Here is a 57,671-nt window from a genome sequence, read left to right on the forward strand (position 1 = left end):
CCTGCGCGACGAGAGCAATACCGGCCTGATCTACCGCCGCGAATTCAACCAGTCGATTGCCGCCAACAACAGCTTCGGCTCGACCATCAACGCTTATGACTTGACGCAAAATCCCTCGGGCAAGAACCCCGGCGACCTGCTCGGCCTCGACGCCAGCAACCCGGCCGGCGGCAACGGCGCGTGGATCGGCCAGCCCGGCGTGCCGCAGTACTCCAACTATTACGGCTGGCTCAACCTGGCGGCGATGTACCCGGCCGGGCACGGGCTGTATGCGGAATCCGTGGCGCCCTACACCGCTGAAAGCACCTGGTCCACCCAGACCCTGTTCAGCCAGCACAACCTCAAGTTCGGCGATTACTTGGGCCTGAACATCGGCGCCAGCCGCAGCTGGATCGACGCCGAGATCGACAACCCGTTCGTGCTCGCAGGCGGTAACAAGCGCAAGGACAGCGACAACTATCGGCTCTTCGCCTTCCAGGTCAGCCCGTATGTGAAACCGACCGAGAACACCACGCTGTACTACACCTTTGATCGCTCGCTGGCGGTCAACACCGGGTTCTTCTCCAACGGCCTGGGCTGGGGCAGCGGCACCGGTGCCAACCAGCTCAACCCACTGGCGTTCCAGAGCCTGAGCGTGCTGCATGAAGTCGGGATGAAGGTCGAGGCGCTGCCCAACCAGCTGTTCATGACCCTGGCCGCGTTCAAGCAGGCGCGTGACCAGTCTCCCGACAGCAATAACAACATCGCGCGCCTGCAGATCAAGGGCGTGGAAGCCACCGTGCGCTATCAACCCGATGACCATCTGCGCAGCGGCCTGAACCTGTCCAAGCTGAGTGCCTACAACGAGTTCACCTCTCAGGCCGGCTTCGCCTCCGCCGGGTTCATTGCCGACAACGGCACGGTGTTTGGCGATAACAACAGCCTCAACCAGCGGCCATCCGGGCGCTACGACGCGGTGCAGATTCCCGAGTACACCGCCAGTGGCTACGTGGACTATCGCTTCGATTCGGGCTTCGGTGCCGAACTCTCCGGCTGGTGGACCAGCAGCTGGTACCTGAACCTGAGCAAGACGGTAAAGATCCCCGACGAATACAACCTCGACCTCGCCCTGTACTACCGCCAGCCGCAGTGGAGCACCACGTTGCGCGTATTGAACCTGACCAACGAGCTGAACTTCGTCAGCGGCCTGGCCGGTTCCACCAACACCTTTTTACAACCCATGCCTGGCCGCACCTTGCTGGCCCAGGTCGACTATCAATTCTGATCCACCACCGGAGCCTTCCATGTCCATTGAATTTGTCGGCATGATTTTCCCGCGCCAATGGTCCGAAACCCGTGGCGTTCGCAGCCCGGATTTCGACCTCGACTTCATCCGCCACCATGCCCGCGCCCACGAGCACGCGGGCTTTGACCGCGTGCTGATCGCCAGCGGTCCCGGCAGCGCCGACAGCCTGCAGATCGCCGCCTATGCGGCGGCCCACACCGAGCGCCTGGGTTTCATGATCGCCCACCGCCCAGGCCTCACCGCGCCGACGGTCGCCGCACGCGCCTTTGCCACGCTGGATCACACCACCGGCGGCGGACGCATCCGCCTGCACGCGATTACCGGCATCACCGCCGAGCCGCAGGAAGGCGACTTCCTGCTGGACAAGACCGAGCGCTACAAACGCACCGATGAATACCTGGAGATCGTGCGGCGAACCTGGACCGCCGAGGAGCCGTTCGATTTCGAGGGCCAATACTTCAACATCAAGGGCGCGTTTTCACCGGTCAAGCCGCTGCAGCAGCCACACATCCCGATTTCGTTCGGCGGGTCTTCGGACATCGCCTATCAGATCGCGGTCAAGCATGCGGATTTGTATGCGCTGTGGGGCGAGCCGTTGAGTGGCGTGGCAGAGCAGATTGCCAAGCTCAAGGCCGCTGCATCGGCGGCCGGGGTTGCCGCGCCGCGGGTGAGTCTGTCGGTGCGCTTGATCCTTGGGGCCACGGAGGAACTGGCCTGGCAACGCGCCGAGCAGATCCTGCAGCAGATCAAGGCGAACCCGCAGTTTGCGGCCGGCAGCCCGTGGCAGAAACGCATCAAGGGCACCGGCTCGGAACGCCTGCTGGCCGCCGCCGCCCTGGGCGACCGCCACGACCGCGCGCTGTGGATGCCCACCGCCACGGCCGTCGGCGCCTACGGCGACACCACCGCACTGGTCGGCACCCCGGAAACCGTGGCCCAGGCGTTGCTGGATTATGTCGACTTGGGCGTGACGACCTTCCTCAACCGAGGCTACGACCCGCTGTATGACACCGTGGATTACGGGCGGTGGATCATTCCGGCGGTGCGGGAGGAAGCGCAGCGCAGGAAAGGATTGAACTAGGACCCTCGGGGGAGCTGTATGTGGTTGAAATTTCAGCCACGACACCGCCCAACTGTGGGAGCTGGCTTGCCTGCGAAAGCGGTGTGTCAGGCACCTGATGCATCTACTGACACACCGCCTTCGCGGCCTCGCTGGGGCTCGACGGCTCCCACAGGGAGAGGGCTGTGTGGCTGGGATTGGAGCCACCACGGGTTTCGCTCTGTGGCTGGGATTTGAGCAAGCACCGGGGTTCGCTATGGGGTTGGAATTTTCAGCCACGACACCACCCAACTGTGGGAGCTGGCTTGCCTGCGAAAGCGGTGTATCAGGCACCTGATGCATCAACTGACATACCGCCTTCGCGGCCTCGCTAAAGCTCGACGGCTCCCACAGGGAGGTGTGCTGTGTGGCTAGGATTGGAGCCACCACAGGATCCGCTATGTGGCTGGGATTGGAGCCACCACGGGTTTCGCTCTGTGGCTGGGATTGGCGCCACCACGGGTTTCGCTCTGTGGCTGGGATTTGAGCAAGTGCCGGATTTCGCTATGGGGTTGAAATTTCAGCCACGACACCGCCCAACTGTGGGAGCTGGCTTGCCTGCGAAAGCGGTGTGTCAGGCACCTGATGCATCAACTGACACACCGCCTTCGCGGCCTCGCTGGGGCTCGACGGCTCCCACAGGGAGGTGTGCTGTGTGTGGGGGGGATTCAGCACTGATCCAGCGCCCCAGGCGTGGATCGAAGTCGGGTCACCCCAGCGTCGGCGAATGCTCCAGTAACGTGCGGGTATACGCCGCCTGCGGCTGGTCCAGGACGCTGTCGACTGCGCCCTGCTCCACCACTCTGCCGACTTTCAAGACCAGCACCCGGTCGGCAATTGCGCGGACTACGCCCAGGTCGTGGGTCACGAACAGCAACGTCAAGCCTTCGCGCTGCAACTGGCGCAGCAGGTCGAGGATCGAGGCTTGCACCGATACGTCCAGCGCCGAGGTGATTTCGTCGCAGATCAGCAGCCGTGGTTCGCACAACAGGGCTCGGGCGATGGCCACGCGCTGGCGTTCGCCGCCCGACAGGCTGTGAGGGTACAGGTCGGCCACCGACGCCGACAGCGACACGCGCTGGAGCACCGCCTCGACCCGCTGGCGCGCCGCCGCGCCTTTGATCGCGAAGAAGTGCTCCAGCGGCGCGCTCAAGGTCTGGTACACGGTTTGCCGTGGGTTCAGCGCGCGGTACGGGTTCTGGAAAATGTATTGGATCTGGTGGCGCAAGCCCGCGCCCCGCTGGCGCGCCTGCAGCGGCAAAGGCCGGCCGGCGTAGCTCAACTGCCCTTCGGCATTCTCGCCAAGCCCGGCGACGGCCCGCGCCAGGCTGGTCTTGCCCGAACCGGACTCACCCACCAGCGCCAGGCATTCACCCGGCTGCACCTGCAACGTGATGTCGAACAACACCTGCCGGTCATAGGCGACGTTCAAGCCGCTGATTGCCAACAACGGCGCCTGCGTCTGCGTCGTGAGCGCCGCAATCGGGGTCAACTCACGCACCTGCAACGGCTGGTCATGCGCATTCAGGCACGCCACCGCGTGCCCGGCGGGCAGCGCCTGGAGCGGCGGCTCAGCCACCGCGCAGGCTGGAGTAAACCGGTCACAACGTGGCCCGAAGCTGCACCCCTGCGGCCGTTGCCCCGGCGCCGGGGCCTGCCCGGCGATGGCTTGCAGTTCGCGCCGACCGGCCACATCCGGGATTGCCGCCAGCAAGCCACGGGTATACGGGTGCGATGGCCGCCGAAACAGCACCTCGCGCGTGGCCGTCTCGACGATGCGCCCGGCGTACATCACCATCACCCGGTCCACCAGGTCCTTGATCACCGCCAAGTCATGGGACACATACACCGCCGCCACCCCCTGGCTTTTGCACAAGCGGCGCAAGGTCGCGAGGATATGCGCCTGGGTGCTGACATCCAGCGCGGTGGTCGGCTCATCCAGCACGATCAGGCGCGGGCGCAGCACAAAGGCCAGCGCCAGCATCACGCGCTGCTGCTGGCCACCGGACAATTGATGAGGAAAGCGTCGCAGAAACTCGGGATCGTCCGGCAGGCCGACATCGCGCAGGGTCTCGCTGATGCGTTGCTGCTGGGCAGCGCGGTCCAGTTGCAGCGGATGCACCGCCAACGTCTCGCGCAACAGGTTGCCAATGCGCAGGGCCGGGTTCAGCGCCGTGGCCGGGTCCTGGGCGACGTAACCGATCAGGCTGCCACGCGCCCGGCGCAAGGCCTCGCCCTCCAGGCTCAACAACGCCTGGCCGTCGACCTGCACCTGGCCCGCGACGATGCGCGCACCGCGTCGGGCGTGGGCGAGCAAAGCGGTGGCGAGGGTGGTCTTGCCCGACCCCGACTCCCCCACCAGCCCGAGGATTTCGCCCGCGTTCAGGCTGAACGAAATGCCCGACACCACATCCACCTGCGCCGACAATTCCACCCGCAGGTCGTGCACCTGCAACACCGCCGTGTCTATTTCGGTGATCGCATTCATGCCTGTTTCTCTCCCATCCGTGCGCTGCGCCGGCCGATGCCTTCGGCGAGGATATTGGTACCGTAGGCAAACACCCCGATCAGTACCGCCGGGGCCAACACCGCCCAGGGCTGTACCAGCAGGCCTGCCTGGTTTTCATTGATCATCAGGCCCCAGTCCGCCGTGGGCGGCGCGACCCCATAGCCGAGAAAACTCAAGCCCGAGAGCATGCCCACGCCCCAGGTCAGCATGTTGCCGAAGTGCACCAGCAGCGGCGTGAGGATGTTCGGCAGGATCTCCTTGAACAGAATGCGCCGCCGCGAATACCCCATCATCTGCGCCGCCTCGACAAACTCCTGCCCCGCCACCGCCACCGCACTGGCCCGCGCCAGGCGGATGACGCCGGGAATGAACGCGATGGACACAGTCAAGACAATCAGCCACGGCGCGCGACCCAGCATCGACACGATCAGCAGCACCAGGATCAGGTCGGGAAACGCCAGGGATACATCCGCAGACCACGTGATCAGCTGGTCCAGACGTCGCCGCGAGAGCCCGGCCAACAACCCCAGCGTACTGCCCACCGCCAGCGCGATACTCGCCGCCGCCACCGACATCCACAGCACCGACAGACCGCCGCTGAGCAGGCGCGACAGCACGTCGTGCCCAAGGAAGTCATAGCCCAGCCATGCGCTGCCCATCGGCGCGCCGTACACCGGGCCGACCATGTCGGTGGTGCCATGGGGTGCCAGCCACGGGCCCAGCACGGCAATCGCGATCACCAGCGCGGTGATCAGTGCACCTTTGCGAATTTGCGGCTCGTTCATGCCTCACCTCGGGAGCGGCGCCACCACGGGGTGATGCCCCGGCGGTTGCGTTGAATCATCCTCACGCGCCGCGCCGTGCGCAGCTTGGGCGTGAGCAATACGGTCAGCAGGTCGGCCAGCAGGTTGATCAGCACCACCGCCAGGGTGATCACCAGCACAATCGCCTGGATCATCGGCAGGTCGCGCATCTGGATGGCCGCGTTGAGTGCGGTGCCGATGCCGGGGTAACTGAAGATCACTTCGGCCAGCACCGCCCCACCGATCAGCGTGCGCAAGGTCAGCGCCACGCCCTGGATCGCCGGCACCAGCGCGTTGGGCAACGTGTGGCACCACACGATGCGGCTGTAGGGAATGCCGCGCAGCCGCGCCGCGATCACGTAATCGGACTCCAGCGCCTCGATCATCGCCGCACGCACCATGCGTGTGAGATAGGGCAACGCGGTCAGGCTCAGGGCCACGACGGGCAGGATCAGGAACTTGAGCTGGCGCAGCAGCGACTGGTCCGGGTCGAGAATCGACACCGCCGGCAGAAAGTCCATGTGCGGCATGGAAAACAGCAGCACCAGGCCAATCGCCAAGAGGAAACCCGGCGTGGCCTTGAGAAAGATCAGCAACGACAGGCTCCAGCGATCCAGGCGGCTGTCGCGGCGCAACGCCAGCGCCACGCCCAACGCGAGCGCCGCCGGCACCACCAGTGCGATCACCCCGGCCAGCAGCGCCAGGGTATAGCCGAAACGGCCCCACAGGAGGTGGCTGACCGGCGCGTTGGAATCCAGCGACACGCCAAGATCACCACTCAAGGCCGCGCCCAGCCAGCGCAGGTATTGCCACAGGATCGGCTGGTCGAGGCCCAGTTGGTGCTGCAGGGTGAGGATACTTTCCAGCGGCGCATCCGGGCCGAGGATCACCCGCGCCGGGTCCGATGGCAGCGCCTGGGTGGCGATAAACACCACCAGGCTGATCACCCAGGCGGTCAGCAAACCGTAGCCCAGGCGCCCGACGAACCACGACAGCCAGGCCGGCGTACGCGGGGTTTTGCAGTGCGACTCAGACATGGTTCAACCACAACTCGTCAAAACGCCAGGAGGCGAAGGTGGTCTGCTCGGGGTTCAGGCCGCCGACCTTCACGGACGCCGCGTCGAGCACATCACTGAAGCCCCAGATCAGCAGGCCGCCACGTTCGTGCTGGATCTGCTGGGCTTCATGCACCAGGCCGGTACGCAATGCCAGATCGGGCTGGGCCAGGGCCTGGCGGTACAAGCTGTCGAACTGTGGGTCATGGAAATTGCTGCGGTTGTAGATCGCCAGCGGCGCGTCGTTGTGCAGGGCCGAGGCCAGAAAACCGCGCGCCGGGGTCGAGCCCGGCGATACCTGCCATTGCTCGCGCTGCGGGCCATTGAACACCGCGCCGTCAACCTGGGTGACACGCACCTCCACACCGGCCTTTTTCGCTTGCTGGGCGAACACCAGCGCAGCATTCACTCCAGGGCCTGGCGTGGTGGTCAGCTCGACGCGCAGGTCAGTCTGCCCGGCTTGGCGCAACAGCGAGCGCGCCTGCTCCAGGTCATAAGGGCGCTGGGCAATTGCATGGTTGTAGGTGGGGTCATGGGGCGAATACAGGTCGTTGGCGATGCGCCCGAAGCCATTGAGACCACGGTCCACCAACTCCTGGCGGTCGGCGAGCAGACGAAACGCCTGGCGCACGCGCACATCGTCGAACGGCGGCTTGGCCAGGTTCAGGTTGAAACCGGTGAATGACGTCGTCGGTGAGACGCACAGCGACAGGCGCGAATCGGCCTTGAGCAACGCGCTGTGCTCGGCCTGCACGCCGCTGGCCACGTCGATCTGCCCGGCGCGCAATGCGGCCACGCGCGAGACCTGGTCCTTGAACTCGATGATTTCCAGCTCGTCGGCATACGGCTGGCCGGGTTTGTAGTAGTTCTCGAACCGCGTGTACAGCGAGCGCTGGCCGGGCACGAAGCGCTTGAGCTTGTAAGGGCCGGCGCCCACCGGGTTGGTGATCGGGTCATAGTCGGTCGGCACGATGCCGCCAAAGCTGATCAGGGTTTCATCCAGTGGGAAGAAGCTCTGGCCCTGCTTGAAACGAATTTCGATGGTGCGCTCATCCAGCTTGCGCAGCGCGTTGCGATCGATCGCCCCGACCAACCCGGCAAACGGTGAAGCCAGTTTGGGGTCGGTCAGGCGCAACAGCGAAAACAGCATGTCGTCGGCACCAATGGTCTTGCCATGGTGAAACTCCAGGCCGGGCTTGATGCGGATGGTCCAGGCGCTGGCGTCGGCGTTCGGCTCGGCAAACTCGGCCAGGGCCAGGCGCGTGCTGACATCGGTGTTCCATTCCCAGAACTTGCTGTACAGCGCCCAGCCACGGATGATCCCGCCGCCCACCGGTTTATGCGCATCCAGGTTGCCCGACTGGTCGCCGTCGATAATGCCGATGCGCAGGCGCCCGCCACTCACCGGCTTACCCGTCAGGACCGCCGCGCCCTGGCTCGCCGCACCGCTGTCACAGCCCCCCAGCAGCAGGCCGCCGCCGACCACCAGGCTGTTGCCGAGAAACACCCGGCGGGAAAATCCGTCACTCATCACTCAAGCCTCTTCGCGCTGTACAGCCTTGTGGGTGACGCCCAGGCGCGGCACTTCAAAGCCGTGGTCCAGGTCCAGCAACGGGAACAGCAAATCGGCAACCCGATGGGCTTCGTCGATCAACGGGAAGCCCGAGAGGATGAATGCCGAGGTGCCTTGCGCCTCGTATTCGCGGATGCGCTCGGCGACCTGCTCGGCACTGCCCACCAGATACGTGCCGGCAGCCGGGCCGAGGATGTTGAAGCCGAACAGGCTGGGGCCGAGCCACACGTTGGGGTAGATTTCCAGCTCACGCGCAGTGGGCAGGCGCCCGGCACGCACCGTCTCGACATTGCGCTGGGTTTGCGGGTCGTCGCTGTGAAAATCCTCCAGGCTCACCCCCGGCGGCAACTGGCGCTCAAGCGCATTGCGTGCGGTCTGCAACGAGGTGCGCTGCAGCAGTTTTTCCGCGTGGGCCCAGGCTTCTTCCTCGGTCTCGCGCACGATGATTTGCAGGCGCGTGCCAAAGGTCAGTTCGCGTCCGATCTTCGCCGCCTCGGCGGCGACCTTGCGGAACTTGTCGCCGAGTTTCGGCGGGGTGTTGGCGAAGCTCAGGTACACATCGAGCAGTTGCACCGAATGCTCGACCCCCGGCCCCGACGTGCCGGCGCCCCACAACGGGATACCCGGCTTCTGGTACGGCGGGTGCCAACCGCCCAGTGGATGGCTGGCGGCGCCCGGCGCACGCGGGGCGAGCTTGACGTACTCACCGTCATAGCCACGCGTATCACCGGCGTAGAAGCCCTGGAACGCGCGCCAGTATTCAAGGCTGAAGGCGTAACGCTCGTCATGCGCGTAATGCACGCCCAACGTGGCCAGGCCGGCGTCATTGCCGTTGACCACGTTGAACAGCAGGCGGCCATTGGAGAACTGGTCGAAGGTCAAGGCCCATTTGGCCAACACCGCCGGCGACAGCTCGCCCGGGTGTTGCGCCACGAGGAAACGCAGGCGCTCGGTGGCGTCGATCAACGACGCGGCCACTGCCAGGCTTTCATTCGGGCTGGAGCCCAGCAGCGAGCCGTAATAGCCGAGGCGATCACTGGCGACCGCCAATTGCTTGAGGTGTTGGAAGTCGGTTTTCCAGCGCCCTTCAGGCTCCCACGGATAAGGCCCATCGGGCGTGGTGAGGTACCAGAGAATCTTTACAGCCATGACAGACATCCTTGAATGGAACCGCCCCTTGCAGGCGCCGGCTTGCGTCGCCTGCAGGGGTCGTGGTGGTTTCAATCACCGTGATGAGGGTATGTTCAGTTTTTGCGGTCGATGGCCGGGACCAGGCCCAGTGCGGTGGCGTGTTCGAACAGGCCGCTCATTTTCCACTGCTGGGTCAACACGCCCGGCCCGTAGGGACGCGATCCACCCAGGGCGTCGGCGAGCAATTGCAGCTGGGCGCCCTCCTCCAGCAACAGGATGAATTCGGCGGTAGCCCGCAGCCCTTGCTTGCCCCACACGGTGGAGCCGCCGTTGGCCTCGAGGATGGCCAGGTTGAACGGGTTTTCAGCGATCTTGTCGAGGATGAAGTCGACTTCCTGCTGGCGACGGTCGATGTACACCGGCAGCTCCCGCGCCAGCTGGTAGCGCTGCACCGGCACGTAGTGGAATGGCAAGGTGCGGTGGGTCTGTGCCCAGGCGCCGAGGTACGGCGAATGCACGTGGGACACGGTGGTCACGTCCGGGTGCTGCTGGAACAGCTTGGTGTAGCGGCCCAGGCCACCTTTGCCTTTGCCGAGAATCACGTTGCCGGCAAAGTCGGTGACCGTGGCTTGCAGCGGCTTGCGGTAGTTCCACGGGCCGCCGTAGTTCACCGACACCAGCAGTTCCTGGCCGGGTACACGCTCGATGAAACCGACGGTGCCGTTGGCGGTGATGGTGTTGGTTTCACGGAATACGGTGAAAGCCTCTTCGGCGTCCAGCAGCACCTTGTCGACAAAGGCCTGCAGTGCTTGATCGAGGGGTTGAGCGTGAGCAATGGCAGTCATGGGGCATTCTCCAGGTTCAGGCGCGGCGCTTGGCCAACAGTTCATGGGCAGCTTGCAGGGGGCGCGGATCGACCCAGTCGGCGATCGAGAAATCGCGCTCCAGGAAGCCGTGCAGGTACAGGAAATCTTTTTGGACGCCGAGGAAATCCAGGCGCTGGGCCGACAAATCCGGGGCCAGGGTGGTGTGGAAATCACCGCGATAAGCCTCGGCCACACCGGCACTGCCGGCGCGGGTTTCTTCTTCGAGAATCGCGTTCAGGCCATCGCGGTTGTTCGCCGCCCAATCCGCCGCACTGAGGGTCTGCGCCAGGAAGCGCACCACCAGGTCAAAGTGGTTGTCGAGCAGGCTCTGGTGCACGGTGATTGGCCGTGGCGTGCCGTTGTTGATGCGATAGCGCGGCTCGGCGATCAGGTCCAGGTCGATCCCCACCACCAGCCCCAGGCGCCGTGCGGCGTCGGCCGCCGAAGCGCCCTTGACGTACACCGCATCCACCTCGCCACGCACCAGGTAATCCAGGCCCGACCACAGGCGTTGCAAGCCTTGCTGCGGGTCCGGCGCCTGCTCCTGGTCCTGCAAGGCCACTTCCACCAGTTCGACATCGTCAAAGCCGAGGCCGGCCAGGCTCAATGCGCCCTTGTAGCCGTGCAGGCTCATGGCGCGTGCAATGCTGCCAGGGCGGCTGTCGCCCCAGGCCGGCAGGGCCAGGCGCTTGCCTTTGAGATGCTCGGGGCGGCTGATGCCGGAGTCCGGGCGAACCAGGATGGTCTGCCATTCCTCGATCCAGGTCAGGCCGATCAGGCGGCTCGGTGCGCCGGCTGCGCGAGCCGCCAGGGCCGGCACGTTACCGCCTTCGCGAAACAGCCCAGGCAGGTCGTGATCGTAATGGTGACGGCCCAGTTGGCGAGCCTCCTGCAACGTCGACACCGGCAAACCATCCGGCGCGAACTCTTCGGTCAACCACCCCAGCTTGTAGGCGATGCCGGAGGCGGTCGGCACCGGGCAGCGGGTAAACCAGATCTGCTCAAGCTCAGGCGTGGGCAGGACAGCGGAAAGGGTCATGGGCAGCTCCATTGAATTGGGCAAGTCAGTGGAGGAGGTATTGCAGAGGCCGTGCCAATCGACGCGGGCCAGGGTTTACAGGGCTGTCGCGACGAACCCGGCCACGCGACTGCTGACCTGCCAACAGCACTGCTGCTGCGCCAGCAGTCGCTTGCGAGCACTGCTGCCCCAGCAGCAGCCCCATCCTCGCAGCCCCCACACGGTGGGACTTTTCACATTGGCTTGGAACTTGCTCAAGCCCCTGCCAACACCGCAACCCCTGGGGAAGCGAACCCAAACAGAAGGATGAATGCATGACTACGTTTGAACAGGCGCCTGTACGCCAACTGCACAGCGAAGCCGAGGCCATCGCCGCGGCCAAGGACATCGCGGTGGAGATCGCCGCCATCGCCGCCGACCCCGAGCAGAACGGCCAGCTGCCGTGGCGCCAGGCACAGCTGCTATCCGAAAGCGGCATCACCGCCATCGGCGTGCCGAAGGCCTTTGGCGGGCTGGGGGCTTGTGTGCAGACCATCGTCGAGACCGTGCGGATTATCTCGGTGGCCGATGGCGGCGTCGGCCAACTGCTGCAGATCCACAACGTGATGCTGCGCGGGATTTTCAACGGCTACCCGGATGCAGTGCGGGATCGGCTGGTCAGCGATGTGTTGGCTGGCAAACGCTTCGGCAATGCCCTGGCCGAGGTCGGCGGCAAGAACAAATTCGCCCTGAAGACCCGCGTCGAACGCCGTGAGGACGGCGTCCTGGTACTCAATGGCAGCAAGTTCTACTCCACCGGCTCCTACCTCGCCGAATGGATCTCGCTCACCGCCGCCTCGGACGATGGCGGCGCCGGTGTCCTGCTCAACCGCAACGCAGCGGGCCTCACGCTGGTGGATGACTGGGCCGCCTTTGGCCAGAAAAACTCGGTCAGCGGCACGGTGAATTTCGACAATATTGTGCTGGACGAAGACTACGTCTCGCGCCGCAAAGGCCCGATGAAACGCACCGGGCTGACCTTCCCGCAAATCCTCCACGCGGCCATCGACACCGGCATCGCCGCCGGCGCCTTGTCTGCCGCCGTCGACTACCTCAAGCACCACGCGCGGCCGTGGGTGGAAAGTGGCGTCGACCACGCCAATGAAGAGCCGCACATCATTAAGCAGATCGGTGAATACGCTGTTGCGCTGCGGGCTGCCGAATCGCTGCTGCGCGACGCCGCACGCGTGTTCGATGCCCATGAGCAAGACCCGGACAACAAGGAACTGCAGGACGAATTGATCCTGTCGGTCGCCACCGCCCGCGCGCATTCCGACAGTGCCTCGCTGAAGATCTCCAGCGATATCTTCTCGCTGCTGGGCGCCAGCGCCTCGCTGAGCAAGTGGAACCTGGACCGCTTCTGGCGCAACGCCCGCGTGCACACCACCCACGACCCGATCCGCTGGCGCCTGCACCACGTGGGCAACTACTACCTCAACGACGTGGACCCAGGCGAATACACCGCGATCCTGAATGCCAAGGAAACCCAGGGCGCCACCCGTAAATAAAACCCTGCCGGCGATGGCGTCTTTAAGGGCGCCATCGCCGGCAAGCCGGGCTCCTGCAAGGTCCGGTATCCCCCGTTTATGTCTATGAGCTTTTCATGATTGAACAACACCCTCTTTTACGCAGCCTGGCGATCTACCGGGAAATGCCCTGGCGATTCAGCCTGGTCGCGGCGCTGTACGTGGCGATCAACCTGGGGCTGGTCTGGCAGCAATGGCTGATCGGGCATGCCGTCAATGATGTCAGTGCCGGCCGCGCGGTGGTGCGCCTTGCGGATGGCAGCCTGGAGGCCGGCCTCGGCTGGTACTGGCTGGGGCTGATGCTCGCCGTGGCCCTCGGCCGTGGCGTGCTGCAGTACATCGCCAGCGTGCTCTCGCTGGTGATCAGCCAGGAACTGCTGACGCGCCTGCGCGAACGCATCCTCGCCCAGGTGCAAAGCCTGCACCTGGGCTACCACTGGCAGCACGGCATGGGCGAGATGATCACACGCACGACCCGCGACGCCGACAAGGTCCGCGACGCGCTGATCACTTTCTGGCGCCAACTGGTGGAAACGCCGCTGGTGGTACTCGCCACGGTCGGCCTGCTCAGCTGGTACAACCCGCTGCTGGGGCTGGTGCCGTTGTTGCTGACGGTCACCGGGCTGTGGATTTTCGTGCGCCAGACCGAGCGCCTGGTGGGCCTGGATCGGGCGGTCGGCAGCGCCTACGACCGCGTCAACCAGGACCTGAGCGAAGGCATTGGCGGTGTGCGCGTGATCAAGTCATTTGCGCTGGAGCAGCGACGTATCCAGGGCTTCGCCGACCAGGTGGCGGTGTTCGCCGGCCTCGCGCGCCAGGCGTTGGCGTATTCCAGCTCGCGCATTCCACTGCCCCAGGCCGTGGTTGCATTGGGGCATGTGTGGATCCTGGTGTACGGCGCGCACCTGGTCGCCACCGGGCAACTGAGCATTGGCGAACTGGTGACCTCACTGTTGATCGCCACCACCCTGGTGTTTCGCATCGAAGGGATCGGCCGGGTGATGCAGACCTTCGCCGATGCCCGCGCCAGTGCCGAGCGCATCTGGCAATTGCTCGACGCACCCGCCGCTATCCGCAGTGGTACCGCCACCCTGCCCGCCACGCCGCTGGGGCTCAAGTTGGAGCACGTCAGCGTGACGGCACCGGGCGGCGGTCGCGACATTTTGCAGGCGTGTTCGTTGAGCATCCAGCCGGGTGAAATCGTCGCATTGGTCGGCGCCACCGGTACCGGCAAAAGCTTGCTCGCCAGCTTGTTGCCGCGCCTGAGCGACGTGACTGCCGGGCGCGTATTGCTCGGCTCGGACGCCAGCGGCTGGCAGGACATTCGCGAGCTGCAACTCGGCCCGCTGCGCCAGCGCGTGCATGTGGTGCCTCAGGAAAGTTTCCTGTTCGCCGGCACCCTCGCCGCCAACCTGCGCCTGACCGCGCCCAGCGCCACCGACGCCCAGCTGCGCGATGCGCTGCACAGAGCCGCTGCCGACGACATCCTGCAGCGTCTGCCCCAAGGCCTGGATACACCCCTGGGCGACCGGGGCGTGACCTTGTCCGGTGGCCAGCGCCAACGCCTGTGCCTGGCCCGCGCGCTGTTGGGCAACCCCGACATTCTGTGCCTGGACGACGCCACCAGCGCGCTCGACGCCATCAGCGAGCGCCAGGTGTTGCAGAACCTGCGGCAACTGCGTGGCACCACGGTGCTGGTGATCTCCAGCAAGCTCTCGACCATTTTGCTGGCCGACCGCGTGTTGATGCTGGCCGACGGCAGAATCACTGCCATGGGCCGCCACACCGACCTGCAATCAACCAACGCGCACTACCGCGACCTGCTGGGGATCGACCATGGCTAACCCGCTGCCAGGCAAAGCCTTGAGCGATATCGAAATCGAAGAAATGCTCGCGAAGAAGGCCCTCGATCGCAGCATGTTCAAGCGGCTGCTGCCACTGCTGCGGCCAATCCGACGCCAGATCGCTGCGGTGATCGGCATTGAAATTGTGCTGGTGATCACAGTGTTCCTGCGCCCCTGGTTTGTACGCGAGCTGCTCGACCGCGGGCTGATCCAGCAGGCTGACCATTGGCTGCTGGATGAGCGCCTGGTGCTGTGGCTCGGCCTTGGCCTGGCAGCCAGTTGGCTGGCGCGCTTCCTGTTGGCCGGGGTCTCGCAGTTCGTCGCCGGCGGCGCGGCGATCCGGGTGCTGAACGCGTTGCGAGTGCAGGTGTTCGAACACGTGCAGGGCCTGAGCGTGAGTTACTTCGACCAGACGCGCGCCGGGCGCATCATTTCGCGGGTCGACCGCGATGTCGACGCGCTGGAGCCGCTGGTGATCCAGGGTCCGCCGGAACTGCTCGGCGCCCTGCTGCGCTGCGGCCTGGCGTCGGTGATGCTGTGGCGTATCGACCCCCGGTTCTTCCTCAGCCTGGTGGCGACGGTGCCGCTGCTGGTGCTGGCCACGTGGAGTTTCAAGCGCATCTCGCAGCGCAACTGGGCCAAGGTCGCGGAGAACCGCAGCCGCTTCACCGCGCACCTGGTGGAAAGCGTCAGCGGCGCGCGCCTGTTGCAGCAATGCGCGCAAGAAGCCCCCAACCTGCGGCGCTATCGCGGGCTGCTGGATGACTTCAACCAGGCGCTGATTCGCGGCAGCCTGCGCTCGTCGTGGTTTGCGCCGTTTACCGCGCTGCTCAGCTCGGCAGGCATCGCGCTGTTGCTGCTGGTGGGCGCCTACGGGCTGGCGGCGGGCGAAGTGAGTGTGGGCCAGGTCGCCGAAAGCCTGTTCTACGTGTTTTTGTTCCTCGGGCCGCTGCAGGAGCTGTCCGACCTGTTTGAGCGCTACGCCACCGGCTCGGCCTCGGCGCAGCGGATTTTCCTGCTGCTCGACACCACGCCGCAGATCATCGATCGTGCCACGCCGCATACGCTGGAACGGGCTCGCGGCGAAGTGCACTTCGACCAGGTCGGTTTCAGTTACGGCCAGGCGCCCGTGATCAATGGCCTGGACCTGCACATTCCGGCCGGTGAAGTGTTGGCGATCGTCGGTCCGTCCGGGCACGGCAAAAGCACCCTGGTGCAATTGCTGACGCGTTTCTACGACGTGCAATCGGGCGCGGTGCGTCTCGACGGCATTGACGTGCGCGACCTGGCGCAACACACCCTGCGCCGTCACGTCGGCGTGGTGCTGCAGGACAACGTGCTGTTCAGCGGCAGCATCCTCGACAACCTGCGCCTGGCCGCGCCCCAGGCTGACGACGCCACGCTGATCGCCGCCGCCCGCGAGCTCGGTGCCGATGAAGTGCTGGAGCGCCTGCCCCACCAGTACCACACCGAAGTCGGGCCGCTGGGCGCGCACCTCAGTCATGGCCAGCGGCAGTTGGTGTGCCTGGTGCGTGCGTACCTGGCAGACCCGGCGGTGCTGGTGCTGGATGAGGCGACTTCGGCGGTGGATATTCATACGGAGCGGCGGATTCAGCGGGCGTTGCGGCGCCTGTGCGAGGGGCGGACGGCGATCATCATTGCGCATCGATTGGCGACGATTCGCGATGCGGACCGGATCGCGGTGATCCGGCATGGGCAGGTGGTGGAGCTGGGGCCGCATGCGGGGCTTATTGCCCAGGAGGGGGCGTATGCTGGGTTGTATCGGAGTTATTTGCTTGGTGCTCGGGTGGGGGGGGCGGAGGTGGTGCTTTTGTAGAGGTGAGGCATATCCGTTATTTGGGGGATGGCCGCCTATGGTTCCGCTCTTACAGCGGGTCACTTTTGAACAGCGCAAAAGTAACCAAAACGCTCTTGCCCCAACACTCGGCACCTCGCCTAGGCTCGGTGTGCCCTCACTCCGGCTTGAATCCGTAGGCCGCCGCAATGGGCCATCCTTGGCCCAGTGCGGCTAACCCGGCGTCCTGCCGGGTTACCCACGGATTCAAGCCTGCGTTCGGCCAGCGTGTTTGATGGGCGCCTAGATCAAGATCAAGATCAAAAGCGGCTCGCTTCGCATCGTGGGTTGTGTTTGTTTACGCCAGGCCGGTATTGAGGCCGACACCGCCGATCCCTTGTGGGAGCCAGCTCCTAGAGGTTTCTGCTTTTGATCTAACCACTCAGGCCGGCTGTCAGGCCGCCGTGCTTCTGCTTTTGATCTTGATCTTGATCCTAGGCGCCCCATCAAACACGCTGGCCGGAATTCGATATTGATTTGGGGGGGTAAACCGGCAGGGATGCCGGTTTAGCCGCCCCGCGCCATGGATGGCGCGTGGCGGCGGCCCCCCAAATCAATGTCGGATTACGGGCACACCGAGCGTGAGCGAGGTGCCGAGTGTTGGGGCAAGAGCCCTTTTGGTTACTTTTGGGGCTTTTCCAAAAGTGACCCGCCGTAAGGGCGGAACCATAAGCGGCCGTTACTACAGAACCGGATATGCCCACCCCCTGCTGCCCCCTGAACACCCACTGCTGCAAGACTGCTGCCACAGCAACACCCCTCCCCCATAATCCCCCCCAACCCCCCGCAACCATTACCCCCACCCCCAATGGCATGCCCGTTGCACACATCCCCTCAATCAGGTCCACGCACCTTGCACGACTGAAATCAGGAGCACCCATGAGCACTGAATTTTTCTGGCGCCTGCCATTGGGCACCGACGGCCCGCAGCTGACCACCGACAAGCACAACCGGGGCAACCCGGACTACCGCCCCGGCTATATCGCCCCCGGCCGCCTGCCGAATGGCGAGCCCGATGACTTCACCTATATCGACTACATCGCCCAAGTGGCCAAGGCCGCCGAACTCGCAGGCTTCGAAGGCGCACTGCTACCCACCGGCCCCGAGCCGTGGATTGCCGCCGCGGCACTCGCCCGGGAAACCCGGCGCATCAAGTTCCTGATCGCCTTCCAGGCCACCTGGACCCTGCCCGCCTATGCCGCGCAGCAAGCCGCGATCCTGCAGAACCTCAGCCGTGGTCGCCTGGAGTGGAACATCATCACCGGCGGCAACCCGGCCAGCCAACGCGCCAACGGCGACTTTCTCGAACATGACCTGCGCTACAAGCGCACCGGCGAGTTCCTCGACATCATCCAGGGCCTCTGGGAAAACCAGAAATTCTCCTATGACGGCGATATCTACCAACTGGAAAACGGCTCGCTGCCCGCCGGCCTGCACAACGAACGCAAGCCGGGGGTGTATTTCTCGGGGTTCTCCGAGGCCGCGCTGGGTGTGGCCGCCCGACATGCCGACGTCTACCTGAACTGGGCCGAGCCGATCGACAAGCTCAAGCCGCACATCGACCGGGTGCGCGAACTGGCCGATAAACAGGGGCGTACCGTGCGTTTCGGACTGCGCGTCGACCTGTTCGCCCGAGAAACCGAAGAGCTGGCCTGGAAGGACCTGCGCCGCCAGTTCGACAAGCTCGATGGCAAGACCAGTGCCGTGGCCAAGGGCTTTACCAGCGGCTCGGACTCGGTCGGTGCCGCCCGGCAAACCGCCTACCACCAGAACGTCGACCGCTTTGATGACCTGATCATCGGTCCCAACCTCTGGGCCGGTTTTGCCAAGGCCAAGCCGGGCCCGACCGTGGGCCTGGTGGGCAGCCACGAAAACATCGCCGAGCGCCTGGTGGAATACCGCGACGCCGGTTTCTCGACCTTTATCCTCGCCGGCAATCCGCACCTGGAAGAGGCCCTGCGCATTGGCCAGGAAGTCTTGCCGCTGGTGCACCAACGCCCGGCCGTCCAACCTTTGAAAGCCAGCGCCTGAACGCTGGGGGAGCCCCTTTGATGACGCAACCTCTCGACACCCTGTGGTACACCCGTTGTCCTGTGCCGACCGGCCTGGGCATTGCCGTGCAAAAAGGCTGGCTGCAAGACACTGTCGGTGCCCTCGGCACCGAAGTGCAGTCGCTGCGCGAGTCGAATGACAAGGCGGTGCGCGAGTCGCACTTCGACCACACCCTGCAGAATTCCGTGCGCCACGGTGGCAATATCCCGGCGATCTGGGCCCGCGCCCAAGGCCGTGAAACCCGTGTGATCGGCCTGTCCTGGGCGGACGAAGTGCAATTGATCCTGACCCGCCAGGACAGCGGCATCAAGACCGTCAAGGACCTCAAGGGTCGCACTTTCGGCCTGCCGGACTGGGTCGGCGCGCAGATCGACTTTACCCGCGCCCAGGCCCTGCGTGGCCTGGAAAACGCCCTGTCGCTGGAAGGCCTGAAGGTCGGCGACGTCAAGCTGAAGAACTTTCAATACGGCGGCACCTTCAGCGACAGCGCAGTGCGCAACGTGGCCGGCACACCGGTGACCGCACAGACGACTGGACGCAACCTGGAGCTGATCGGCCTGCTGCGCGGCGAAGTCGACGCGATCTTCCTCAAAGGCGCCAGCGCGGCGCAGCACGCGCATGATTTCGGCCTGCACACGGTGATCGACACCGGCGCCCACCCCGACCCGCTGATCCGCAGCAACAATGGCACCCCGCGCACCCTGGCGGTCGACCTGAACCTGCTGGACCAGCATTTTGACGTGGCCACCGGCATCCTCGACTCCGTGCTGCGTGCCGAGCAGTGGGCGCACACCCACCCGGAAGACACCCGGCGCTACCTCGCGCGGGAAACCAACAGCAGCGAATACTGGGTGACCGCCGCCTATGGCGACGATGCTCACCTGCGCCTGCGTACCGGGCTGGATGAACAAGCCATTGCGGCCTTGCAGGACTTCACTCACTTCCTGCACCGGTGGCGCTTTATCCCGCAAAGCTTCGATGTGCGCGAATGGATTGACGCGCGGCCGTTGCAGGCGCTGCTCGAAGGCAACACCGCACTCGCCGGCTAACCCCTGTAGGAGCCCGCTTGCCGGCGATAGCGTGTTTGCGGACGCCATCGCCATCCAGCCAGGCGCCCACAGAAGACTTCATGGATTGGAACGAAGAATTTTATGAGCAAACCACTCGATACTCTCTGGTACACCCACAGCCCGGTGCCCACCGGGCTCGGCATTGCGGTGCAGTCCGGGCGACTCGCCGAAGCCTTCCTGCCCTATGGCACCAATATCCAATCGCTGCGCGAGTCCACCGAGCGCGAAGTGCGTGAAGCGCACTATGACCATCACCTGCAGAATTCAGTGCGCCACGGCGGCAATATCCCGGCGATCTGGGCCTATGCCAGCGGCGTCGAAACCCGCGTGCTGGGGCTGTCGTGGAGTGATGAAGTGCAGTTGATCCTGACCACCGCCGAAAGCGGGGTGAAGAGCGTGCGCGACCTGAAAAATCGGCGCTTCGGCCTGCCGAAATGGGCCAACGTGCAAATCGACTTCACCCGTGCCCAGGCGCTGCGCGGGCTGGAAAATGCGCTCAAGCTCGAAGGCCTGGAGGTCGCGGATGTGGAGCTGGTGGACTACCCCTACGGCGGCACCTACAGCGATAACCAGACCTCCTACGTCTACGGACCGGAAGTCAGCCTGGGCGTCAGCCGTTTCAGCCGGCGCAACAACGAGCTGATCGGCCTGCTGCGCGGCGACATCGACGCGATCTTCCTCAAGGGCGCGCATGCCGTGCACCTGGCCAACGAGTTCGGCCTGCATGTGGTGGTCGACACCGGTTCGCACCCGGACCCGCTGATCCGCTCAAACAACGGCACGCCCCGCACGCTCACGGTGGATATCCACCTGCTGCAGGAACACTTCGATGCCAGCGTGAAGATCGTCGACACGGTGTTGCGCACCGAGCAGTGGGCCTGGGCCAACCCGGACGAAACCCGGCGTTTTCTCGCCAAGGAACTCAATACCAGCGAGTACTGGGTCACGGCGGCGTATGGCGAGGACGCGCATCGGCGTCTGCGCACGACCCTCGACGCCCGCTCGATTGAAGCACTGCAGGATTTCACCGATTTCCTGTTCCGCTGGAACTTCATCCCACGCCGTTTTGATGTGCGCGACTGGATCGATTTCAGCGTGCTGGAAAAAGTCATCGGCTCCACCTCTCGCGTCGCCGTGTAACCCTCGCACCGGCGATGGCGATCTCGATGACGCCATCGCCGCGGTGCGACGATTCGACAAGCCGGGCTTCCACAAATCCGCTGAAACCAGGGCCAATTGTGCTGGCCTGGCAACACCTCTCCTGCTGCTCCAGCAGCACCCGCCAAGCACTTTCTGCTGATTGTTCCACAGGCCTGTCCCGAGGACTTTTTTCGCCTGCTTGTTTCCACCCAAACCTGTTTTTTTAGTGTTTAGATTCAACAGCTTATGCGCTTGTATCAACACTGAAATCCTCTTGGCATGATCTCTGCTCTACCCCCTTCAAGGACACTTTTCCGGGGGAGACTGCAATGCATAAAATCAATCCAATCACCAAGGGCTTATGGCTGGCTTTACTGGTCGCCGGTGGCGCGCACGCCGCTGAAGAAGACACCACTAAAACCGAGCCGTCACTCAAGACCGTCACCGTCACCGCACAGCACCGCGAGGAAACCCTGCAAGAGGTTCCGGTGGCCGTGTCGGCGGTCCAGGGCACCACCCTGGTCGCCGACGGCGTACGCAATATGGGCGACATCACCACCTTCATTCCCAACGCCTCGGCGAAGAACCCGGACGGTGACGGGCGGCCGCGCTGGTACATCCGTGGGCTGGGCACCGGCGATACCGGCGCGGCGACCGTCTACCCGGTGGGCATCTATGCCGATGACGTCTACCTGAACGCGCCGATTGCCGGCGGCGGGCCGCTCTGGGACCTGGAGCGCATCGAGATTCTGCGCGGACCACAGGGCACGCTGTACGGCAAGAACACCACCGCGGGTGCGGTGAACATCATCTCCAAGAAGCCGACCTTCGACACCGACGGGTTCGGCACTATCGGCTTTGGCAGCAAGAACGAACGCATCCTCAGCGGCGCCCTGGGCGGCGCCCTGGTGGATGAAAAACTCGCCGCGCGGATCTCGCTGTACTCCGAGGAGCGCGACGGCTTCCAGAAGAACCTGGTGGACGATCACACCTACGGCGACGTGAATAAAAAGGCCGTGCGCCTGCAATTCTTCGCCCAGCTCAATGACGACCTCGACGCGCTGTGGAAGATCCACGCCCGCGAGTTCAAGGGCGATGGTGCCAACGGTGCGCTGACCCTGGGCCGTTACTACAACGTCGGCTACCAGCGCCCGCTGGGGCGCAATATCGCGCTGAACGTGAAGGACGATTCCAAGCTCGACCACGACGGCACCTCGCTGACGCTCAACTGGCACCTGGGCGACTACACGCTGACGTCGATCACGGCCTACGACTACATTCGCGGCCAGTCCAGCGGCGACGCCGACTACACCCCGTACGAGGTCAACGGCACGTCCACCGCCGACAACAAATACACCCAGTATTCACAGGAAATCCGCCTGGCCTCGCCCCAGCAGGAAACCCTGCGCTGGCTGGCCGGCGCCCATTACTTCCACGAAGACCTCGACAGCAGCGCCGGGCGGTTTATCCAGCCTGGCCCGACACCGAACGGCACCGGGTCCAACCAGATCAACGGCGCCACGGACTTTCGTGACCTGAGCTACGACCACAAGACCGACAGCTACGCGCTGTTCGGCAACCTGACCTACGACTTCACCGACAACTTCAGCGTGACCGGTGGCCTGCGCTGGACCCAGGAAAAGAAAGACATCGACCTCAACCTCGCGCAGCTGACCCGCGCCACCGCCAACGGCCCGTTGATCCCGCTGGCCGCTGCCGGCAGCAACGGCAATCGCCAGGAAAACAAGACCTGGGAGGCCTGGACCTACGACCTGACCCCGGAATACCGCATCAACGACAACGTGCGCGTGTTCTTGCGCTATGCCCACGGCTTCCGGTCCGGCGGCTTCAACACCGGGCTGTCGACCAGCCTGTCGCAGTTGACCACGGTGGATCCGGAACAACTCGACGCGTATGAATTCGGCGTCAAGTCCGAGTGGTTCAACCACCGCCTCACGGCCAACGCGAACATCTTCTACTACGACTACTCGGACATTCAGGTGAACCTGCTGACGGTCAACAACGGCGTGCTGACCACGGCGCTGACCAACGGCGCCAAGGGCAAGGTCAAGGGTGCCGAGCTGGAACTCGAAGGCCAGCCGACCGACTACCTGCACCTGCGCGCGGCGGTGTCGTTCCTCGATACCGAGTACACCGACTTCAAGAACACCAACCCGACCACGGGCGCGGTCACCGGCGACTACAGCGGCAACAGCTTCGTGCGTTCACCGCGCAACGTGGTGTCGCTGGGCGGCGACTACACCTTCCCGCTGGAGATCGGCGGCAAGCTGGTGGCCGGTGCCGACGTGAGCTTTCGTGACAAGGAATACTTTCTCGCCGACCGCCAGAGCAGCGCCGACAAGGACTTGAGCCAAGCGCACTACACCTTGGCCAACAGCCGCCTGACCTGGTACAGCGCGGATGAAAAACTCAGCGTCACCGGGTTCGTGAACAACCTCACCGATCGCCGCTACCAAGTGCATGGCCGGCCCAACGGTGGCCTCGGCCAATACGTGATCACCTATGGCGACCCGCGCACCGTGGGCCTGAGCGTGACCAGCCGCTTCTAAGCCAGAGGCTGGAGGGTATTTATCCGCCTAGCAGGATCAATGTGGGAACTGGCTTGCCAGCGCCCACAACTGGCCCCCATTGCTTGAGCCACGACACCCGGCCCGCCATCGCCACTATCCAGTCATTCTATTGTTGAAAGGACCACTTCCATGTTCCAACGTACTCCGTTGGCCGGCGCCATCGCGCTGGTCATGGGCAGCCTTGCCCTGCCCGTCGTCGCGGCAGACGAGACCCAACCGACCGCCAAAAACGATCACCTCGACACCGTGGTGGTCCTCGGCACCCGGCGCAGCGACCTGACCGCCCTGCAAAGCGCGGCACCGGTGGACGTGCTCTCCGGCGAGCAATTGCAACAGACCGGCGCCACCGATTTGTCCGGTGCCCTCACCGCCCTGTCGCCCTCGTTCAACTTCCCACAGTCGCCGCAGGGTGCCTTCGCCGGTTCCATCGCCCAGGGCGCCTCGTTGCGTGGCCTGGCCTCGGACCAGGTGCTGGTGCTGGTCAATGGCAAGCGCCGCCACAGCAGCGCCAACATCACCCGCCAGAGCCTGGTGAACGGGCGTGGTGCAGCGGCGGTGGATTTGAGCCTGATCCCACTGAGCGCGATCCAGCGCGTCGAGATCCTGCGCGACGGCGCCGCCGCTCAGTACGGCTCGGATGCAATCGCCGGGGTGATCAATATTGTGCTCAAGGAAAACGATGACGGCGGCAATCTCGGCTACCGCTTCGGCGGCTACGACAAGGGCGACGGCATCCAGCGCAAGCTCAGCGGCTGGAAGGGTTTCGCGTTGCCCAACGACGGTTTCCTGACCCTGAGTTTCGACGCCGGCAGCCAAGACCCGGCCAGCGATACCAACCCCGACAACCGGATCTTTTACCCCGGCGACACCAGCGTCAACACGCCCCGCGAGCAGAACAACCGCTACCGCACCTGGCGCTGGGGCGCGGGCAATGTCTCGGACCAGTACAATGTTGTCGCCAACAGCGAGATCGGCGTCGGCGAGGGCCTGACCGCCTATGGCTTTGCCACCTATGCCCACAAGAACACCGACGCCGAAGGCTTCTTCGACCCGCCGACCACCCTGCGCAACAACTTCGGCAGCACCGCGTTGCAGCGTTACCCGGACGGTCGCTTGCCGATCACCCGCTACAGCCTGGAAGACTACGCGGTCACCGGCGGCCTGCGCTTCGAGAACGACCAATTGGGCAAGTTCGACCTGGCCCTGAACCATGGCAACAACACACTGGAGTCCGCTGACCGCAATGCGATCAACCCCAGCTATGGGGTGAACAGCCCGTCGTCGATCTACACCGGCAAGCGCGAAAACGACCAGACCAACCTGACCCTGGACTGGGTACGCGACTTCCCCACCGACCTGCTGTTCAAGCCGCTGACCCTGTCGGCAGGCCTGGCCTGGCGCAAGGAGAACTACCAGTTGAGCGCGGGCGAAGCCGCCGGCTGGCAGAACGGGCCGCTGTTCAACACCATCGACCCGATCACCGGGCGGCGCATTCCGGGCTATTACTCGGGCATCACCCAGGTCGATGCGGCCTCGCTGGACCGCAAGGTGCTCGGTGCCTACATCGACGTCGAAGGCCAGATCACCGAGAAATTCCAGGCCGGCGTGGCGGTGCGCACAGAGCACTATTCGGACTTTGGCGACACCACCAACGGCAAGCTGTCGCTGCGCTATGACTTCACCCCACAGATCGCCGCCCGGGCCACCGCCAGTACCGGCTACCGCGCGCCGTCGCTGGTGCAGAGCGGCATGTCCTCATTCAGCGTGCAGGTGGTAGAGCAACCGCCGGGCAGCGGCAACTACGTCGAGGTGCAGCAACGCACCCTGCGTGCCAATAGCCCGGAGGCCCAGGCACTCGGCGGCAAGGCGCTCAAGCCCGAGGAGTCGACCAACTACTCCCTGGGCCTGGTGTGGCGCCCACTGGAAAATGCCTCGGTGACGGTGGATGCCTACCGGATCAACATCAATAACCGCATCACCCTCTCCGATCAGTTGCCCGCCAGCGTGGTCTCGCCGATCTTCGCCGGCACGCCCTACGCGAATATCCAGAGCGCGGCGTTCTACACCAACGTGGCCGACACCCGCACAGACGGCGTCGAGTTGACCGGCAACTACCAGTGGGACCTGCAGCAATGGGGCCGCCTGAACCTGAGCAGTGGTTTTGCGCAGAACAACACCACCATCACCGGCTTGCGCGACGTCGGCAATATCAAGGGCTCGCAAATCATCGGGCGCAATACCCAGGGCCTGATCGAAGATGGCACCCCGCAAAACAAGCTGACCCTGAGCGCCAACTGGCTGTATGAAAACTGGGGGCTGACCATTGCCCAGCGCCGCTACGGCGAGTGGAAAAGCCTCAACGCCACCAACCCCAACCTCGACCAGACCTACAGCCCGCAATGGGTGACTGACCTGGACCTGTCCTACACCTTCCACAAGGGCGTGAAGGTCTCGGTGGGCGCGATCAACCTGTTCGACTCGCACCCGGACAAGGCTGACGGCGCGCAGCTGTATGGCGTGCCCAAGTACTCGATCACCAGCCCGGAAGGCGCGCAGGGTGCGTTCTACTACACCAGTGTGAGCTACGACTTCTGAGAAGACTGCTGAATGGGTGCTGCTCCAGCAGCACCCGATCACCATTTCCCAGCGACCACCCCTCTAGGAGCCCGGTTTGCCGGCGATGATGTCCTGCACAAATGCGCACACCTGAAGGGCCCCGTCGCCACCAAGCCAGCACTTACAGGGAGATTCGGTGATGTGGCACATGTCTTGCGATAGTCGCTGGGTATTCAGCTGAATTAAGACTTGCCATGCGCCTGCTTCGATACCTCACCTGGTTTATCTCGCCCGTGGCCCTGCTGGCCGTCTGGACGCTGGTGGCCCACCTCGGGATTTTCCCGCGCAATTTGCTGGTACCGCCCGCCCAGGTGCTGCAGACCTTCGAAGACCTGCTGGCCAGTGGCGAGCTGCTCGAACACCTCGGCAACAGTCTGTCGCGCCTGGGCCTCGGCTTTGGCATCGGCTCGTTGTGCGGGTTGGCCTTCGGCGTGCTGATGGCGCTGTCGAAAAACGTCGAGGCGTATTGCGGCCCGCTGTTTCATACCCTGCGCCAGATCCCCAGCATCGCCTTGATCCCGATGTTCGTGCTGCTGTTCGGCATCGACGAAACCTTCAAGATCATCATCGTCGCCAAGACCGCGTTCTTCCCGGTGGCACTGGCCGCTGGCGAAGGTGTACGGGGCATCCCGCGCAGCTATTTCGAAGTGGCGGACGTGTATCGCCTGCGCTGGCCGACTTTTGTGCGCCTGGTGGCCCTGCCCGCTGCGGCGCCGCCGATCATCACCGGCTTTCGCATCAGCCTGACCCGCGCCTGGGTGGTGCTGGTGGCCACTGAATTGCTGGCCGCCGACAGCGGCCTGGGCCAGATGATCGAGATGGCGCGGCAGATGCTGCGCATAGACGTGGTGATGGTCGGCGTGGTGGTCACCGGAGTGATCGGTTTTACCCTCGACTATGCCTTTCGCCGCATCGAACAACGCCTGTTCCGCTGGCAAACCCGCTAGGAGTTCCGATGCTGCCTGTATTGAAAAAAGCCCGTGGGCTGTTGCTGCCGCTGCTGCTGATCCTCGCCTGGGAATATGCCTCTCGCCAGGACGCCGCCGGCGCGTATGCGTTCGTGCCATTGTCGGCAATTGGCTCGGCGTTGCTGGAGATGCTTGGCAACGGCGAACTGCTGGTCAACTTGCTGGCGAGCCTGGCGCGCACCAGCAGTGGCCTGGCCCTGGGCATTCTGTTCGGGGTGACGCTGGGGGTGCTGATGGCGCTGTCCAGCGTGGCCAACCGCTTGATCGGTCCGTTGTTCCATGCGATTCGCCAGGTGCCGATGCTCGGCTGGATCCCGCTGATTGCCATGTGGTTCGGCAATGGCGAGTTCTCCAAAGTGCTGATCGTCAGCCTGGCGGCGTTTTACCCGATGGTGCTCAACACTTACCAGGGCTTCAGCCACGTCGAGCGCCGCTACCGCGAAGTCGGCCAGGTGCTGGTCCTCACCCCGCTGCAGCAATTTACCCAGGTGCTGTTGCCGGCAGCCTTGCCGAGCATCGCCACCGGTGTCCTGCACGCGCTGGCGTTTGCCTGGGTAACGGCGATCGGCAGTGAGCTGTTCCTGTCCTCGGGTGCCGGCCTGGGCAACCTGATGATGAACGCCGAGGCCGGCTCGCGCATGGAAGTCATCGTGCTCAGCGTGCTGTGCATCGGCTTGCTCGGCTACCTGATGACCCTGTTGTTCACCCTGCTGAGCCGCCACCTGCTGCGCTGGCGCAACCTCCGTTGAAAGGCCTCGATATGAATGCAATCGCCCACGCTTCCCTTCATCAACACGTGCAGACCGGCGCCCTGCAGATTCGCGGCTTGAACAAAGCCTATCGAATCGAAGGCCGCGCCTTGCCGGTGCTGCAGGACATCCACCTCGACGTACGCCCGGGTGAATTCGTCAGCATCGTCGGTGCCAGCGGCTGCGGCAAATCCACCTTGCTGCGCCTGATCGTCGGGCTGGAAGCCGAATACGAAGGCGATATCCTGCTCGACGGTAAACGCATCGCGTCCACCAGCCTGGAGCGCGGCATCGTGTTCCAGGACCACCGACTGTTCCCGTGGATGACCGTCAGCCAGAACATCGCCCTGGCGCTGAAAAACCACGCGCTGCCCGCGGCCGAAAAAGACCGCCAGGTCGCCGAACACATCGCCCTGGTCAACCTCAGCGGCTTTGAAAACGCCTACCCGCACCAGCTTTCGGGCGGCATGGCCCAGCGCGCGGCCATTGCCCGGGCGTTGATCAACAAGCCCAAGGTGTTGCTGCTGGACGAGCCCCTCGGTGCCCTCGATGCCCTGACCCGCGTGCACCTGCAGCGTGAATTGCAGCGTATCTGGGTGCAGCAGCGTTGCACGGTGATCATGGTCACCCATGACATCGAAGAAGCGCTGTACCTGGGCGACCGGGTGATCGTGATGGATGCCCATCCGGGGCGGATCAAGCATGAAATCCAGGTCGACCTGCCGCACCCGCGCGACCGCGCCTCGCCGGTGTTGCAGGGCTACAAGGAGCAGTTGCTGGAGGAATTGGTCGGGCACTGATCTGTCCTGCCCCTGAAAAGTGTGGGAGCGGGCTTGCTCGCGCAAGCGGTGTGTCAATCGCTGGAAGTGCTGACTGATCCACCGCCTTCGAGCAAGCCCGCTCCCACATTGGGGGATGCATCGTCCACTGATGCGGCGCAAGGCCCGGCAATTTCAGCCACGCCGCCAAAATCCAGGCCTCACACCAATCAAAATTGTGGGAGCGGGCTTGCTCGCGAAGGCGGTGTGTCAGTCGCTGGAAGTGTCGATTGATCCACCGCTTTCGCGAGCAAGCCCGCTCCACATTGGGGGATGCATCGTCCACTGATGCGGCGCAAGGCCCGGCAATTTCAGCCACGCCGCCAAAATCCAGGCTTCAAACCAATCAAAAATGTGGGAGCGGGCTTGCTCGCGAAGGCGGTGTGTCAGTCGCTGGAAGTGTCGATTGATCCACCGCTTTCGCGAGCAAGCCCGCTCCCACATTGGGGGATGCGTCGTCCACTGATGCGGCGCAAGGCCCGGCAATTTCAGCCACGCCGCCAAAATCCAGGCCTCACACCAATCAAAATTGTGGGAGCGGGCTTGCTCGCGAAGGCGGTGTGTCAGTCGCTGGAAGTGCTGACTGATCCACCGCTTTCGCGGGCAAGCCCGCTCCCACATTGGGGAATGCATCGTCCATTAATACTGTGCAAGGCCCGGCAATTTCAGCCACGCCGCCAAAATCCAGGCTTCACGCCAATCAAAAATGTGGGAGCGGGCTTGCCCGCGAAGGCGGTGTGTCAGTCGCTGGAAGTGTCGACGGATCCGCCGCTTTCGCGAGCAAGCCCGCTCCCACATTCGGGGATGCATCGTCCACTGATGCGGCGCAAGGCCCGGCAATTTCAGCCACGCCGCCAAAATCCAGGCCTCACACCAATCAAAATTGTGGGAGCGGGCTTGCTCGCGAAGGCGGTGTGTCAGTCACTGGAAGTGTCGATTGATCCACCGCTTTCGCGAGCAAGCCCGCTCCCACATTGGGGAATGCATCGTCCACTGATGCGGCGCAAGGCCCGGCAATTTCAGCCACGCCGGCGAAATTCAGGCCTCACACCAATCAAAAATGTGGGAGCGGGCTTGCTCGCGAAGGCGGTGTGTCAGTCGCTGGAAGTGTCGGTTGATCCACCGCTTTCGCGAGCAAGCCCGCTCCCACATTCGGGGATGCATCGGCCACTGATGCGGCGCAAGGCCCGGCCATTTCAGCCACGCCGCTAAAATCCACGCCTCACACCAATCAAAAATGTGGGAGCGGGCTTGCTCGCGAAGGCGGTGTGTCAGTCGCTGGAAGTGTCGATTGATCCAACGCTTTCGCGAGCAAGCCCGCTCCCACATTCAAGCATCCTCGAGAATCAAGTCGGCGCCCTTCTCTGCCACCATCAGCACCGCCGCGTGGGTGTTGCCCGAGGTCACGTTGGGGAAGATCGATGCATCGACGATGCGCAAGCCCTGCAGGCCGTGCACTTTCAAGCGTTTGTCGACCACCGACACCTGCGGGTCGGAGCCCATGGCGCAGGACCCGCACAGGTGGTAGATCGAGCCGCTGTTTTCGCGGAAGTACTGCAGCATCTGCTCATCGGTCTGCACCGCATCGCCGGGCAATACTTCGGCCACGGTGATGCCCTTGAGCGCGGGCGCCTGCATGATCTTGCGCATCAACCGGCTGCCCTGGATCACCTCGTCGATGTCCTTCTCGGTGCTCAGGTAGTTGGGGTCGATCAGTGCCGCGTCCCGTGGGTTTTTCGAGGCGATGCGAATGGTGCCGCGGCTGGTTGGCCGGCACGGGTTGAAGCACAGCAGGAAGCCGGAATACGGCTCGGGCTTGAGGCTGGCCTTGTTGTTTTTCGGGATCTGGTACGACAGCGGATTGAAGTACAGCTGCAGGTTCGGGTCCTTCTGCGCCTCGTTGCCGCGAAAGAATCCGCCCGCCTGGTTCACGCTCATGGCCAGCGCGCCCTTGCGGGTCAGCAGGTACTTGAGGCCCAGTTTCAACTGGCCGAACAGCGAACTGAGTTCGTCGTTCAGGGTCGGGATATTGGCCTTGTAGTAGTAGCTCGCGCACAGGTGGTCCTGCAGGTTCTCGCCCACCGCCGGCAGGTGCTTGACCAGCGGGATCGCATGCTCGGCCAGCAGGTGCCGGTCGGCAACGCCGGACAATTGCAGGATCTTCGGCGTGTCCACTGCACCGGCGCACAGGATCACTTCCTTGCGCGCGCTGAAGGTGCGCGCCACGCCGTGCTGGGTGACGGCAATGCCGGTGGCGCGCTGCTGGTCGTCGAACAGCACGCGGTCGACCAGTGCATGCAGCTCCACCGTCAGGTTCGGCCGGCCCAGCGCCGGGTGCAGGTGCGCAAAGCTGCTGGAGCAGCGTTCGCCGTTGCGGGTGTTGACGTCATACAGGCCGGCGCCTTCGAAGTGCGGGCCGTTGAAGTCGTCGCTGTGGGCGTAGCCGAGCTGTTCGCAGCCCTTGAGGAAGACGTCGCAGATCGGGTGGGTCTGGCCCTTCATCGGCGTGATGCTGATGGGGCCGCTGCCGCCGTGGTACTCGGTGTCGCCCAGCGGGTGATTTTCCAGTTTGCGAAAGTACGGCAATACGTCCGCAAAGCCCCAGCCGTCGTTGCCGTTCGCGGCCCAGTCATTGAAGTCATGGGCCTGGCCGCGCACGTAGATCATCGCGTTGATCGAGCCCGAGCCGCCCTGCACCTTGCCGCGTGGCGCGTAGATTTCGCGCCCGGCCAACTGCTTTTGCGGCTGGCTGTAATACATCCAGTTGAAGGTCGGGTTGTAATACATCTTGGCGAATCCGACCGGGATCTTGAACCACCAGGAGCTGTCCTTGCCGCCGGCTTCGAGCAGCAACACCGAGTATTCGCCCGAGGCGGACAGCCGGTTGGCGAGGATGCAACCTGCGGCGCCAGCGCCGGCGATGATGTAGTCATATGTCATTCACGGTTACCGCGTAAGTCGTTTTTTTAGCCCTTGGCGGGCGAAGTGTCTTTGACGTCAGCCGGCGTCGGCGCCATTTGCAGGTGCAGGCGCTGACCGCTGTACGGCGTGTGTTTGCGCACCACGTCCATGTTCAGTTCCACGCCCAGGCCCGGCTCGGTGGACGGGATGATGTAGCCGTCCTCCCATTGCAGCGGCTTGGTCAGCACTTCGGCGTGGAAGCCGCCCCAGGTCATGATACTTTCCTGGATCAGGAAGTTCGGTGTGCAGGTCGCCAGCTGGAAACTCGCCGCCGCGCCAATCGGGCCGTTGTACAGGTGCGGCGCGATCTGCGCGTAGTACGCCTCGGCCATGCTCGCGATTTTCTTGGCTTCGAGCAGCCCGCCGCAGCGCGCCACGTTCATCTGCAGGATCGACGCGCCGCCGGCCTGCAGCAGCTTGAAGAATTCATACTTGGTGGTCAGCCGTTCGCCGGTGGCAATCGGGATGCTGGTCTTGGCCGCGACTTGGGCCATGGCGTCTTCCTGGCCCGGTGGCACTGGCTCTTCGAACCACAGCGGGTCGTATTTTTCCAGGCGCTTGGCCAGGCGGATTGCCGACGACGGCACCATCTGCCCGTGGGTGCCGAACAGCAGGTCGCATTTGTCGCCCACCGCTTCGCGGATCTTGCGGCAGAACGTCTCGCAGCGTTCCAGCACTTCCAGCGAAATCTGGTGGCCGGAGTACGCGGTGTAAGGGCCGGCCGGGTCGAACTTCACGGCGGTGAAGCCTTTGTTCATGTTGTCGATGGCACATTCGGCGGCCAGGTCCGGGTCGTCGTAGTCGTATTCGCCTTTGCTATTGACCGGGTACAGGTAGGTGTAGGAGCGCAGGCGCTCGTTGACCTTGCCGCCCAGCAGCTCGTAGACCGGCTTGTTGGCGGCCTTGCCGATGATGTCCCAGCAGGCCATCTCCAGGCCACTGACCACGCCCATCATGGTCAGGTCCGGGCGCTGGGTGAAACCGCTGGAGTAGGCCTGGCGGAAGAAGCGCTCGATATGGTGCGGGTCATGGTCGAGCAGGTAGCGTTCGAACACGTCCTCGATGATCGGCAGCATGGCCTTGGGGCCGAACGTCGCGGCGTAGATCTCGCCAACACCTTCGATGCCGCAGTCGGTCTTGAGTTTGACGAACAGCCAGTACATGCCACCGATGTGCGGTGGCGGGACAGCAACGATATGGGTTTCAAGGGCGACGATTTTCATCTCAGGCACCTGTCTGGTTGAATTTTTTACGGTTGATTCGGGCGCGCAGCGTCAGGGCCGCAAGGGTGCCGAGCACGCCGATGAAGGCGATGTAGCCGAAATACAGGTTGTAGCCGGCCTTGCCTGGGTAGGTGTCGGTCAGGTAGCCGTTGATCAGCGGGATAAAGGTGTCCGGCAGGTACCCCACCACCGAGACAATGCCGATGGCCAGGCCAGTGATGCGCAGCGGGATGTCGCAGCTGTCGAGGATGGCCCAGTACAGGCCGCGAATCGCGTAGGTCATCAGGCCGATGAAGATCACCGTACCGATCAGCAGGCCCAGGCTGTTGAAGGCCGGGAACACGATCAGCCCGAGCATGGCCAGGGTTACCAGGGCCAGCGCGACGATCAGTACCGAGATATTCGAGAACTTGTCACCCAGCCAGCCGCCGCCGATGCCGCCGATGGGGCGCATCCACAGCTTGATGGTGGTGATGGTGCCGGCCATCACGGCGGTCATGCCGCTGCCTTGCAGGTAGTCCGAGAAGCTGTAGGTGGCCCAGAACATGTGGTAGCCGCAGAACACAATCGCGGTCACCAGCCACAGCTCGGGGATCTTCACCAGGGTCGCCAGGTCGGCGATCAGGTTGAACTTGCCCTTCTCGACCGCTGGCGTTTCAGCCATGGATTTCGGGTCTTTCAACAGCACCAGCACACAGCCGATGGCGATGCAGGTGAAGGAATACAGGTACACCACATGCTTGAAGCCCTCGCCCGCCGACTCGCCCCGGGTTTCGGTGGCAAAGGCGAACAGGCCCAGGGCCACGGTCGCCAGCAGCGCTTCCACCAGGCCGCGACCGCCATCGAGGATGCCGAAGAAGCGGCCCTGCTCGCTGTGGTGGGCAATCATCTTCACGCGCTTGAGCACCGAGGCCCAGAACGTCAGGCCGGTGGTCAGGCCCCAGCAGCCGAAGATGATCATCAGGCCGGTCATGGACGGCACGCTGGAGTACCACAGGCCCAGCGCACCGGTGGCGACCAGTGAGAAAAAGATCAGGAAGCGCGGCGGCAGCCGGTCCGCCAGCCAGCCGCTGGGCAGGTAGCTGAGCAGAAAGATCGTGCCGAGCATCGAGTACAGGTAGCCCAGTTGACTGTGATTGATCTGGAATACGTCGAGCATGGTGGTCTGGTAGACCTGGCGCAGGTAGAGGATCGGGTAGATCGCTCCGGCGGCGAGAACCAGCAACATCAATTGGAAGTAGCGACTGGCAGTGTCGCTGTTTTTTGCCGCGGGCACGGCAGCGAAACCCGGGGCAACGGGTGCAGGCTTGGACATCTTGATGACCTCGGGCACCCACTGTGCGGATGCCCTGATAATTGTTTTTATAGAGGCAGCTGCCAGCCTCAAGCTTCAGGCGGCCAGTAAACCTTGCACGCCTTGACTTGGAGCTTGCAGCTCAACACTTGTAGCTGCTTGGCTAGTACTTCATGACCACCAGGCGGGTCTGGGTGAACTCAAGCATCCCGTGCTTACCGTCATCGCCGCCCAGACCCGAGCGTTTCCAACCGGCGTGGAAGCCCTGGTACGGGTCCGCCGGGGTGCGGTTGACGTACAACTCGCCGGCCTCGATGGCATTCGCCACCTTCATTGCCGTGCGGTAGTTCTCGGTATAGAGCACCGATGACAGGCCGAACTGATGGTCGTTGGCCATCGCCAGGGCTTCGTCGATGTCGCGGTACTTGAGCACTGGCAGCACCGGTCCGAAGATTTCCTCCTGGATGATCTCCATGTCCTGGCGGCAACCGCTGAGCAACGTCGGCGGGTAGAAATGCCCGGGGCCGTCTGGCAGTACACCGCCGCTTTCCAGTACAGCACCGGCGGCGACGGCGCGCTCGACCATGGCATGGACAGTCTTTTGTGCGCTGGCATTGACCAGCGGCCCCATCAGGCTGGGATCCTGGGCGCGGTCGCCGAATTTCACCGCGCTGATCCTGGCTTTGAGCAAGGCGAGGAAGCGGTCGTAGACGGCTTCGTGCACGTACACGCGCTCAACCGCCGTGCACAGCTGGCCGCAGTGGGTGGTCTTGGAGGCGACGATGGCGCTGGCGGCGGTTTCAAGGTCGGCGTCCGCCTCGATGATCGCCGGCGTCTTGCCGCCCAATTCCAGGGACGGCTTGGCAATATTGGCCTTGCAGTAGTCCAGCACGATGCGCCCGGCATTCACACTGCCGGTGAGCGTAATCAGCCCGACCGCCTTGTGCGTGCAGACGCTGGCGGCAGTGGCGTGGTCCATGGTCAGGATGTTGATCACCCCGGCTGGAATCCCGGCCTTGACCACTGCCCTGGCAATCGCAAACGCCGACAGCGGCGTGTTGTTGCTCGGGCGCACCACCACGGTATTGCCGGCGATCAGCGCCGGGGCGATTTTGCGCAACAGGGTGTAGACCGGGTAGTTGAACGGAATCAGGCAGGCGACGACGCCAATCGGCTCGCGTTGCAGGAACAGGTTTTCGTCCGGGGTATCGCTGGGGATGATCTCGCCTTCGATGCGCCGCGCCCATTCGGCGTGGTAGCGGGTGATCTGTGCGGCGTAGCGCGCTTCGTTGCTGGCGTCGCTGAGGCTTTTGCCCGACTCGCTGGCCAGCGCAGTGCCGATGGCCTCGGCGCAGGCATCTAGGGCATCGGCGAATGCCCGCAGGTGTTCGGCGCGTTCGATGCTGGTGAGTTTGCCCCAGGTTTTCTGCGCGACGGCGGCGGCATCGACGGCGGCAATCGCCTCATCGGCGGTGGCGGCACTGACATGGCCGACCACGGTTGCAGTGGCCGGGTTATACACGGCGATCAGGGCATCGCTGGCAGGTTCGACAAAGTGACCGTTGAAAAAATTGCGCTCGAGTTGCATGTGGTTCGCCCAACGTTGTTGTTATCCGAGTGACATGCAGTTTTGTCATCGGCCAGCCGTTGGACAAACGATTTATTGCGCGGGGTAACGTGCAAAAAACGCAGGTTAGTCGGTTTTACACCTCACAGGCCGCGTTGGCGCAGCCACTGCAGGAAGCCCTTCTTGGCCGGCACCACCGGCGCCTCCTGGGTCAAGGCCTGCGCGGCGTGGACGCGGAAATCCAGCAGCGCCTTCATGGCTTCGCTGATGTCATGGCGCGCATCCAGGCACGGCTTCAAGTATTCCTTCTCGATGCGGTACAGGGTGCAGAAGGTCTTCGCCGAAAAGTCGGCCAACGCGGCCTCATCCGACAGGATCCCCGCCTCGCCAATCACTTCGCCCGGCCCCATGCGCCCGGCTTCGAATTTGCGCCCGCCCTTGGTCAGCATCACCGAGACCACTCCCGACTCGACGATAAACAAATGATCGCTGACCTCCCCGGCCGGCAGGATCATCTCGCCGGCGCGGTAAGTGTGCAGGGTCATGTTCTGGCTGAAGGTGTCTTTCTCCTCCTGGCGCAAGGTCGAGAAAATCGACGAACGCTCCAGCAACGCCCGCGCGGCGGACATGGCCGGTGGCGCGCCGCTTTCCGTGGCCGACAGCAACCCCACGCCCGCCGCCTGCAGGTGCCGGAACGCCAGGTCGTAGAGCTGGTTGCGCACCTCGCGCTTGAGGGCCATGGCCGGCACGAACCCGCTGATTTCATACTCGACGCCGCCACTGGCGGAGGTCTTGAACGCGACGCTCGGCGCGGGCGTCGCCAGCAGCGGCCGGCAGCCCTGCATTGCGCGCTCGAGTGCTTCGATCACGGTTTGCGGGCGTGCATGGGGGCTCACCTGCAGGCTTACCGCGAGGCCGAACATGTCCGCCGGGCGCGAGAAATTGATGATCTTGGCCTTGGCCGCCAGCGAGTTGGGGATCACCGCCATGCTGCCCTGGGAGGTTTGCAGGCGCGTGGCGCGCCAGTCGATATCGGTGACGCGGCCTTCGGTGCCGTCAATCGAGATCCAGTCATCGATCTGATAGGGCTTGGTGGTGTTGAGGACGATCCCGGAAAACACATCGCTCAAGGTGCTTTGCAAGGCCAGGCCGACAATGATCGCCACCGCCCCGGACGTGGCGAGCACGCCTTTGACCGGCAGGTCGAGCACGTAGGCCATCGCGGCGATGATCGCGATCAGGAAAATCACCGCGCCCATCAAATCCTGCAACAACCGCCCGGTATGCCCGACGCGTTGCATCATCACGGTGCCCAGCAACACCGTCAGCGTGCGCGCCGCAAACAGCCACCAGCCGATCTGCAAGGCCGTGGCGGCCAGGTGCAAGGCGGTGTTGTCGGTGTAGGGCGCGAGTTGCATGGGGTTCATGCCGTCGTTGAACAGCACGGCGCTGAACACCGCGAAGATCGCCAGGCGCGCGGCGAGCTTCCAGTTGGCGAGGTTGGCGGAGATCAGGCGCCACACGGCGATGTCGATAAAGATCAGCGCCACGGCGCATAACATCGGGTGATCAGCGATAAATGAGGGCATCCAGGCGACTCCAGGGCGAATGACGGGAAGATCGCATGAAATCGGAACGCTGGAAACAAAATGTGGGCGCTGGCTTGCCGGCGATGCAGGCGCCTCGGTGTATGCGTTACACCGCGCTGATGCTATCGCCGGCAAGCCAGCTCCCACAGGGTTTTGCAGCGGGTCGTCAGGCGTGCATCTGCCCGAACTTGCCCGAGTGGAAATCCGCAAACGCCTGATGGATTTCCTGCTCGGTGTTCATCACGAACGGGCCGTGGCCGACGATCGGTTCGTCGATGGGCTCGCCGCTGAGCAGCAGCACCTTGGCGTCGTCATTGGACTCCAGGGTGAGTTGGCTGCCGTCACGCTCGAACAACGCCAATTGGCCTGGGCGCGCAACCTCTTCGCCGTTGATCAGCAGCGTGCCGCTGAGGATCACCAGGGCGGTGTTACGTCCTGCGTGCAGCGCCAATGTCACGGGTTTGCCGGCGTTGAGGCGCAGGTCCCACACGTCGATCGGGGTGAAGGTGCGTGCAGGCCCACGGGAGCCGGCAAACTCACCGGCGATCAGGCGCAGGTGCCCGGCGTCGTCGGGCAGCGGCAGCACCGGGATGTCACCGTCGACAATCGTCTGGTAGCCCGCGTCGGCCATTTTGTCCTTGGCCGGCAGGTTGACCCACAGTTGCACCATCTCCATCACCCCGCCGCTGCGGGCAAAGGCTTCGGAATGGAACTCTTCGTGCAGGATGCCCTTGGCGGCCGTCATCCATTGCACATCGCCAGGGCCAATCTTGCCGCCGGCGCCGGTGGAATCACGGTGCTCGACTTCACCGTCATAGACGATGGTCACGGTTTCAAAGCCGCGATGCGGGTGTTGCCCGACGCCACGACGTTGCTCGGTCGGGGTGAAATCCGCCGGGCCGGCGTGGTCCAGCAGCAGGAATGGGCTGATGTGTTTGCCCATCGAATCGTAGGAAAACAGCGTGCGCACCGGAAAGCCGTCGCCGACCCAATGGGCGCGCGGGCTGGTGTAGATGCCGATCAACTTTTTCATGGTGTACCTCCAAAGTGAGTACACCATAAGTCCACAAAGTGTTGAGTACTAGCCGGCAAAAGCGGCCCTGAATGTCCTATGTATAGGACAATCCCTTGGCCGGACGTTGGCGCAGCAGGTGGAAAGCCACGAATGCCGTCAACGCAAAACACGCCTGGATGATGATCATCGGCGCGGCACTGCCGTCGCGCCAGTGGCTCAGCAAAAGGCCGCTGCCGGTCGCGCCGAACATCTGCGCAAAGCCCATCAGCCCCGCGGCCAATCCGGCGCGGTGCGCGTTGGGCATCACCCCGCCGGTGACCGCACCGGGCAGTACCAGGCCACCGCCGAGGGTTACCAGGGCAATCGGAATATCCAGCCCCAGCACGGACAGGCCGAACACCGCATAAATGCCCATGGCCGCGATACCGCCAATGGCCACCAGCGTCACGCCCATCGCTACAATCCGCTGCGGTCCCAGGCGCAGGATGTTTCGCCGCGTATAAGTGGAGCCGACGATCAGCATCGACACAATCAGGCCGAAATTGATGCCGTACTCCAGGCTGCTGAAGCCGAGCAGGTTGATAAACACCGCTGACGACCCGGCGATCACCGCAAACATGGCGCCATAGGTGCACGCCAGGGCCACGGCGAACGCGCGGTACTGGCGGCCCTTGAGCAAATCCAGGTACTGCCCGCCGAGGGTGCGCCAATGGCCGGCCTTGGGGTCGAGGTAGTGGTTGCTTTCGCGAAAAAACACCAGGGCCAGCAGCAACACCACGCTGCCAATCACCAGCGCCAGCAGGATCGGTGCGTGCCAGCCCAGCAGTTTGATCAGCAGGCCGCCGACCATCGGCGCCACCACAATGGCGTAGAGCATGCCGATCATGGTCAGCGCCAGGGCCGGCCCCGCTTCGGCCTTCCACACGTCACGCACCACCGTGCGCGCCAATACCAGTGCAGCGCAGGCGCCAAGGCCCTGCACCACGCGGGCCGCGATAAATTGCTGGATGTCGCTGACCAGCAGCATCGACAAGGTTGCCAGCACATACAGCACCAGCCCGCCGATCAGCACAGGACGGCGGCCGATGCGGTCTGACAGCGGCCCGAACACCAGTTGGCCCAGGCCGAATGCGGCGACAAACGCCGACAGCGCCATCAATGCCGAACCCGGCGGTGCGACCAATGCCTGCTCGATCACACCCAGGCCGGGGATGATCAATTGGGTCGAGACTTCACCCAGGGCCGTCAGGGCCACCAGTAAAAACAGCAGGCTTCGCGAGGGTGCCGGGGCGTTTGCCATGGGGAATATCCGGGGGCTGGATTAATTTATATTTCGACCATAATATGAGTAAAAAATTATGTCCATAATTTTTTCCCCACAGGTTTTCCCCGGAGCCCGCCATGTACCCTCTCCCCCTGCGTCTTCTCACGCCCCTGGCCCTGATGATCGTCATCAGCGGCTGCAACAGCAAAGCCGACACCGCCGCCGAGGTGCCCCCACCGCGCCCGGTTCTCGCCGCCAAGGTCGAGACTGCCGGTACGCAGCAGAACGCCTACACCGGCGTGGTCGCGGCGCGTACCGAGAGTGACCTGGGTTTCCGCGTCAGCGGCAAGGTCATCGAGCGCAAGGTCGACCCCGGCCAGCACGTGTCCCGTGGCGATACCCTGCTGGTGCTGGACATCGGCGACTTCGAGCTGGCGCTGCGCTCGGCCAAAAACCGCGTGAATGCCGCCCAGGCGCAGCTGCGCCAGCGCCGCGATGATGAAAACCGCTACCAGCGCCTGGCTAGTACCGGCGCGGTGTCGCGGCAGATCTTCGACCAGTCGGCCACCAACCTGCGTGTCGCCGAAGCCGAATTGGCCGCGGCGCAATCCGATGCCAGCCAGATTGAAAACCGCCGCACCTACTCCGTGCTCAAGGCTGACGGTGACGGCATCATCACCGACGTGCGGGTGGATCGCGGCCAAGTGGTCGCCGAAGGGCAAATCGTCGCGCGCCTGGCCCATGACGGCGCGCGCGAAGCCATCGTCAATCTCCCGGAAAACCAGCGCGACCTGGCCTCGCAGAAAGCCCTGGCCTTCCCGTTCGGCGCCCCCGACCAGGCGGTGACCGCGACCTTGCGCGAACTCTCGGCCAGTGCCGACCCCGTGACCCGCACCTACCGCGCCCGCTATGTGCTGCACGGCGCTGTCGACCGCTTTGCCCTCGGCTCGACCATCACCGTGCGCCTGCAAGGCGACGGCCAGGCCCAGCAAACCCGCGTGCCGATCGGCGCACTGCAAGATGCAGGGCAAGGCACTGGCGTGTGGCTGATCGGCGCTGATGACAAGGTCAGCTTCGCCCCGGTGAAAGTCGCCAGCCTCGGCCAGGAAGATGCCCTGCTCGACAGCGGCGTGGCCCCCGGCCAAACCATCGTCGCCCTCGGCGCGCACCTGCTGCACAGCGGCGACGCCGTGCGCCTGCTGCCCGCCCAGGTACTGGCCCTCAACCGCAAACAGGACCACTGAGCATGCGCGGGATCAACCTCTCCGAACTGGCGGTCAAGCACCGTGCGGTCACGCTGTTTCTGATCATTGCGATCCTCGCCGCCGGGATCTTCTCTTTCGGCAAACTGGGGCGCGCCGAAGACCCGTCGTTTACCGTCAAGGTCATGACCATCACCGCCGCCTGGCCCGGCGCCACAGCCCAGGAAATGCAGGAGCAAGTCGCTGACCGCCTGGAAAAACGCCTGCAGGAACTCGACTACTACGACCGCGTCGAGACCATCGCCCAGCCGGGTTTTGTGTCGATGCGCATGACCTACAAGGAGTCCACGCGCCCCAGCGAAATCCAGGACCTGTTCTACCAGACGCGCAAAAAGCTCAGCGATGAAGCGGCGAAACTGCCCAAGGGCGTGATCGGGCCGTTTTTCAACGATGAATATTCCGATGTGTACTTTGCCCTGTACGCCCTGGAAGCCGAGCACCTGCCCCATCGGCAACAGGTGCAGATGGCCGAAGACCTGCGCCAGGGCCTGCTCAACCTGCCGGGCGTGAAGAAGGTCAATATCCTCGGCGAGCAGGCCCAGCGGATCTTTGTCGAGTTCTCCTACGAACGCCTGGCGACCCTGGGCATCAAGCCGGACCAGATCTTCGCCGCCCTCGCCGCGCAAAATGCCGTGGCACCGTCGGGCTTTGTGGAAACCGCCGGTGCGCGCGCCTATATCCGTATCGACGGCGCGTTCGACAGCCTGGCGCTGATCGAAAACGTGCCCCTGGAAGTCAACGGCCGCGTGCTGCGCATCGCCGACGTGGCCACCGTCAGCCGTGGCTATGAGGACCCGCCCAGTTACCGCATCCGCCACCAGGGCGACCCGGCGCTGATGCTCGGCGTGATCATGGAGAAACACTGGAACGGCCTGGAACTGGACAAGAGCCTCAAGGCCGAGGAAGCCAGAATCCAGGCGGACCTGCCGCTCGGCGTGAACTTCGCCAAAGTCTCCGACCAGGCAAAAAACATCAGCCTGGCGGTGAACGAATTCATGCTGAAATTCTTCGTCGCCCTGGCGGTGGTCATGGTGATCAGCCTGTTGGCGCTGGGCTTTCGCGTCGGCCTGGTGGTGGCCGCTGCGGTGCCCCTGACCTTGTCGGTGGTGTTTGTGATCATGCTGCTCACCGGGCGCGAGTTCGACCGTATTACCCTCGGCGCGCTGATCATTTCCCTCGGGTTGCTGGTGGATGACGCGATCATCGCCATCGAGATGATGGTGGTGAAACTCGAGGAAGGCTTCGACCGGATCCACGCGGCCACCTTCGCCTGGAGCTCGACAGCCGCGCCAATGCTGACCGGCACGCTGGTGACCATCATCGGCTTCCTGCCCGTGGGCTTCGCGCGTTCCGGCGCCGGGGAATATGCCGGCAATATTTTCTGGATCGTCGGCTTCGCGCTGATTTCGTCGTGGCTGGTGGCGGTGGTGTTCACGCCGTACCTGGGGGTGAAGTTGCTGCCGCAGATCAAGCCGGTACCCGGCGGCCACGACGCGATTTATGCCGGGCGTTACTACCAGAAACTGCGCACCCTGGTGCAAACCTGCGTGCAGCGGCGCTGGCTGGTGACGGGACTGGTGGTCGCGGCGTTTGTGTTGTGCGTGCTGGGCATGGGCGTGGTGAAGAAGCAGTTCTTCCCCAACTCTGATCGGTCCGAGCTGATTCTTGAGGTGTACATGCCGCCCGGCAGTGCCTTCAAGAGCACCGAGGCGGTGGCCGCGCAACTGGAAAAAGCGCTGCTGCAAGAGCCGCAGACCCACCTGGTGGACACCTACGTGGGCGGCGGCGCGCCACGCTTTTTCCTCTCGCTGAACCCCGAACTGCCGGACCCGGCGTTTGCCAAACTGATCGTGCAGACCCCGGATTCCCACGCCCGCGACGCACTGAAATTGCGCATGCGCGAGCGGATTGCCGCAGGTGAGTTTCCAGCGGCACGAGTGCGCGTGACGCAACTGCTGTTCGGCCCGCCGGTGCCGTTCCCGGTGGTGTTTCGCGTCAGCGGCCCGAACCTGGATGTACTGCGCGGGGTGTCTGAGCAGGTACGCAAGGTCGTCGCCGCGAATAAGCTGACCAAGGACGCGTTCCTCGATTGGGGCGAGCGCACCAGCGGCTATCGCCTGGTCCTCGATCAGGACCGCCTGCGCCTGCTCGGCTTCACGCCGAACGAGGTCAAATCCCAGCTCAACGCCTTGCTCAGCGGCAACCCGATTACCGAGGTGCGCGAAGGCAACCGCACGGTGTCGGTGGTCGCCCGCGCCCAGGGCAACCAGCGTGAGAACCTCGGCAATCTCAACAACATGACCCTGACCAACAGCGCGGGCACTTCGGTGCCGCTGGCCCAGGTCGGGCACTTCCAGGCAGTGATGGAAGAACCGATCCTAAAGCGCCGCAACCGCGCGACCACCGTGGAAGTACGCGCCGACATCATCGACGGCGTGCAGCCGCCCGACGTGGAAATGGCCGTGTACAAAGACCTGCAGCCGCTGATCGCGCAGCTGCCTGCCGGTTACCAGATCGACATCGGTGGCCCGGTAGAAGAAAGCGCCAAGGCCAACGTCGCGCTCGCGGCGCTGTTCCCGATCATGATCCTGCTGACCCTCACGGTGATCATGTTCCAGGTGCGCTCGTTTGGCGTGATGTTCATGGTCTTCGCCACTGCCCCTCTGGGCTTGATCGGCGCGGTGCCGACCTTACTGCTGTTCAACCAGCCGTTCGGGTTTAACGCGATCCTGGGGCTGATCGGGATCGGCGGGATCCTGATGCGCAACACGCTGATCTTTACCGACCAGATTCGTCAGAACCAGGACCATGGCATGCCGATCCGCGAGGCGATCATCGAAGCCACCGTCCGCCGTGCACGGCCCGTGATATTGACGGCGCTGGCGGCGGCACTGGCGTTCATTCCACTGACGCTGTCGGTGTTCTGGTCGTCCCTGGCGTATGTGCTGATTGGTGGGGTGCTGGTGGGCACGGTGTTGACGCTGTTGTTCCTGCCGGCACTCTGCAGCCTGGTGCTGGGCCGGGAGAAGACAACTGCCGCTGAAACATCCCACCTGACTGCCGGATAAGCACTACAGATATCACTTAAAAACCGCTGCAAAGTCCCTCGCCTGATCACACAGTGCGAGGGATTGCAGATGTTTTTTTTCGATAGCCCCGCCGTTTTGGTGGGTGCGCCTTGATCAACGCCACCAGCCAAACCATCGGCCTTCTGCTGCTGACGGCCATGGATGCCAAGACGCGTGACGTCGAAGCCGTGCTCAGCGACTTCAGGCGCTGCCTCAATTCCTACGAAACCTTGGCGCAAAGCGTCCTCAGCTCTTCGGCGCTGGATGTCGAGCAGGTATTCAAGGTCGGCCGTGAGGTGGCGCTTGTCGCGCCGATCAACCGTTCGATCCTTCCCAGGAGTACCGTCGCCGCGTGCCAGGCCAACGGCACCTTGACGCTGGTGCACATGTTCCAGAGTTCGAGGTTCGTGCCCATCGGCAATACGCCCGTGATGTTGCAGCGTATCGACCCAAACGGCGGCCCGCTGGGGGCGCCCATCCATAAAACCATCGGACCCAGCGGCATTCTGGAAGTTACCGAGTGCGATCGTAACCAGCAGTACCGCATCAGTTTCTACCCCAACGTCTCCCAAGATCATTTCAAGGCGCTGTATGCCTCCTATCAGTCGGTCATCGGGCCGCTGGAGGGCTGGCTGCGCAGCGAGTGGGACGCCACGTTTGCACCGCTGTGGGCGGACTACTCCGAGGCCAATTTCCTCAAGCGCTACCTGATGCTGCACCGAGCCTACGCCCGGGGATTTGGCAATGCGCTGTATGAACTCTGGGATTCCCTCAAGCAGCTGCTTCAGTGGCTTATGGACCCGCTTGCCAATGCCGAGAAGCTGCTGCATTACCTGTCCCGCGCCGAACTCGAAAAGCTCCTGAACCTCAGCGCCGAAATCCTCGCAAAAGGCATTTTGGTGCTCAGCGATGAGCCGCTGCTGTTCATTTACTTGTCGGTATTGGTCAGTTGGATGCGGATGATGCCGCCGCCGTACATGAATGAATTGCTCGGGGAAATCAGCGCCGAAGTGCTGATCAACCTGCTGCTGGCCCTCGCCACCGGTGCGATGGGCGTGGCGATCGGCATGAGCGCCAAGGTCCTGGACGGCATCAAGTCTCGTCGTGCGCGCCAGTGGTTCAAACAGGTGGCCAGGCAATTTGGGAAATCTCGTGTGCAGGGCCATGTCGAAGCGGCCAAACCGTTGTTGCTGGGAAGCGCAGCGACGCCGATCAAGGTGATTCCGGATGTGCCGTTGAAGGCTGGGGATCAGTTGGTTTCCAACCCGGTGCCGGCGGTTCGCGGCAAGACGCAGCGGACGACGTTGGTTCGGCAGGAGCATGTCGACGATGTGCCTGCTGCTGGCAAGAATCCAAACGGGGACTCGGCGGCGCCTGCGGATAAGACCGCCACTAATGGCTGCCCGGTCTCGATGGTCACGGGCGAGGAATTGCTCACTCTCACCGATGGCACGTTGGATGGAGTCTTGCCGTTTGAGTGGAGCCGCTTGTACCGCACCAGCGCGGTGGAAGTGGATGGCGGGTTGGGGTTTGGCTGGAGTCACTCGTTGGCGCATCGGCTTGCAGTCTCGGGCGATTGCGTCGTGTGGACGGACCATGAGAATCGCATTACTTCGTTTCCGATGCCGACTGTTGCTCGACCTGCAATCACCAATAGCCTGGCCGAAGCGGCGATCTATTTAGGTGCTTCGCCGGATGAACTGGTGTTGGCCCAGGCGTCGCGCTTTTACCACTTTCGCGACGGTGTGCTGACGGCTATCAGCGATGCGTATGACAACCGGCTGCGCATTGCCCGGGATCTTTTGGGGCGCATTGAGCGGCTGGATAACGGTGTCGGGCGTTCGCTGTTCCTGCGTTATGAGTTGGGTCGCATCGTCGCGGTGGACTACCAGATCCAGCGCGCCAAGGGCCGCGGTCCTTTCGAGTGGATGACCGAGCACAACGTTGTTTCCTACGCCTATGACGACCTGGGACGACTGGTCTCGGCGACCAATGCCGTCGGCGAACGCGAGGTTTATCGGTACGACGATCAGCACGTCATTCTTGAGCGGCAGTTGGCCGGTGGCGCGAGTTTCTTTTGGGCGTGGGAACGCGCTGGCAAGGCCGCGCGCTGTGTCCGCCACTGGGCGAGCTTTTCGCAGATGGACACGCGTTATGCCTGGGATGACCACGGGCAGGTCACGGTGTTTAACGCTGATGGCAGCCAGGAAGTCTACGTGCACGACCAGCGTGCGCGACTCGTGCAGCGCATTGATCCGGATGGTGCCGAGCATTTCAGATCCTACGACGACAAAGGCCGGTTGACGGTCGAGCAGGATCCGCTGGGCGCGGTGACGGCGTATCAGTACGACGAAGCCGGACGCTTGGTGGCGGTGTTTCCGGGGGACGATGAGCCGACGTCCTACGAGCATGACAATGGGTTCGTAAGGGTGGTAAGGCAGGGCCTCGCCGCCTGGAAATACGAGCGTAATGACCAGGGCGATATCGTTCGTAAGACTGATCCCGAAGGCAACGTAACGGACTACAGCTACGACAAGCAGGGACAACTGACCGGGGTCTGGTTTCCCGACAACAGCTGCCATCGGCTGGTGTGGAACGAGCGTGGTCAGTTACTGGAAGAACAACTGCCAAATGGCGGCGTCAAGCGCTACCGCTATGACGACCTCGGGCGGCAGGTGGCGCGTGAGGATGCGCATGGGGCGCTGACCGAGTATCAGTGGGACAGCGTCGGGCGGCTAACTCGTGTCGTGTTGCCAGGTGGTGCGGCGCGGGAATACAGCTACAACCCCTACGGAAAGATCACCTCCGAGCGTGATGAGCTGGGGCATGTCACCCGCTACGAATACGCCGACGGTTTGCACCTGATCAGCCGGCGCATCAATGCCGATGGCAGCCAGGTCAAATACCGTTACGACAATGTTCGGCTGTTGCTGACCGAGATCGAAAACGAGGTTGGCGAGACCTACACACTCGACTATCACCTCAATGGCCTGATCCAGCAGGAAGTCGGCTTCGACGGCCAACGTACGGCTTATGCCTACGACCTCAACGGCAACCTGCAGGAAAAAACCGAGCACGGCGATGATGGCAGTCAGCTGATTACCCGTTATGAGCGAGATCACGCTGGCCGTCTCGTAAGAAAAGTACTTCCCGATGCCAGCGTCGTCGATTATGCCTACGACCGCCAAGGCAACCTCCTTAGCGTCGACGATGGCCACTGGGCGCTCGCCTACGAATACGACCCACAAAACCGCCTCATCGCCGAACACCAGGGCTGGGGAACCTTGCGCTACGGCTATGACGCCTGTGGGCAGCTGCAACACCTGCGTCTGCCCGACAACAATCGCGTGGTGTTCAATCACGCCAAGGGCGGCCACCTGTCCACCGTCGAACTGAACGGTGAAGTCCTTACTGTTCATCTATTCAAAGCTGGCCAGGAACACCAACGCCAACAAGGCCAGTTGATCAGTCACTACCACTACGACGACCAGCAGCGCCTGCACGCCCATGCCGTCAGTCAACAGCAGCACACCCTTTACCAACGCCAGTACGACTACGACAAATCCGGCAACCTCACCCGCCTGCTCGACACCCGCAAAGGCGAACACCACTACCACTACGACCCCCTCGCCCGCCTGACCCGCGCCGACCACTCGCAAGATGTGCAAGAACGCTTCGGCCACGACCCGGCCAGCAACCTGCTGATGCAAGACCGCCCAGGGCCGGACATCGTTGCTGGTAACCGGCTGATGATCCAGGGCGACCGCCATTACGACTATGACGCCTTCGGCAACCTGATCCGCGAACGACGTGGCCGTGGGCACGCGCTGATCACCGAATACCGCTACGACTGCCAGCACCGCCTCATCGGAATCACCCAACCCAACGGCCAAACCGCGAGCTATCGCTACGACCCGTTTGGGCGGCGGATCAGCAAAACCGTTGATGGGACAACCACGGAGTTTTTCTGGCAAGGCGACAAGCTGATTGCCGAACATCACGCGGATCGTCATCGCAGCTATCTCTACGAACCTGACAGCTTCCGCCCGCTGGCCCTGTTGGAAGGCTTCGGCCCAAAAGCCACCACCCCCTATCACTACCAACTCGACCACCTGGGCACCCCACAGGAACTCACCGCCCCGGATGGTGAAATCGTCTGGTCCGCGCATTACCGTGCCTACGGAGAAATCAGCCGCCTAGACGTCGGAAAAGTCGACAACCCACTGCGTTTCCAAGGCCAGTACTTTGACCAGGAAAGCGGGCTGCACTACAACCGCCATCGCTACTACAATCCGGATGTTGGCCGCTACCTGACGCCGGATCCGGTGAAGCTGGCGGGAGGGATTAACGCCTACCAATACGTGCCCAATCCTACGGGATGGGTTGATCCGTTAGGGTTAAGCTCATGTCCTGGGGGAGAGGGTTGCAAGCAAGGCGCCATTTCTCAAAGTTCTGCGCCAAACGTCAATGACGGAGAGCCTGCTTTACCACAACTAACGCACGCTGAGCGTCAAGCAAGAATTGATGAGCTGGCTGAGTCAAACATTCATCGGCGATTATCGGAGCTTGAGACATCAATTCCAGGAGCACACTTTTTGGAAAAACATGGAGCTCAAACCACTTTGGAGTCTCAACTTGAGCGGGTAACAACGGCTAGAAATCCGACTACGGGCGAGATCGAGACCTTTGACAGAGGAAGAAGAGCAGGCACACCAAGACCACCAAGTGCTGCCACGCATTTTCTGAGTCACAGAGATCAATTTAATGCAATTGAGCGAGCTGTTCTGATATTTAAACTCAATGGCCGAGCAGGAACCTCAAGACCCATGGACATAGGGAAAATTATCGGCGAAGGATATAAAAGAGAAGGACTAGAATATGGAAAGCAAACTAAAGCAGTCGTGCATTTAAATACAGATGGAAAACCGATCACAGCCTATACGGAATTCGACAGATGAAAAGAAAACCAGACCTCGCGATCTTGCAAGGCTTATTATTTACTTACAGCACAGAAAACACCAAAAACCTAGAAAGAGAAGAAGTCATAACTTCAAAAAATGTAAATAGCACAACTGAACTTTCAGAGCTATTCGACATTTTAACCAAGCCGGAATTCCTCTCCTACAAGGAGGATGAGCAGGTTTGGTTTATAGAAACTATTGAGCATTACCTATCGAAAGAGGAAGATTTTGAATCTGTCTTTTATCTATTTGACACATACTTCGAAGACGACATAACTAACAAAAGAGCGTTCATGACAGTATTGCTTGAACGCCTCAAGAGTTACCGCAGCAAGACAGAATCACATAATCAAATAAACGTAGGAAATGAATAGTATTACCTCAAATAGCAAACCTCGAAGACCGGTCAACTTAGTACCAACCTTCGCGTGCTCACGTTGGGCCGCGAAGCGACCCCAGTGCAGGCAGTGGGTACTTTCAGGTAAATCAGTATTTGTCGATTCTGGGGCTGCTGTGCAGCCCCACGCAGGGCAAGCCTGCTCACCACAAAAGAGAGTCGCTCAGCGGAAAATCAGCGCTTCGACAGCTCCATAATCATCCGGCTCAGCAGATAAATACGCGGCGCCACGCTTTCCACTTCCGCGTATTCCTCCGGTGTGTGGATATTCCCGCCGACGATCCCAAACCCATCCAGTGTCGGAGTGCCCACGCCGGCGGACAGACTCGCATCCGCCGCGCCACCACTGCCTTCAATTGTTAGCTTCTTGCCCAATTCCCCATAGATGCCCTGGGCAATCGCGACCAGTTTGTCGGACTCCGGCGTCTGCGGCATCGGTGGCAGGCCCCGCAGCAGGCTGGTCTTCACTTCGGTGTCGGGGATCAGCTTGTTCGCCGACACTCGCGCGAGGTCTTTTTCGATCCGATCAAACTCTTCCGGCAGCGCCGCGCGTACATCCGCCTTGGCCGTGGCTTGGTCGGGGATGACGTTGACGCGGTCGCCGGCCTTGAGCACGGTGAAGTTGATGGTGGTTTTCTTCTCCTCGTCGCCCAGCTTGCCCAGTTGCAGGATCTGGTGCGCGGCTTCCATGGCGGCGTTGCGCCCCAGTTCCGGAGCGACGCCGGCGTGGGCGGCCTTACCCTTGACTTCGACCACGGCGGTGGCGCTGCCTTTGCGCCATACCACCAGGCCATCCGCCGGGCGGCCGGGTTCGAGGTTGAGGGTCACGTCGTGGGCCTTGGCGGTTTTGCGGATCAGGTCCGAGGCGGCGTCGGAACCGGTTTCTTCGCTGGCGTCGAGCAGGAAGGTGATTTGCGCGTAGTCCTTGAAGCCCTGGTTTTTCAGGACTTTGAGCGCATAGATGCCGGCGACGATGCCGCCCTTGTCATCCATTACGCCCGGGCCATAGGCGCGGCCGTCCTTGATATGGAACGGGCGCTCGGCGGCCGAGCCTTCCTTGAACACGGTGTCCATGTGCGCCATCAGCAGGATCCTGGCCTTGCCGGTGCCCTTGAGGGTGGCGATCACATGGCTGTTATTGGCGGCCTTGTCCGGCACTAGCTCAATCGTGAAGCCCAGTTGCTTGAGTTCATCAACGGCGATGTCGCGCACTTGGGTCAAGCCCGGCTCGTAGCCGGAGCCCGAGTCGATGTTCACCAGGCGCTCCAGCAATTTCAGGGCCTCGGCCTTGTACTGTTCGGCGTCTGCCTGGATCTGTTTGTGAGGTTCGGCACTGTAGGCCGGCATCGCGAAGGACAAGGCCAGGGTGGCGGCCAGGAGGGTACGTGGAAAGTTGAAGAGCATGGACCGATCCTTGTTTTTTATTGGGAGGTGCCGCCACACCCTACCCCACTAGATCGATCGCAACCAACTCCCTTGTACGGAACTGACGCGGTTACGCCCACTGCTCTTGGCTTCGTACAACGCCTGGTCGGCGTCGTTCAGCCAACTGGTGGAATCGGCGTGGGCCGAATGATACGGCGCCAGGCCAATGCTCAGGCTGACACGCAGGGTCGGGTCCTGGGCGTAGGCCAGCGCATTGAAGCGATCACGCAAGGCGTCCATGACTTCGGTCGCGCGGTTGAGCGGCATGTCCGGCAGGATCACGCAGAATTCGTCCCCGCCATAGCGCCCGGCCAGGTCAGTGGCGCGCAGGTTCTGGCGCAGCACCTTGCTGAGTTGGCGCAGGACGATATCGCCGGTGACATGCCCGTAGGTGTCGTTGATGACTTTGAAATGATCAATGTCGATCAACGCAATCGCGGCGCCCTGTTGCTCGCGGCGGCAGCGTTGGAATTCGATTTCCAGGTGGTCTTTCCAGGCGCCGTGATTGAGCAGGCCGGACAGGCTGTCGGTGCGGCTCAACGCCAGCAGCTCACGTTTGTGGCGGGCCAGCGTCACCGCCTGGCGATAGCAGATCCAGCCGAGGGCCAGCGGGTACAGCATCAGGATCGGCAGACACGCGTAAAGCTGGGTCTCGGTGGTCACCGCAATAAACGCCGGGGTCAGGATCAACAGCGAGCAGCCAATACCCAGTGCCTGCGCCACCCAGCCCGCGAGCATGAAACGCGGGCCGCCGATGGCCACGTTGTTCATGGTCATCATCGACAGCGTGGTCACGCTGGGCAGTGGATTGAAGTGCATGGCGCCGACCCAGAACCCGCCACAGAAGGAATCGAACAACAGGTTGCGGCGTTCACTGCGCAGCGTTTGGGCGCTGCGCAGCGAGAGTTGAAAGGCCAGGTGCGGCCACACGAACGCGTTGATCAGCATCCAGGCCCACAGCCATGCAGGTGGGTTCAGCGGATACATGCCGAACACCACGCAGACGAAACCGAGCGTCAGCCCCAGGGTACGGGATTTGTACAGCCGTGAAGCGAGCGGAAGTCCGTTTCCTTCTGCAGCTGACATGGTGGGGTGAGATCCTGGAGGAATGCCTGGAGTCTATCAGGGCACGGGCAGATCGCCACTACCGCTCATAAGGCTGTCACCGTCAGTGTGCAAAGCCACGCGCCAGCATCAGCGCCACCCCCAGCAGCAATACTGCCGTGACCCGCTGCAACAGCACTCGGCGCCGGGGATTTTCCAGCAGGTGCTTGATGCGTTGACCGAAGTAGCAGTACAGGCAGCCGCTGGCAAATTGCAGCAGCAGAAACGTCAGCCCGAGGATGGCGATGTCCGTCATCGAGCTGTGCTCCCCTGCCCCGGCGAACTGTGGGAACACGGCACTGAACATGATGAGGGTCTTGGGGTTGGAAAACCCGGTGAGCAAACCCTTGCCGAACAGGCCGCGCGCGCCGTCCACGGCGCCCATTCGGTCTATCGACACGCCGCTGCTGGTCCACTGCCGGTAGGCCAGGTAAAGGATGTAGGCCACACCGACCAGCTGGATTCCTTGGGTGATGGCCTGGTTGCCCTTGATCAATTCCGAGAAGCCCACGGCGAAGACCAGGATCGAAATCAAGTACGCCACACTGGCGCCGAGCTGCGCCGGGAGTGAACTGCGCAGGCCGGCCTTCAGGCCCAGGCTCAACAGCAGCAACGTCATGGGGCCAGGGCTGAAGGTCATGGTGGCGCAAAACAGCAGGAAGTATAGAAACGAAGGAAGCGTCAATGCGCTGGTCATGGCGTGGACCTTGGGTAAGAAGACCTGCAGTCTAGGCAAGCAGCCGTGTACAAGGCAGGTAAAGTAAGGCCTAATCCACCCTGACTTTACCGGTGAAATCACCAGCAAACACAAGGAAGGTCCATGTTGGTATCCGCCATCGCCTTTGTACCGGGCGTGCCCAAGGTGCAGCAGATCGTCGAGGCGTTCAGCCAGGCCATCGAGCACGGTGAATGGGCGCCCGGCAGCAAGTTGCCGTCGGTGCGTGAACTGACCCAGGTGCTGGGCGTCAGCAAGTTCACCCTCAATGAGGCGCTGGACCGCCTGCGCGGGCGCAACCTGCTCACCTCCAGCCAGGGCCGTGGCTTTTTCGTGGCGATAGACCGCGTGCGCCCGGCCTCGGCGGCCTGGGTCGAGCTACTGCCCCAGGACCTGCTCAGCGTTTTGCGACGCCCGCTGGCCACCGCCGGCGGCGATCTGCGCCCCGGCGGCGGCCACTTGCCGGAGGAATGGCTGGACGCCGAGCCGATTCGCCAAGCCATGCGCAGCACCGTGCGTGCGCCCTCGTTGCGCATCGCCGGGCTGGGCACGCCGGCCGGGCTGCTACCGTTGCGCCAGGCCCTGCAACAGAAGCTGCACACGGAAGGCCTGTCGGTGCCGGTGGAACAGATCATCACCACGCCCAACACCGTGCAAGGCCTGGACATGCTCATGCGCCTGCTCGCGCGGCCCGGCGACACGGTGCTGCTGGACGCGCCCTGCTACTTCAATTTCCACGCCAACCTGGCCTTGCATGGGGTCAAGGTGGTGACCCTCGAACGTCGCCCCGACGGTTTCGACTTCACCGCCCTCGAACACCTGCTGGCCGAACACCGTCCCAGCCTGTACTTGACCACCAGCGTGCTGCACAACCCCACCGGCCATTCGTTCAGCCCCAGCCAGGCGTTTCGCCTGCTGCAACTGACCCAGCAGTACCACTGCCATATCGTCGAGGATGACCTCTACGGCGATCTGCACCCCAATCCGCCGCCACGCCTGGCCGCCCTCGCCGGCCTGGAGCAGGTCACCTACCTGTCGGGGTTCTCCAAGATTCTCAGTGCCAACGCCCGCGTCAGCTACGTGGTGGCCGCGCCGCAACTGGCGGCCAACCTGACCAATATGAAATTGATGAGCGGCGGCGTGACTTCAGAGCTGTTCGAGCAGATCGTCTACCGCATGCTCAGCGAAGGCAGCTACGGCAAGCACCGCAAGCGCATGGTCCAGCGTTTGATGGAAGCCGGTGGGCGCGTCGAGCAATGGCTCAAGCGCTGCGGTTGCGAGCTGCCAATGGGGTTTGAAGGCGGGATGTTCATCTGGGCGCGGCTACCCGCCGGAGTCGACGGCGAGCAGTTGGCGCAGGCCGCGCTGAAGCAAGGCATGGTGTTGGCACCGGGCACCTTGTTCGGCTACGACCCGGCGCACCGTGATTCGATGCGTTTCAATGTGGCCCACAGTGACGAGCCACGGGTGCAGCAGCTGTTCGAACAGTTGCTCAGGGCTTCGCGCGCCCCTTGAGCATGCCGTGATTGACCAGCAGCGTGCGCATCGCATTGCGGGTAATCCCCAGCAAGTCGGCGGTTCGCAGTTGGTTGAAGCCACAGAACGCAAACGCCTCGCGCACGATCAAGTCTTCGATGTCGTGCAGCAAGGTATCCCCCGGCACCTCGAACAGGCGCAGCAGTTGCTCGCGCATCACCTCCTGGGGGATGCGCGGCGCGCTGCTGTTGGCACTGGAATGCAGGGCACTGAGCCCGGCGGAAAACTTCAGGTGGTTGGGCATGATCGGTTTGTCGCCGGCCACCAGCAGTGCCAGGTGCACGACATTTTCCAGCTCGCGGATATTGCCCGGCCACGGATAATCGAGCAGTGCCTGGGTGGCGGACTCGGAGAGCATCGGCTCGGCGATTTTCAACTTGGCGCTGTACAGCCGGCGGAAGTGCTCCACCAACGGCAGGATATCCAGCGGCCGTTCGCGCAGCGGCAGCACCTGCACCTGGGCAACGTTGATGCGGTAGAACAGGTCGAGGCGGAAATTGCCCGCCTCCACGGCTTGTTCAAGGTCGATGTTGGTGGCGGTCACCAGGCGGATATTGATCTTGATCGGCTTGCGCGAACCGACGCGCACCACCTCCTGTTCCTGCAACACTCGCAGCAACTTCACCTGCAAAGGCAGTGGCAGGTCGCCGATCTCATCGAGAAACAGCGTGCCGCCATCCGCCTCTTCAAACCAGCCGATGCGCCGCCCGGACGCCCCGGAAAACGAACCGGCTTCGTGACCGAAAAACTCACTCTCGGCAAGGTTCTCGCTGATCGCGCCGCAGTTCACCGGCACAAACGCACCGGTGCGCCCGCTGGCACTGTGGATGTAGCGCGCCACCAACTCCTTGCCGGTACCGGTCTCGCCATTGATCAACACCGGCGCTTCGCTGGGCCCGACACGCTTGAGGTAGTCGAGCAATTGCAGTGAGCGCGGGTCGGAAAACACCAGGGCCTTGGCGCGAATCGACAGCGGATCCTTTTCGCCCTGTGGCAAGGTCAGGATCGGCGTGGGGTGCCCGTGGGGACGGCTCATGAACAATTTCCCGGCGGCAAGGATGGAAGATGAAGCGTGACTGTACTGACTCCTCGTTATAACCGAAAATATTTAAAATTCATTAGCAAATAACCATAAGCCCTAGACGCTGGCTGGCCTGCGATAGCCGCGCATCCCCCCTCAGCGACGGTGCGCCAATGAGCGTACACACCGATCACCCAGGCTTTGCACGCCCTGCACCAGCACCACCAGCACAATCACCGTGACCACCATGATCTGGTTGTTGAAACGCTGGTAACCGTAGCGGATCGCAAGGTCGCCCAGCCCGCCGCCACCGATCACCCCGGCCATCGACGAAAAGCCGATCAACATCACCAGCGTCAAGGTCACCCCGGCCACCAGCGCCGGCAGCGCTTCGGGCAACAGCACCTTGAGAATCACATGCCGGATATCGCCGCCCATGGCCACGATGGCTTCGATGCGGCCCTTGTCCACTTCATCCAGCGCGGTCTCGACAATCCGCGCAAAAAACGGAAACGCGCCGATGGTGATCGGCACCACCGCCGCCGTGCTGCCCAGGGTGGTGCCGACGATCAGGCGGGTCAGCGGAATCAGCGCAATCAACATCACCACGAACGGCAACGAGCGCCCCAGGTTGATCACCCCGCCGAGCACACGATTGACCCGAGGCAACGGCAGCAGTCCGCCACGCCGGCTGATAAACAGCAGCACGCCTAGCGGCAGGCCGATCAGCAGGGTGAACCACCCCGCGAGCAGCACCATGTACAGGGTTTCGCCGGTGGCGTTGAGGAGCAATTGCAGGATGTCCTGCCAGTCGGTTTTCATACGGCCCTCACCACTTGCAGGCTGGGGGCGAGCGAACGGCCCAGGCGCGAGGATGGGTCGGCCTGCAATTGCACCAGGCTGCCGCTTTCCACCACGCGCCCATCGGCCAGGGACACGGCGCTGTCGCAAATCGCCTTGACCACCTCCAGCTCGTGGGTGATCAGCACGATGGTCACCCCCAGTTGCCGGTTGATGTCGCGCAACAATTCGAGGATCGACGCCGTGGTTTCCGGGTCAAGGGCGCTGGTGGCCTCATCCGACAACAGATACGCCGGACGCGCCGCCAATGCACGGGCGATGCCGACGCGCTGTTTCTGCCCGCCCGACAGCTGCGAGGGAAAGGCCTGGGCCTTGTCGCTCAAGCCCACCAATGCCAGCAACTCGGCGACCCGCGCGGCACGTTCGGGCTTGGGCATTTTGGCGATTTCCAACGGCACCGCGACGTTATCCGCCACGTTGCGCGAATGCAGCAGGTTGAAACCCTGGAAGATCATGCCGATGCGCTGGCGTTGCTGGCGCAGTTGCTTGTCGCTCAGCTGCGTGAGGTCCTGGCCGTCCATGAGGATGCGTCCGGAGGTCGGCCGCTCAAGCAGGTTGAGGCAGCGCAGCAAGGTGCTTTTGCCCGCGCCGCTGCGCCCGACGATGCCAAAGATCGAACCATCGGCAATCTGCAACGACACATTATCCAGCGCCGGTGGCTGGCCATCGGCGTAGGTTTTGCTGACCGCCTCGACGACGATCATTCGGCCGCCACCGGGATTACCGAACCGGCGTATTTCTCGCTGATGAACTTGGCCACCGCCGGTGAGCGCAGGTCGTTGGCCAGCTGCTTGATGCGCGGGTCTTCGAGCAATTTCGGCGTGGTCACGAGGATATTCGCATACGGATTGCCTTCGGCCTTTTCCAGCCCCAGCGCATCCTTGGCCGGCTGCAATCCGGCTTCCAGGGCGAAGTTGCCATTGATCACCGCCAGGTCCACGTCATCCAGGGCCCGCGGGATCTGCGGCGACTCGATTTCGAGGATCTTCAAGTGCCTGGGGTTCTCGGCGATGTCCTTGGGCGTGGCCTGGTCCTTGGAGGCGTCGTTGAAGCCCGGTTTGAGTTTGATCAGGCCGTTGGCTTGCAGCAGGTACAACGCGCGGCTGAGGTTGGTGACGTTGTTCGGCACGGCCACGGTGCCTTTGTCCGGCACCTGGGCGAGGCTGGTGTGGCGATGGGAGTAGATGCCCAGCGGCTCGATATGCACGGTGGCCGCCACCGCAAACTTCTGGCCGAGCGCCTGCTCCTGGGAATTGAGGTACGGCAGGTGCTGGAAGTAATTGGCGTCGACATCGCCATGCGCGAGCAACTCGTTGGAGTTCACGCCGCTGGGGATCTCGATGATTTTCAGCTTCAGGCCCGGGTCGAGCTTTTGCACGTATTCAAGGATTTGCGCGTGGGGAATCGGGTCGGCAGCCACGCGCAAGGCGTCGGCGGCCGACACGCTGAAAGAGGCCAACAACGCCGCCAGGGTAAGTGCAGATTTCTTCAACATAGTGATCTCCTGATCAGGCGGACAGTGCGTGGGGAAGCGTGGCGTCGGCGTAGAAACGTTGGGCGACATCGGGGTGCGAGCGCAGGCGGCCCTTGAGGTAATTCCAGCCGACCTCGCGCAGCAACGGATTGCGCGGATCGCTGGTCGGGCCGTGGGCGTCGCGCAGCAGCTCTGGCGCCAGTGGGAACACCGGCACCACCGCGTCGAGTTGTGCACCGAGGAAGAACGCCAGCGACAGGCGCTCGCTGCCCAGCGGCGGCGATACCACCCGGTGCACGGTGGCGCGCAGGTAGCCATTGCTGGCCA

40 protein-coding genes (2 of these 40 cut by a window edge) are annotated in these 57,671 nt (G+C 63.1%); 18 read left to right on the plus strand and 22 right to left on the minus strand.

Annotated elements, in window-relative coordinates:
• On the plus strand, nucleotides 1-1,264 hold the final stretch of the coding sequence (locus tag C9990_RS17150; protein WP_106804061.1) for a TonB-dependent receptor plug domain-containing protein. 1,298 nt of this gene lie to the left of the window's left edge; only the last 1,264 of its 2,562 coding nucleotides appear in the window; its start codon lies beyond the left edge, outside the window; its stop codon occupies nucleotides 1,262-1,264.
• A 19-nt stretch (nucleotides 1,265-1,283) separates the two neighbouring features.
• Nucleotides 1,284-2,366, plus strand: a complete 1,083-nt coding sequence (locus C9990_RS17155) for an LLM class flavin-dependent oxidoreductase (protein WP_065901239.1) — start codon at nucleotides 1,284-1,286, stop codon at nucleotides 2,364-2,366.
• 727 nt (nucleotides 2,367-3,093) lie between these two features.
• Here the strand turns inward: C9990_RS17155 and C9990_RS17160 are convergent.
• The 7 genes from C9990_RS17160 to C9990_RS17190 all read right to left on the minus strand — a co-directional run bounded on the left by C9990_RS17160 (nucleotide 3,094) and on the right by C9990_RS17190 (nucleotide 11,360).
• Entirely contained in the window at nucleotides 3,094-4,872 is a 1,779-nt protein-coding gene (locus tag C9990_RS17160) for an ABC transporter ATP-binding protein (protein ID WP_106804062.1), read from the minus strand.
• Complete coding sequence (locus C9990_RS17165) at nucleotides 4,869-5,678, minus strand: ABC transporter permease (protein WP_065901234.1); 810 nt, start codon at nucleotides 5,676-5,678, stop codon at nucleotides 4,869-4,871. Before C9990_RS17165 ends, C9990_RS17160 begins: the two co-directional genes overlap by 4 nt.
• Nucleotides 5,675-6,733, minus strand: coding sequence for an ABC transporter permease (locus tag C9990_RS17170; protein ID WP_106804063.1), 1,059 nt, complete (start codon nucleotides 6,731-6,733; stop codon nucleotides 5,675-5,677). The genes C9990_RS17165 and C9990_RS17170 overlap by 4 nt, the downstream gene beginning before the upstream one ends.
• Nucleotides 6,726-8,282, minus strand: coding sequence for an ABC transporter substrate-binding protein (locus C9990_RS17175; RefSeq protein ID WP_106804064.1), 1,557 nt, complete (start codon nucleotides 8,280-8,282; stop codon nucleotides 6,726-6,728). The genes C9990_RS17170 and C9990_RS17175 overlap by 8 nt, the downstream gene beginning before the upstream one ends.
• Nucleotides 8,283-8,285: 3 nt before the next feature.
• The gene (locus tag C9990_RS17180; RefSeq protein WP_106804065.1) at nucleotides 8,286-9,473 is read right to left on the minus strand and encodes an LLM class flavin-dependent oxidoreductase; all 1,188 of its coding nucleotides are present in this window, start codon (nucleotides 9,471-9,473) and stop codon (nucleotides 8,286-8,288) included.
• Nucleotides 9,474-9,568: 95 nt separating this feature from the next.
• On the minus strand, nucleotides 9,569-10,300 hold the full coding sequence (locus C9990_RS17185; protein ID WP_106804066.1) for a class II aldolase/adducin family protein: 732 nt from the start codon (nucleotides 10,298-10,300) through the stop codon (nucleotides 9,569-9,571).
• A 16-nt stretch (nucleotides 10,301-10,316) separates the two neighbouring features.
• Nucleotides 10,317-11,360 (minus strand): ABC transporter substrate-binding protein, encoded by a 1,044-nt coding sequence (locus tag C9990_RS17190; RefSeq protein WP_106804067.1) that lies wholly within the window; start codon nucleotides 11,358-11,360, stop codon nucleotides 10,317-10,319.
• A gap of 293 nt (nucleotides 11,361-11,653) precedes the next feature.
• Here C9990_RS17190 and C9990_RS17195 point away from each other — a divergent pair, with 293 nt between their 5' ends.
• From C9990_RS17195 to C9990_RS17250, 11 genes are all read left to right on the plus strand, one after another.
• The gene (locus tag C9990_RS17195) at nucleotides 11,654-12,886 is read left to right on the plus strand and encodes an acyl-CoA dehydrogenase family protein (RefSeq protein WP_065901222.1); all 1,233 of its coding nucleotides are present in this window, start codon (nucleotides 11,654-11,656) and stop codon (nucleotides 12,884-12,886) included.
• Nucleotides 12,887-12,981: 95 nt separating this feature from the next.
• Complete coding sequence (locus tag C9990_RS17200; protein WP_106804068.1) at nucleotides 12,982-14,748, plus strand: ABC transporter ATP-binding protein; 1,767 nt, start codon at nucleotides 12,982-12,984, stop codon at nucleotides 14,746-14,748.
• A complete protein-coding gene (locus C9990_RS17205) occupies nucleotides 14,741-16,585 on the plus strand; it encodes an ABC transporter ATP-binding protein (protein ID WP_106804069.1) in 1,845 nt (614 codons plus the stop codon). Before C9990_RS17200 ends, C9990_RS17205 begins: the two co-directional genes overlap by 8 nt.
• An 897-nt stretch (nucleotides 16,586-17,482) precedes the next feature.
• Nucleotides 17,483-18,634 carry an LLM class flavin-dependent oxidoreductase gene (locus tag C9990_RS17215; protein WP_106804070.1) on the plus strand — a complete coding sequence of 384 codons (1,152 nt, stop codon included), beginning with the start codon at nucleotides 17,483-17,485 and terminating at the stop codon, nucleotides 18,632-18,634.
• A 20-nt stretch (nucleotides 18,635-18,654) separates the two neighbouring features.
• Nucleotides 18,655-19,704, plus strand: coding sequence for an ABC transporter substrate-binding protein (locus C9990_RS17220; protein WP_106804071.1), 1,050 nt, complete (start codon nucleotides 18,655-18,657; stop codon nucleotides 19,702-19,704).
• Nucleotides 19,705-19,806: 102 nt separating this feature from the next.
• Nucleotides 19,807-20,865: an ABC transporter substrate-binding protein gene (locus C9990_RS17225; protein WP_106804072.1), complete on the plus strand. Its 1,059-nt coding sequence runs from the start codon at nucleotides 19,807-19,809 to the stop codon at nucleotides 20,863-20,865.
• A gap of 329 nt (nucleotides 20,866-21,194) precedes the next feature.
• Complete coding sequence (locus C9990_RS17230) at nucleotides 21,195-23,435, plus strand: TonB-dependent receptor (RefSeq protein WP_106804073.1); 2,241 nt, start codon at nucleotides 21,195-21,197, stop codon at nucleotides 23,433-23,435.
• A 150-nt stretch (nucleotides 23,436-23,585) separates the two neighbouring features.
• On the plus strand, nucleotides 23,586-26,051 hold the full coding sequence (locus C9990_RS17235) for a TonB-dependent siderophore receptor (protein WP_106804074.1): 2,466 nt from the start codon (nucleotides 23,586-23,588) through the stop codon (nucleotides 26,049-26,051).
• A 215-nt stretch (nucleotides 26,052-26,266) separates the two neighbouring features.
• Nucleotides 26,267-27,019, plus strand: a complete 753-nt coding sequence (locus C9990_RS17240; protein ID WP_106804075.1) for an ABC transporter permease — start codon at nucleotides 26,267-26,269, stop codon at nucleotides 27,017-27,019.
• Nucleotides 27,020-27,027: 8 nt separating this feature from the next.
• Complete coding sequence (locus tag C9990_RS17245; RefSeq protein ID WP_106804076.1) at nucleotides 27,028-27,789, plus strand: ABC transporter permease; 762 nt, start codon at nucleotides 27,028-27,030, stop codon at nucleotides 27,787-27,789.
• A gap of 11 nt (nucleotides 27,790-27,800) precedes the next feature.
• Nucleotides 27,801-28,589, plus strand: a complete 789-nt coding sequence (locus C9990_RS17250; RefSeq protein ID WP_065909916.1) for an ABC transporter ATP-binding protein — start codon at nucleotides 27,801-27,803, stop codon at nucleotides 28,587-28,589.
• A 1,347-nt stretch (nucleotides 28,590-29,936) separates the two neighbouring features.
• Here C9990_RS17250 and C9990_RS17270 read toward each other — a convergent pair.
• From C9990_RS17270 to C9990_RS17305, 7 genes are all read right to left on the minus strand, one after another.
• On the minus strand, nucleotides 29,937-31,547 hold the full coding sequence (locus tag C9990_RS17270; protein ID WP_106804080.1) for a GMC family oxidoreductase: 1,611 nt from the start codon (nucleotides 31,545-31,547) through the stop codon (nucleotides 29,937-29,939).
• A gap of 26 nt (nucleotides 31,548-31,573) precedes the next feature.
• Nucleotides 31,574-32,791: a mandelate racemase/muconate lactonizing enzyme family protein gene (locus tag C9990_RS17275; protein ID WP_065909902.1), complete on the minus strand. Its 1,218-nt coding sequence runs from the start codon at nucleotides 32,789-32,791 to the stop codon at nucleotides 31,574-31,576.
• Between the two features lies 1 nt (nucleotide 32,792).
• Nucleotides 32,793-34,106 carry a nitrate/nitrite transporter gene (locus C9990_RS17280; RefSeq protein WP_106805678.1) on the minus strand — a complete coding sequence of 438 codons (1,314 nt, stop codon included), beginning with the start codon at nucleotides 34,104-34,106 and terminating at the stop codon, nucleotides 32,793-32,795.
• A gap of 142 nt (nucleotides 34,107-34,248) precedes the next feature.
• On the minus strand, nucleotides 34,249-35,673 hold the full coding sequence (gene aldA / locus C9990_RS17285; RefSeq protein ID WP_106804081.1) for an aldehyde dehydrogenase: 1,425 nt from the start codon (nucleotides 35,671-35,673) through the stop codon (nucleotides 34,249-34,251).
• Nucleotides 35,674-35,795: 122 nt separating this feature from the next.
• Nucleotides 35,796-37,241 carry a mechanosensitive ion channel family protein gene (locus C9990_RS17290; RefSeq protein ID WP_106804082.1) on the minus strand — a complete coding sequence of 482 codons (1,446 nt, stop codon included), beginning with the start codon at nucleotides 37,239-37,241 and terminating at the stop codon, nucleotides 35,796-35,798.
• 166 nt (nucleotides 37,242-37,407) lie between these two features.
• Nucleotides 37,408-38,274 (minus strand): pirin family protein, encoded by an 867-nt coding sequence (locus C9990_RS17300; RefSeq protein WP_065909908.1) that lies wholly within the window; start codon nucleotides 38,272-38,274, stop codon nucleotides 37,408-37,410.
• A 76-nt stretch (nucleotides 38,275-38,350) separates the two neighbouring features.
• Nucleotides 38,351-39,556: a multidrug effflux MFS transporter gene (locus tag C9990_RS17305; RefSeq protein WP_106804084.1), complete on the minus strand. Its 1,206-nt coding sequence runs from the start codon at nucleotides 39,554-39,556 to the stop codon at nucleotides 38,351-38,353.
• A gap of 101 nt (nucleotides 39,557-39,657) precedes the next feature.
• On the opposite strand from C9990_RS17305, the gene C9990_RS17310 reads away from it, so the two are divergent.
• The 4 genes from C9990_RS17310 to C9990_RS17325 all read left to right on the plus strand — a co-directional run bounded on the left by C9990_RS17310 (nucleotide 39,658) and on the right by C9990_RS17325 (nucleotide 49,185).
• A complete protein-coding gene (locus C9990_RS17310; RefSeq protein WP_106804085.1) occupies nucleotides 39,658-40,764 on the plus strand; it encodes an efflux RND transporter periplasmic adaptor subunit in 1,107 nt (368 codons plus the stop codon).
• A gap of 2 nt (nucleotides 40,765-40,766) precedes the next feature.
• A complete protein-coding gene (locus C9990_RS17315) occupies nucleotides 40,767-43,850 on the plus strand; it encodes an efflux RND transporter permease subunit (protein ID WP_106804086.1) in 3,084 nt (1,027 codons plus the stop codon).
• 158 nt (nucleotides 43,851-44,008) lie between these two features.
• Nucleotides 44,009-48,808: an RHS repeat-associated core domain-containing protein gene (locus C9990_RS17320; RefSeq protein WP_106805679.1), complete on the plus strand. Its 4,800-nt coding sequence runs from the start codon at nucleotides 44,009-44,011 to the stop codon at nucleotides 48,806-48,808.
• A complete protein-coding gene (locus C9990_RS17325; protein ID WP_106804087.1) occupies nucleotides 48,805-49,185 on the plus strand; it encodes a hypothetical protein in 381 nt (126 codons plus the stop codon). Before C9990_RS17320 ends, C9990_RS17325 begins: the two co-directional genes overlap by 4 nt.
• 197 nt (nucleotides 49,186-49,382) lie before the next feature.
• Here C9990_RS17325 and C9990_RS17330 read toward each other — a convergent pair whose 3' ends face one another.
• From C9990_RS17330 to C9990_RS17340, 3 genes are all read right to left on the minus strand, one after another.
• A complete protein-coding gene (locus tag C9990_RS17330) occupies nucleotides 49,383-50,612 on the minus strand; it encodes a M20/M25/M40 family metallo-hydrolase (protein ID WP_106804088.1) in 1,230 nt (409 codons plus the stop codon).
• A gap of 48 nt (nucleotides 50,613-50,660) precedes the next feature.
• On the minus strand, nucleotides 50,661-51,719 hold the full coding sequence (locus tag C9990_RS17335) for a diguanylate cyclase (RefSeq protein ID WP_106804089.1): 1,059 nt from the start codon (nucleotides 51,717-51,719) through the stop codon (nucleotides 50,661-50,663).
• Between the two features lie 82 nt (nucleotides 51,720-51,801).
• On the minus strand, nucleotides 51,802-52,434 hold the full coding sequence (locus C9990_RS17340) for a LysE family translocator (RefSeq protein ID WP_106804090.1): 633 nt from the start codon (nucleotides 52,432-52,434) through the stop codon (nucleotides 51,802-51,804).
• A 123-nt stretch (nucleotides 52,435-52,557) separates the two neighbouring features.
• On the opposite strand from C9990_RS17340, the gene C9990_RS17345 reads away from it, so the two are divergent.
• Entirely contained in the window at nucleotides 52,558-53,967 is a 1,410-nt protein-coding gene (locus C9990_RS17345; RefSeq protein WP_106804091.1) for a PLP-dependent aminotransferase family protein, read from the plus strand.
• Here C9990_RS17345 and C9990_RS17350 read toward each other — a convergent pair.
• The 5 genes from C9990_RS17350 to C9990_RS17370 all read right to left on the minus strand — a co-directional run.
• Nucleotides 53,945-55,024: a sigma-54-dependent Fis family transcriptional regulator gene (locus tag C9990_RS17350; protein WP_106804092.1), complete on the minus strand. Its 1,080-nt coding sequence runs from the start codon at nucleotides 55,022-55,024 to the stop codon at nucleotides 53,945-53,947. The two genes, C9990_RS17345 and C9990_RS17350, sit on opposite strands and share 23 nt — an antisense overlap.
• A gap of 141 nt (nucleotides 55,025-55,165) precedes the next feature.
• Nucleotides 55,166-55,831: a methionine ABC transporter permease gene (locus C9990_RS17355; protein ID WP_106804093.1), complete on the minus strand. Its 666-nt coding sequence runs from the start codon at nucleotides 55,829-55,831 to the stop codon at nucleotides 55,166-55,168.
• Nucleotides 55,828-56,574: a methionine ABC transporter ATP-binding protein gene (locus C9990_RS17360; protein WP_106804094.1), complete on the minus strand. Its 747-nt coding sequence runs from the start codon at nucleotides 56,572-56,574 to the stop codon at nucleotides 55,828-55,830. The genes C9990_RS17355 and C9990_RS17360 overlap by 4 nt, the downstream gene beginning before the upstream one ends.
• Nucleotides 56,571-57,365, minus strand: coding sequence for a MetQ/NlpA family ABC transporter substrate-binding protein (locus tag C9990_RS17365; protein ID WP_065906720.1), 795 nt, complete (start codon nucleotides 57,363-57,365; stop codon nucleotides 56,571-56,573). Before C9990_RS17365 ends, C9990_RS17360 begins: the two co-directional genes overlap by 4 nt.
• A 13-nt stretch (nucleotides 57,366-57,378) precedes the next feature.
• Nucleotides 57,379-57,671 carry the end of an isopenicillin N synthase family oxygenase gene (locus tag C9990_RS17370; RefSeq protein WP_106804095.1) on the minus strand. The gene runs 742 nt beyond the window's last position, so the window shows 293 of its 1,035 coding nt (coding positions 743-1,035); its start codon lies off the right edge, out of view; the stop codon is at nucleotides 57,379-57,381.

The sequence above is a fragment of the Pseudomonas sp. S5D5 genome (assembly GCF_003013355.1).
In the GTDB taxonomy this organism is placed as follows: domain Bacteria; phylum Pseudomonadota; class Gammaproteobacteria; order Pseudomonadales; family Pseudomonadaceae; genus Aquipseudomonas; species Aquipseudomonas aylmerensis.

Excerpts from the sequence above, each read along its gene's own strand:
- C9990_RS17250 (WP_065909916.1), top strand. The coding sequence starts at position 27,801 with ATGAATGCAATCGCCCACGCTTCCCTTCATCAACACGTGCAGACCGGC.
- C9990_RS17235 (WP_106804074.1), top strand. The coding sequence starts at position 23,586 with ATGTTCCAACGTACTCCGTTGGCCGGCGCCATCGCGCTGGTCATGGGC.
- C9990_RS17245 (WP_106804076.1), top strand. The coding sequence starts at position 27,028 with ATGCTGCCTGTATTGAAAAAAGCCCGTGGGCTGTTGCTGCCGCTGCTG.
- C9990_RS17220 (WP_106804071.1), top strand. The coding sequence starts at position 18,655 with ATGACGCAACCTCTCGACACCCTGTGGTACACCCGTTGTCCTGTGCCG.
- C9990_RS17320 (WP_106805679.1), top strand. The coding sequence starts at position 44,009 with ATGGATGCCAAGACGCGTGACGTCGAAGCCGTGCTCAGCGACTTCAGG.
- C9990_RS17305 (WP_106804084.1), bottom strand. The coding sequence starts at position 39,556 with ATGGCAAACGCCCCGGCACCCTCGCGAAGCCTGCTGTTTTTACTGGTG.
- C9990_RS17205 (WP_106804069.1), top strand. The coding sequence starts at position 14,741 with ATGGCTAACCCGCTGCCAGGCAAAGCCTTGAGCGATATCGAAATCGAA.
- C9990_RS17200 (WP_106804068.1), top strand. The coding sequence starts at position 12,982 with ATGATTGAACAACACCCTCTTTTACGCAGCCTGGCGATCTACCGGGAA.
- C9990_RS17325 (WP_106804087.1), top strand. The coding sequence starts at position 48,805 with ATGAAAAGAAAACCAGACCTCGCGATCTTGCAAGGCTTATTATTTACT.
- C9990_RS17315 (WP_106804086.1), top strand. The coding sequence starts at position 40,767 with ATGCGCGGGATCAACCTCTCCGAACTGGCGGTCAAGCACCGTGCGGTC.
- C9990_RS17360 (WP_106804094.1), bottom strand. The coding sequence starts at position 56,574 with ATGATCGTCGTCGAGGCGGTCAGCAAAACCTACGCCGATGGCCAGCCA.
- C9990_RS17365 (WP_065906720.1), bottom strand. The coding sequence starts at position 57,365 with ATGTTGAAGAAATCTGCACTTACCCTGGCGGCGTTGTTGGCCTCTTTC.
- aldA (WP_106804081.1), bottom strand. The coding sequence starts at position 35,673 with ATGCAACTCGAGCGCAATTTTTTCAACGGTCACTTTGTCGAACCTGCC.
- C9990_RS17350 (WP_106804092.1), bottom strand. The coding sequence starts at position 55,024 with ATGAGCCGTCCCCACGGGCACCCCACGCCGATCCTGACCTTGCCACAG.
- C9990_RS17340 (WP_106804090.1), bottom strand. The coding sequence starts at position 52,434 with ATGACCAGCGCATTGACGCTTCCTTCGTTTCTATACTTCCTGCTGTTT.
- C9990_RS17300 (WP_065909908.1), bottom strand. The coding sequence starts at position 38,274 with ATGAAAAAGTTGATCGGCATCTACACCAGCCCGCGCGCCCATTGGGTC.
- C9990_RS17180 (WP_106804065.1), bottom strand. The coding sequence starts at position 9,473 with ATGGCTGTAAAGATTCTCTGGTACCTCACCACGCCCGATGGGCCTTAT.
- C9990_RS17175 (WP_106804064.1), bottom strand. The coding sequence starts at position 8,282 with ATGAGTGACGGATTTTCCCGCCGGGTGTTTCTCGGCAACAGCCTGGTG.
- C9990_RS17215 (WP_106804070.1), top strand. The coding sequence starts at position 17,483 with ATGAGCACTGAATTTTTCTGGCGCCTGCCATTGGGCACCGACGGCCCG.
- C9990_RS17310 (WP_106804085.1), top strand. The coding sequence starts at position 39,658 with ATGTACCCTCTCCCCCTGCGTCTTCTCACGCCCCTGGCCCTGATGATC.
- C9990_RS17345 (WP_106804091.1), top strand. The coding sequence starts at position 52,558 with ATGTTGGTATCCGCCATCGCCTTTGTACCGGGCGTGCCCAAGGTGCAG.
- C9990_RS17170 (WP_106804063.1), bottom strand. The coding sequence starts at position 6,733 with ATGTCTGAGTCGCACTGCAAAACCCCGCGTACGCCGGCCTGGCTGTCG.
- C9990_RS17195 (WP_065901222.1), top strand. The coding sequence starts at position 11,654 with ATGACTACGTTTGAACAGGCGCCTGTACGCCAACTGCACAGCGAAGCC.
- C9990_RS17270 (WP_106804080.1), bottom strand. The coding sequence starts at position 31,547 with ATGACATATGACTACATCATCGCCGGCGCTGGCGCCGCAGGTTGCATC.
- C9990_RS17185 (WP_106804066.1), bottom strand. The coding sequence starts at position 10,300 with ATGACTGCCATTGCTCACGCTCAACCCCTCGATCAAGCACTGCAGGCC.
- C9990_RS17155 (WP_065901239.1), top strand. The coding sequence starts at position 1,284 with ATGTCCATTGAATTTGTCGGCATGATTTTCCCGCGCCAATGGTCCGAA.
- C9990_RS17160 (WP_106804062.1), bottom strand. The coding sequence starts at position 4,872 with ATGAATGCGATCACCGAAATAGACACGGCGGTGTTGCAGGTGCACGAC.
- C9990_RS17290 (WP_106804082.1), bottom strand. The coding sequence starts at position 37,241 with ATGCCCTCATTTATCGCTGATCACCCGATGTTATGCGCCGTGGCGCTG.
- C9990_RS17190 (WP_106804067.1), bottom strand. The coding sequence starts at position 11,360 with ATGACCCTTTCCGCTGTCCTGCCCACGCCTGAGCTTGAGCAGATCTGG.
- C9990_RS17280 (WP_106805678.1), bottom strand. The coding sequence starts at position 34,106 with ATGTCCAAGCCTGCACCCGTTGCCCCGGGTTTCGCTGCCGTGCCCGCG.
- C9990_RS17165 (WP_065901234.1), bottom strand. The coding sequence starts at position 5,678 with ATGAACGAGCCGCAAATTCGCAAAGGTGCACTGATCACCGCGCTGGTG.
- C9990_RS17225 (WP_106804072.1), top strand. The coding sequence starts at position 19,807 with ATGAGCAAACCACTCGATACTCTCTGGTACACCCACAGCCCGGTGCCC.
- C9990_RS17335 (WP_106804089.1), bottom strand. The coding sequence starts at position 51,719 with ATGTCAGCTGCAGAAGGAAACGGACTTCCGCTCGCTTCACGGCTGTAC.
- C9990_RS17275 (WP_065909902.1), bottom strand. The coding sequence starts at position 32,791 with ATGAAAATCGTCGCCCTTGAAACCCATATCGTTGCTGTCCCGCCACCG.
- C9990_RS17230 (WP_106804073.1), top strand. The coding sequence starts at position 21,195 with ATGCATAAAATCAATCCAATCACCAAGGGCTTATGGCTGGCTTTACTG.
- C9990_RS17330 (WP_106804088.1), bottom strand. The coding sequence starts at position 50,612 with ATGCTCTTCAACTTTCCACGTACCCTCCTGGCCGCCACCCTGGCCTTG.
- C9990_RS17355 (WP_106804093.1), bottom strand. The coding sequence starts at position 55,831 with ATGAAAACCGACTGGCAGGACATCCTGCAATTGCTCCTCAACGCCACC.
- C9990_RS17240 (WP_106804075.1), top strand. The coding sequence starts at position 26,267 with ATGCGCCTGCTTCGATACCTCACCTGGTTTATCTCGCCCGTGGCCCTG.